General features: G+C 65.7%; 58 protein-coding genes. 28 read left to right on the top strand and 30 right to left on the bottom strand.

Annotated features, from left to right (window positions below; all coding sequences use genetic code 11):
- Positions 1 to 69: 69 nt before the first annotated feature.
- Positions 70 to 411, top strand: coding sequence for a hypothetical protein (locus tag AB0L58_RS38350; RefSeq protein WP_364395302.1), 342 nt, complete (start codon positions 70 to 72; stop codon positions 409 to 411).
- A gap of 46 nt (positions 412 to 457) precedes the next feature.
- Here the strand turns inward: AB0L58_RS38350 and AB0L58_RS38345 are convergent, their stop codons facing one another.
- Complete coding sequence (locus tag AB0L58_RS38345) at positions 458 to 1,627, bottom strand: acetyl-CoA C-acyltransferase (protein ID WP_364395300.1); 1,170 nt, start codon at positions 1,625 to 1,627, stop codon at positions 458 to 460.
- A 101-nt stretch (positions 1,628 to 1,728) separates the two neighbouring features.
- On the opposite strand from AB0L58_RS38345, the gene AB0L58_RS38340 reads away from it, so the two are divergent.
- On the top strand, positions 1,729 to 2,238 hold the full coding sequence (locus tag AB0L58_RS38340; RefSeq protein WP_364395298.1) for a helix-turn-helix domain-containing protein: 510 nt from the start codon (positions 1,729 to 1,731) through the stop codon (positions 2,236 to 2,238).
- A gap of 188 nt (positions 2,239 to 2,426) precedes the next feature.
- Here the strand turns inward: AB0L58_RS38340 and AB0L58_RS38335 are convergent, their stop codons facing one another.
- Together AB0L58_RS38335 and ugpC are read right to left on the bottom strand one after the other, a co-directional pair.
- The gene (locus AB0L58_RS38335; RefSeq protein ID WP_364395296.1) at positions 2,427 to 3,074 is read right to left on the bottom strand and encodes an NAD(P)-binding domain-containing protein; all 648 of its coding nucleotides are present in this window, start codon (positions 3,072 to 3,074) and stop codon (positions 2,427 to 2,429) included.
- 104 nt (positions 3,075 to 3,178) lie between these two features.
- Positions 3,179 to 4,273: a sn-glycerol-3-phosphate ABC transporter ATP-binding protein UgpC gene (gene ugpC / locus AB0L58_RS38330; RefSeq protein ID WP_364395294.1), complete on the bottom strand. Its 1,095-nt coding sequence runs from the start codon at positions 4,271 to 4,273 to the stop codon at positions 3,179 to 3,181.
- A gap of 378 nt (positions 4,274 to 4,651) precedes the next feature.
- On the opposite strand from ugpC, the gene AB0L58_RS38325 reads away from it, so the two are divergent.
- The 8 genes from AB0L58_RS38325 (at position 4,652) to AB0L58_RS38290 (ending at position 11,081) form a co-directional block, all read left to right on the top strand.
- On the top strand, positions 4,652 to 5,446 hold the full coding sequence (locus AB0L58_RS38325; RefSeq protein ID WP_364395292.1) for an LLM class F420-dependent oxidoreductase: 795 nt from the start codon (positions 4,652 to 4,654) through the stop codon (positions 5,444 to 5,446).
- A 166-nt stretch (positions 5,447 to 5,612) separates the two neighbouring features.
- Positions 5,613 to 7,403, top strand: a complete 1,791-nt coding sequence (locus tag AB0L58_RS38320) for an ABC transporter substrate-binding protein/permease (RefSeq protein WP_364395290.1) — start codon at positions 5,613 to 5,615, stop codon at positions 7,401 to 7,403.
- A complete protein-coding gene (locus tag AB0L58_RS38315; protein WP_364395288.1) occupies positions 7,403 to 8,128 on the top strand; it encodes an amino acid ABC transporter ATP-binding protein in 726 nt (241 codons plus the stop codon). Before AB0L58_RS38320 ends, AB0L58_RS38315 begins: the two co-directional genes overlap by 1 nt.
- Before the next feature lie 98 nt (positions 8,129 to 8,226).
- Positions 8,227 to 8,523 (top strand): hypothetical protein, encoded by a 297-nt coding sequence (locus tag AB0L58_RS38310; RefSeq protein WP_364395286.1) that lies wholly within the window; start codon positions 8,227 to 8,229, stop codon positions 8,521 to 8,523.
- Between the two features lie 60 nt (positions 8,524 to 8,583).
- Complete coding sequence (locus AB0L58_RS38305) at positions 8,584 to 9,078, top strand: GNAT family N-acetyltransferase (protein ID WP_364395284.1); 495 nt, start codon at positions 8,584 to 8,586, stop codon at positions 9,076 to 9,078.
- A gap of 176 nt (positions 9,079 to 9,254) precedes the next feature.
- Positions 9,255 to 9,611, top strand: a complete 357-nt coding sequence (locus tag AB0L58_RS38300; RefSeq protein WP_364395282.1) for a nuclear transport factor 2 family protein — start codon at positions 9,255 to 9,257, stop codon at positions 9,609 to 9,611.
- Positions 9,612 to 9,860: 249 nt separating this feature from the next.
- Positions 9,861 to 10,112: a hypothetical protein gene (locus AB0L58_RS38295; protein WP_364395280.1), complete on the top strand. Its 252-nt coding sequence runs from the start codon at positions 9,861 to 9,863 to the stop codon at positions 10,110 to 10,112.
- A 129-nt stretch (positions 10,113 to 10,241) separates the two neighbouring features.
- Complete coding sequence (locus tag AB0L58_RS38290; RefSeq protein ID WP_364395278.1) at positions 10,242 to 11,081, top strand: alpha/beta hydrolase; 840 nt, start codon at positions 10,242 to 10,244, stop codon at positions 11,079 to 11,081.
- Between the two features lie 4 nt (positions 11,082 to 11,085).
- Here the strand turns inward: AB0L58_RS38290 and AB0L58_RS38285 are convergent, their stop codons facing one another.
- The 4 genes from AB0L58_RS38285 to AB0L58_RS38270 are packed head-to-tail and all read right to left on the bottom strand — an operon-like array spanning position 11,086 to position 16,245.
- Positions 11,086 to 12,351: a hypothetical protein gene (locus tag AB0L58_RS38285; RefSeq protein WP_364395276.1), complete on the bottom strand. Its 1,266-nt coding sequence runs from the start codon at positions 12,349 to 12,351 to the stop codon at positions 11,086 to 11,088.
- Complete coding sequence (locus AB0L58_RS38280; protein WP_364395274.1) at positions 12,348 to 13,880, bottom strand: tetratricopeptide repeat protein; 1,533 nt, start codon at positions 13,878 to 13,880, stop codon at positions 12,348 to 12,350. The genes AB0L58_RS38285 and AB0L58_RS38280 overlap by 4 nt, the downstream gene beginning before the upstream one ends.
- The gene (locus AB0L58_RS38275; protein ID WP_364395272.1) at positions 13,880 to 14,920 is read right to left on the bottom strand and encodes a hypothetical protein; all 1,041 of its coding nucleotides are present in this window, start codon (positions 14,918 to 14,920) and stop codon (positions 13,880 to 13,882) included. Before AB0L58_RS38275 ends, AB0L58_RS38280 begins: the two co-directional genes overlap by 1 nt.
- The gene (locus tag AB0L58_RS38270; RefSeq protein WP_364395323.1) at positions 14,920 to 16,245 is read right to left on the bottom strand and encodes a hypothetical protein; all 1,326 of its coding nucleotides are present in this window, start codon (positions 16,243 to 16,245) and stop codon (positions 14,920 to 14,922) included. The genes AB0L58_RS38275 and AB0L58_RS38270 overlap by 1 nt, the downstream gene beginning before the upstream one ends.
- 147 nt (positions 16,246 to 16,392) lie before the next feature.
- Between AB0L58_RS38270 and AB0L58_RS38265 the strand changes: the two genes are divergently transcribed.
- Positions 16,393 to 16,935: a lipoprotein LpqH gene (locus AB0L58_RS38265; protein WP_364395270.1), complete on the top strand. Its 543-nt coding sequence runs from the start codon at positions 16,393 to 16,395 to the stop codon at positions 16,933 to 16,935.
- Positions 16,936 to 17,023: 88 nt separating this feature from the next.
- Entirely contained in the window at positions 17,024 to 17,827 is an 804-nt protein-coding gene (locus AB0L58_RS38260) for a hypothetical protein (RefSeq protein ID WP_364395268.1), read from the top strand.
- A gap of 57 nt (positions 17,828 to 17,884) precedes the next feature.
- On the opposite strand, the gene AB0L58_RS38255 is transcribed toward AB0L58_RS38260, so the two are convergent.
- Positions 17,885 to 18,130 (bottom strand): hypothetical protein, encoded by a 246-nt coding sequence (locus AB0L58_RS38255; protein WP_364395266.1) that lies wholly within the window; start codon positions 18,128 to 18,130, stop codon positions 17,885 to 17,887.
- Between the two features lie 279 nt (positions 18,131 to 18,409).
- On the opposite strand from AB0L58_RS38255, the gene AB0L58_RS38250 reads away from it, so the two are divergent.
- Positions 18,410 to 20,482, top strand: coding sequence for a PhoX family phosphatase (locus AB0L58_RS38250; RefSeq protein WP_364395264.1), 2,073 nt, complete (start codon positions 18,410 to 18,412; stop codon positions 20,480 to 20,482).
- Positions 20,483 to 20,589: 107 nt separating this feature from the next.
- On the opposite strand, the gene AB0L58_RS38245 is transcribed toward AB0L58_RS38250, so the two are convergent.
- Positions 20,590 to 21,318, bottom strand: coding sequence for a glycoside hydrolase family 25 protein (locus AB0L58_RS38245; RefSeq protein WP_364395262.1), 729 nt, complete (start codon positions 21,316 to 21,318; stop codon positions 20,590 to 20,592).
- Positions 21,319 to 21,451: 133 nt separating this feature from the next.
- Positions 21,452 to 22,789, bottom strand: coding sequence for a glycogen debranching protein (locus tag AB0L58_RS38240; RefSeq protein WP_364395260.1), 1,338 nt, complete (start codon positions 22,787 to 22,789; stop codon positions 21,452 to 21,454).
- A 202-nt stretch (positions 22,790 to 22,991) separates the two neighbouring features.
- On the opposite strand from AB0L58_RS38240, the gene AB0L58_RS38235 reads away from it, so the two are divergent.
- Entirely contained in the window at positions 22,992 to 23,687 is a 696-nt protein-coding gene (locus tag AB0L58_RS38235; RefSeq protein ID WP_364395258.1) for an SDR family oxidoreductase, read from the top strand.
- A 535-nt stretch (positions 23,688 to 24,222) separates the two neighbouring features.
- Here the strand turns inward: AB0L58_RS38235 and leuS are convergent.
- Complete coding sequence (gene leuS, locus AB0L58_RS38230) at positions 24,223 to 27,072, bottom strand: leucine--tRNA ligase (RefSeq protein ID WP_364395256.1); 2,850 nt, start codon at positions 27,070 to 27,072, stop codon at positions 24,223 to 24,225.
- A 366-nt stretch (positions 27,073 to 27,438) separates the two neighbouring features.
- On the opposite strand from leuS, the gene AB0L58_RS38225 reads away from it, so the two are divergent.
- The gene (locus tag AB0L58_RS38225; protein WP_364395254.1) at positions 27,439 to 27,846 is read left to right on the top strand and encodes an SdpI family protein; all 408 of its coding nucleotides are present in this window, start codon (positions 27,439 to 27,441) and stop codon (positions 27,844 to 27,846) included.
- 43 nt (positions 27,847 to 27,889) lie between these two features.
- Here AB0L58_RS38225 and AB0L58_RS38220 read toward each other — a convergent pair whose 3' ends face one another.
- The 7 genes from AB0L58_RS38220 to AB0L58_RS38190 form a co-directional block, all read right to left on the bottom strand.
- The gene (locus AB0L58_RS38220; RefSeq protein ID WP_364395252.1) at positions 27,890 to 28,261 is read right to left on the bottom strand and encodes a type II toxin-antitoxin system death-on-curing family toxin; all 372 of its coding nucleotides are present in this window, start codon (positions 28,259 to 28,261) and stop codon (positions 27,890 to 27,892) included.
- Positions 28,258 to 28,452, bottom strand: a complete 195-nt coding sequence (locus AB0L58_RS38215; RefSeq protein ID WP_364395250.1) for a ribbon-helix-helix protein, CopG family — start codon at positions 28,450 to 28,452, stop codon at positions 28,258 to 28,260. Before AB0L58_RS38215 ends, AB0L58_RS38220 begins: the two co-directional genes overlap by 4 nt.
- Positions 28,453 to 28,537: 85 nt before the next feature.
- Positions 28,538 to 28,918, bottom strand: a complete 381-nt coding sequence (locus AB0L58_RS38210) for a hypothetical protein (protein ID WP_364395321.1) — start codon at positions 28,916 to 28,918, stop codon at positions 28,538 to 28,540.
- Positions 28,919 to 29,110: 192 nt separating this feature from the next.
- Complete coding sequence (locus tag AB0L58_RS38205) at positions 29,111 to 30,133, bottom strand: aminotransferase class I/II-fold pyridoxal phosphate-dependent enzyme (protein ID WP_364395248.1); 1,023 nt, start codon at positions 30,131 to 30,133, stop codon at positions 29,111 to 29,113.
- An 8-nt stretch (positions 30,134 to 30,141) separates the two neighbouring features.
- On the bottom strand, positions 30,142 to 31,200 hold the full coding sequence (locus AB0L58_RS38200) for a 3-oxoacyl-[acyl-carrier-protein] synthase III C-terminal domain-containing protein (protein WP_364395246.1): 1,059 nt from the start codon (positions 31,198 to 31,200) through the stop codon (positions 30,142 to 30,144).
- A gap of 9 nt (positions 31,201 to 31,209) precedes the next feature.
- Positions 31,210 to 31,869, bottom strand: a complete 660-nt coding sequence (locus AB0L58_RS38195; RefSeq protein ID WP_364395244.1) for an SRPBCC family protein — start codon at positions 31,867 to 31,869, stop codon at positions 31,210 to 31,212.
- Positions 31,866 to 33,578: a thiamine pyrophosphate-binding protein gene (locus AB0L58_RS38190; protein ID WP_364395242.1), complete on the bottom strand. Its 1,713-nt coding sequence runs from the start codon at positions 33,576 to 33,578 to the stop codon at positions 31,866 to 31,868. Before AB0L58_RS38190 ends, AB0L58_RS38195 begins: the two co-directional genes overlap by 4 nt.
- Before the next feature lie 201 nt (positions 33,579 to 33,779).
- On the opposite strand from AB0L58_RS38190, the gene AB0L58_RS38185 reads away from it, so the two are divergent.
- From AB0L58_RS38185 to AB0L58_RS38175, 3 genes are all read left to right on the top strand, one after another.
- The gene (locus AB0L58_RS38185; RefSeq protein WP_364395240.1) at positions 33,780 to 34,295 is read left to right on the top strand and encodes an EXLDI protein; all 516 of its coding nucleotides are present in this window, start codon (positions 33,780 to 33,782) and stop codon (positions 34,293 to 34,295) included.
- Positions 34,296 to 34,422: 127 nt separating this feature from the next.
- On the top strand, positions 34,423 to 35,400 hold the full coding sequence (locus tag AB0L58_RS38180) for an ATP-binding cassette domain-containing protein (RefSeq protein ID WP_364395238.1): 978 nt from the start codon (positions 34,423 to 34,425) through the stop codon (positions 35,398 to 35,400).
- 156 nt (positions 35,401 to 35,556) lie between these two features.
- On the top strand, positions 35,557 to 36,330 hold the full coding sequence (locus AB0L58_RS38175; RefSeq protein WP_364395236.1) for an ABC transporter permease: 774 nt from the start codon (positions 35,557 to 35,559) through the stop codon (positions 36,328 to 36,330).
- Positions 36,331 to 36,384: 54 nt separating this feature from the next.
- On the opposite strand, the gene AB0L58_RS38170 is transcribed toward AB0L58_RS38175, so the two are convergent.
- From AB0L58_RS38170 to AB0L58_RS38160, 3 genes are all read right to left on the bottom strand, one after another.
- On the bottom strand, positions 36,385 to 37,095 hold the full coding sequence (locus tag AB0L58_RS38170; protein WP_364395234.1) for a zf-HC2 domain-containing protein: 711 nt from the start codon (positions 37,093 to 37,095) through the stop codon (positions 36,385 to 36,387).
- Positions 37,092 to 37,601, bottom strand: coding sequence for a sigma-70 family RNA polymerase sigma factor (locus AB0L58_RS38165; RefSeq protein ID WP_364395232.1), 510 nt, complete (start codon positions 37,599 to 37,601; stop codon positions 37,092 to 37,094). Before AB0L58_RS38165 ends, AB0L58_RS38170 begins: the two co-directional genes overlap by 4 nt.
- 62 nt (positions 37,602 to 37,663) lie before the next feature.
- The gene (locus AB0L58_RS38160; RefSeq protein ID WP_364395230.1) at positions 37,664 to 38,308 is read right to left on the bottom strand and encodes a YqgE/AlgH family protein; all 645 of its coding nucleotides are present in this window, start codon (positions 38,306 to 38,308) and stop codon (positions 37,664 to 37,666) included.
- Positions 38,309 to 38,458: 150 nt separating this feature from the next.
- Between AB0L58_RS38160 and AB0L58_RS38155 the strand changes: the two genes are divergently transcribed.
- On the top strand, positions 38,459 to 39,220 hold the full coding sequence (locus AB0L58_RS38155; RefSeq protein ID WP_364395228.1) for a 1-acyl-sn-glycerol-3-phosphate acyltransferase: 762 nt from the start codon (positions 38,459 to 38,461) through the stop codon (positions 39,218 to 39,220).
- Between the two features lies 1 nt (position 39,221).
- Here the strand turns inward: AB0L58_RS38155 and AB0L58_RS38150 are convergent, their stop codons facing one another.
- Positions 39,222 to 39,533 (bottom strand): GNAT family N-acetyltransferase, encoded by a 312-nt coding sequence (locus AB0L58_RS38150; RefSeq protein WP_364395226.1) that lies wholly within the window; start codon positions 39,531 to 39,533, stop codon positions 39,222 to 39,224.
- Between the two features lie 209 nt (positions 39,534 to 39,742).
- Here AB0L58_RS38150 and AB0L58_RS38145 point away from each other — a divergent pair, with 209 nt between their 5' ends.
- Both AB0L58_RS38145 and AB0L58_RS38140 read left to right on the top strand, forming a co-directional pair.
- Positions 39,743 to 41,341 (top strand): alpha/beta hydrolase, encoded by a 1,599-nt coding sequence (locus tag AB0L58_RS38145; protein WP_364395224.1) that lies wholly within the window; start codon positions 39,743 to 39,745, stop codon positions 41,339 to 41,341.
- Positions 41,342 to 41,411: 70 nt separating this feature from the next.
- Positions 41,412 to 42,527: a glycerate kinase gene (locus AB0L58_RS38140; protein WP_364395222.1), complete on the top strand. Its 1,116-nt coding sequence runs from the start codon at positions 41,412 to 41,414 to the stop codon at positions 42,525 to 42,527.
- Between the two features lie 7 nt (positions 42,528 to 42,534).
- Here the strand turns inward: AB0L58_RS38140 and AB0L58_RS38135 are convergent, their stop codons facing one another.
- Positions 42,535 to 42,885, bottom strand: coding sequence for a helix-turn-helix domain-containing protein (locus AB0L58_RS38135; RefSeq protein ID WP_364395220.1), 351 nt, complete (start codon positions 42,883 to 42,885; stop codon positions 42,535 to 42,537).
- A 180-nt stretch (positions 42,886 to 43,065) separates the two neighbouring features.
- Here AB0L58_RS38135 and AB0L58_RS38130 point away from each other — a divergent pair, with 180 nt between their 5' ends.
- Positions 43,066 to 43,932 (top strand): NAD(P)-binding domain-containing protein, encoded by an 867-nt coding sequence (locus AB0L58_RS38130; protein WP_364395218.1) that lies wholly within the window; start codon positions 43,066 to 43,068, stop codon positions 43,930 to 43,932.
- A gap of 120 nt (positions 43,933 to 44,052) precedes the next feature.
- Here AB0L58_RS38130 and AB0L58_RS38125 read toward each other — a convergent pair whose 3' ends face one another.
- The 3 genes from AB0L58_RS38125 to AB0L58_RS38115 are packed head-to-tail and all read right to left on the bottom strand — an operon-like array spanning position 44,053 to position 46,074.
- Complete coding sequence (locus AB0L58_RS38125) at positions 44,053 to 44,310, bottom strand: helix-turn-helix transcriptional regulator (protein WP_364395216.1); 258 nt, start codon at positions 44,308 to 44,310, stop codon at positions 44,053 to 44,055.
- Positions 44,300 to 45,151 (bottom strand): ABC transporter permease, encoded by an 852-nt coding sequence (locus AB0L58_RS38120; RefSeq protein ID WP_364395214.1) that lies wholly within the window; start codon positions 45,149 to 45,151, stop codon positions 44,300 to 44,302. The genes AB0L58_RS38125 and AB0L58_RS38120 overlap by 11 nt, the downstream gene beginning before the upstream one ends.
- Positions 45,148 to 46,074, bottom strand: coding sequence for an ABC transporter ATP-binding protein (locus tag AB0L58_RS38115; RefSeq protein WP_364395212.1), 927 nt, complete (start codon positions 46,072 to 46,074; stop codon positions 45,148 to 45,150). Before AB0L58_RS38115 ends, AB0L58_RS38120 begins: the two co-directional genes overlap by 4 nt.
- A 160-nt stretch (positions 46,075 to 46,234) precedes the next feature.
- Here AB0L58_RS38115 and AB0L58_RS38110 point away from each other — a divergent pair, with 160 nt between their 5' ends.
- Positions 46,235 to 47,029 (top strand): metalloregulator ArsR/SmtB family transcription factor, encoded by a 795-nt coding sequence (locus AB0L58_RS38110; protein ID WP_364395210.1) that lies wholly within the window; start codon positions 46,235 to 46,237, stop codon positions 47,027 to 47,029.
- 240 nt (positions 47,030 to 47,269) lie between these two features.
- Positions 47,270 to 47,506 (top strand): hypothetical protein, encoded by a 237-nt coding sequence (locus AB0L58_RS38105; RefSeq protein WP_364395208.1) that lies wholly within the window; start codon positions 47,270 to 47,272, stop codon positions 47,504 to 47,506.
- Positions 47,507 to 47,523: 17 nt separating this feature from the next.
- Here AB0L58_RS38105 and AB0L58_RS38100 read toward each other — a convergent pair whose 3' ends face one another.
- Positions 47,524 to 48,042 carry a TetR/AcrR family transcriptional regulator gene (locus AB0L58_RS38100; RefSeq protein ID WP_364395319.1) on the bottom strand — a complete coding sequence of 173 codons (519 nt, stop codon included), beginning with the start codon at positions 48,040 to 48,042 and terminating at the stop codon, positions 47,524 to 47,526.
- Positions 48,043 to 48,246: 204 nt separating this feature from the next.
- Between AB0L58_RS38100 and AB0L58_RS38095 the strand changes: the two genes are divergently transcribed.
- The 3 genes from AB0L58_RS38095 to AB0L58_RS38085 all read left to right on the top strand — a co-directional run bounded on the left by AB0L58_RS38095 (position 48,247) and on the right by AB0L58_RS38085 (position 50,903).
- Positions 48,247 to 49,287, top strand: a complete 1,041-nt coding sequence (locus AB0L58_RS38095) for an aldo/keto reductase (RefSeq protein WP_364395206.1) — start codon at positions 48,247 to 48,249, stop codon at positions 49,285 to 49,287.
- 104 nt (positions 49,288 to 49,391) lie between these two features.
- Complete coding sequence (locus AB0L58_RS38090; RefSeq protein WP_364395204.1) at positions 49,392 to 50,234, top strand: LLM class flavin-dependent oxidoreductase; 843 nt, start codon at positions 49,392 to 49,394, stop codon at positions 50,232 to 50,234.
- A gap of 222 nt (positions 50,235 to 50,456) precedes the next feature.
- Positions 50,457 to 50,903 (top strand): nitroreductase family deazaflavin-dependent oxidoreductase, encoded by a 447-nt coding sequence (locus tag AB0L58_RS38085; RefSeq protein ID WP_364395202.1) that lies wholly within the window; start codon positions 50,457 to 50,459, stop codon positions 50,901 to 50,903.
- An 18-nt stretch (positions 50,904 to 50,921) separates the two neighbouring features.
- Here the strand turns inward: AB0L58_RS38085 and aroQ are convergent, their stop codons facing one another.
- Together aroQ and AB0L58_RS38075 are read right to left on the bottom strand one after the other, a co-directional pair.
- Positions 50,922 to 51,359: a type II 3-dehydroquinate dehydratase gene (aroQ, locus tag AB0L58_RS38080; RefSeq protein WP_364395200.1), complete on the bottom strand. Its 438-nt coding sequence runs from the start codon at positions 51,357 to 51,359 to the stop codon at positions 50,922 to 50,924.
- Positions 51,360 to 51,384: 25 nt separating this feature from the next.
- Positions 51,385 to 51,966, bottom strand: coding sequence for a hypothetical protein (locus AB0L58_RS38075; RefSeq protein ID WP_364395198.1), 582 nt, complete (start codon positions 51,964 to 51,966; stop codon positions 51,385 to 51,387).
- A 415-nt stretch (positions 51,967 to 52,381) separates the two neighbouring features.
- On the opposite strand from AB0L58_RS38075, the gene AB0L58_RS38070 reads away from it, so the two are divergent.
- Positions 52,382 to 54,061 (top strand): NTF2-like N-terminal transpeptidase domain-containing protein, encoded by a 1,680-nt coding sequence (locus AB0L58_RS38070; protein ID WP_364395196.1) that lies wholly within the window; start codon positions 52,382 to 52,384, stop codon positions 54,059 to 54,061.
- Here AB0L58_RS38070 and AB0L58_RS38065 read toward each other — a convergent pair whose 3' ends face one another.
- Positions 54,062 to 54,442, bottom strand: coding sequence for a DUF3054 domain-containing protein (locus tag AB0L58_RS38065; RefSeq protein WP_364395194.1), 381 nt, complete (start codon positions 54,440 to 54,442; stop codon positions 54,062 to 54,064).
- Positions 54,443 to 54,983: the final 541 nt, after the last annotated feature.

Raw genomic sequence — 54,983 nt, 5'->3', positions numbered from 1 at the left:
GCGTGCGTGTCGCGCCCGAGCAGAGCGCACCGGGATGTGCGAGCACGATCGACCGGTCATGCTGGGGGTGTGGGGTCGACTCGGTGGAAGCTGCGGCTGGCGAACGGGGTCCGGGTGGTGCTCGGGTCGGTGTTCGCGGTCGGGTTCGGCTGGCTGGTGGCCGCTTTCGTGCCGTTGTACGAATTTCTCGGGCGTGACGCGGATCCCGATGGGGGTGTGCGCTATCTGCCGGTCGCGTATTGCGTTGCGTGGGTCGGGATTGCGCTTTCGGCAGTCGCGGTCGGCATCATGGTGGTCGAGAAGATCCGCGATCGACGCCGAATCGCATGGACGCCATTGGTGGCGGTGCCATTGATCGCCGAGTCGTGGTTGCTCGGCTTTCTGATTGCGGTGGTGCTGGTTTCGATCTGAGTGCCGCGGTACCGATCCCGGATCGGTACCGCGGCACCGGCTGGACTCAGAGCCGTTCGATAATAGTGGCGTTGGCCAAACCGCCTGCCTCACACATGGTTTGCAGACCGTAGCGGGCACCGCGCTCCTGCATGGCGTGCACCAGCGTGGTCATCAGACGCGCGCCGGAAGCGCCGAGCGGATGACCGATGGCGATGGCGCCGCCGTTCACATTCACCCGCGACATATCCGCACCGGTATCGTGCGCCCAGGCCAGCACCACCGGCGAGAACGCCTCATTGATCTCGACCAGATCGATATCGGAGAGCTGCAGCCCGGCGCGCTGCAATACCTTTTGCGTCGCCGGGATGACGGCGGTCAGCATGAGCAGCGGATCGTCACCGGCCACCGCGAAGCTGTGCAGCCGGGCCAGCGGCTTCAGCCCGAGTTCCGTGGCGCGTTCGCTGGTCATGATCAGCACCGCGGCGCTGCCGTCGCTGACCTGGCTCGCGGTCGCGGCCGTGATCTGCCAGCCGATTTCCGGGAAGCGCGCGGCCATGGCCGCGTCGTAGTAGGCGGGACGCAGTTTGCCGAGGGTTTCCAGGGTGCTGCCGACCCGGATGCCCTCATCGGTTTCCAGTCCGGCGATGGGCGCGAGCTGACCGGCGAACGAGCCGTTCTTCGTTGCCAGCGCCGCCTTCTCGTGGCTGCCCAGGGCGAATTCGTCGAGCTGGTTGCGGGTCAGCCCCCAGCGGGCCGCGATGAGTTCGGCGCTGATGCCCTGGGACACCAGCCCTTCGGGATAACGCTCGGCGAAGCCGACACCGGAGAAATCTTCGGATCCGATCATGTTTGCGCCCATGGGAATTCGTCCCATGGACTCGACACCCGCCGCGACCACGATGTCGTACGCACCGGCGATCACGCCCTGTGCGGCGAAGTGGATGGCCTGCTGGCTGCTGCCGCACTGGCGATCGACCGTGGTCGCCGGTACCGATTCCGGATAGCCCGCGGCCAGTGCCGCGCGCCGCGTCATATTGGCACCCTGTTCGCCGATCTGGGTGACTATGCCGCCGATCACATCGTCGATGAGTACCGGATCGATGCCGCTGCGGTCGACGACCGCGCGCAGGCTGTGCGCGAGCAGGTCCACCGCGTTGACGTTGTGCAATGCCCCGTTCGGCTTCCCCTTGCCGATCGGCGTGCGTACCGCTTCGACAATCACCGCGTCTCTCATGGTGGTTCCTTTCGAACCGCGAGCCGAGCTTCTCCGCCTGGCTCTAGTGGCTTATAGTCAGATTAACGTCTGGATATATCCGACTCAAGTCAGCTGACGCTATGATGTTCGTCATGGCAGCCGTGATGGAAGGACCGTTGGCCGATCTGAGCGCGTGGAAACCCACGGAATGCTCGATCGCGAAGGCGATGGACCTCATCGGAACCCGCTCGGCGATCCTGATCCTGCGCGAGGCCTACTACGGCACCACCCGCTTCGACGGCTTCGCGGCGCGCGTCGGCATTACCGACGCGGCGGCCTCCGGCCAGCTCCGTCGGCTCACCGAGGCGGGTCTACTCACCAAACGGCCGTACCAGGAAGCGGGCAAGCGCACTCGACACGAGTACGTGCTCACGGATATGGGCCGCGACCTGCTGCCCGCAGTGCTCGCTCTGATGCAATGGGGCGATACCTACCTGCAGTCGGGGCCCGCGCCGCTACTGCTGGTCGAGGAGTCGAGTGGCGCGCCGGTTCGGGTCCAGGTCCGCAGCGAAAAGGGACGTGAGATCGATTTGGAAGAACTCGGGGTCAAGCTCAACCCCGACTTTGTACGTGCCCGGTCGGCGAAGTGATTGTGCCGAAGTCGCCCGACCGTTTGCCTCGGCCGATCGGCCTGCAGCGCCGACCCGCGCCGATGTCGCAGCACTGACCCGCGTTGGTGCCCTATCCACAGTGCCGCGCTGGCGCTGTAGCGCTGACTTGCGTTGGTGTCGTACCGCTGACCCGGCTGGTGTCGTGCCGCTGACCCGCGCGGGTCGGCTCAACCGGTGACCACGGCGTAGTTGATGTCCTCGGTGCCGAACTTGTTGTAGAGGTGAACCCACAGCAGGACAAGAGGTTCGGTGCTGCGGGCGGTTACGACGCCGCCGAGGTCGATGATCTGCGCGTCGATCCAGCCGAAGGATTTGAGCAGGTCGGCGACATCGGATTTGGCCGACTCGTCATCGCCGCTGAGAAAGACATTGTGCCGACCCGGAATTCGGGACGGGTCGACCATGAGCTGATTGTTCATGGTGTTGAGGGTTTTCACCACGCGCGCGTCCGGGAAGGCCTGCTGGATCTGCTCGGCGACGCTGCCCGCCTCGGGGGTGGCCAGTTTCGGTGGGAATCCGGCGGAGAAATCCAGTGCGTTCGACACGTCCACAATGACCTTCCCGCTCAGATTCGCCGCACCCGCCGCACTGAGCGCCGCCAGCGACGCGGTGCCGGACGTCGCATTGATCACCAGTTCGGCATCGGCCGCGGCATCGGCGAAAGTGCCATGGGCGCCACCGGTTTCGCTCGCCCATTCGGTCGCCGCCGCATTATCTGCGGTGCGCGAGCCGAGCGTCACCGCATGCCCGAGTTCGACCAGCTTGCTCGCGAGCCTGCGTCCCACCTGCCCGGTACCGAGCACCGCTATCTTCATTACCGCTCCTCGCGCCGGTCGTCTTCCGCCCGTCGAGTTTACGAACAGCGGTTGTGCGGCGCCCTATATTCGGCGCTCAGCGAAATCGGTACCGGGCACCGGTCTCAGGACAGGCGACGACCGTCGACGGCGGAGAAGAAGTAGGTGTGTTCCGGTATGACCGACAGCGGCACCCGGGTGCCCTTCTCCGGCGGGTTGCGCCAGTCCGCCCGCGCCACAATGGATTCGCCCGCGCCGTTCGTCGCGCCCTCGGCAATCGTGCGGCCGTAGATGTAGGCGTCCGAGCCCAGCTCCTCCACGACATCGACTTCCATCTGGATGCCCGACTTGTCCGGCGCCGCACCGATCTCCAGGTGCTCGGGCCGAACGCCGACCACCACCGAACCCTCGGCGCCATCCGCGACCGACCGCGGCACCGGCAGGGTGGCACCGCCGAGTTCCACCGCACCGTCGGCGACCGGCAGGGTGAACAGATTCATCGCGGGCGAACCCATGAATCCGGCGACGAAGACATTCGCCGGATCCCGGTACAGATCGCGCGGTGTCGCGCACTGCTGCAGCAACCCGTCCTTGAGCACCGCGACCCGATCGCCCATGGTCATCGCCTCGACCTGATCGTGCGTGACGTACACGGTGGTGGTGCCGAGACGACGCTGCAACTGGGCGATCTGCGTGCGGGTCTGCACCCGCAGCTTGGCGTCCAGATTCGACAGTGGCTCGTCCATCAGGAATACCTGCGGCTGGCGCACGATCGCCCGGCCCATCGCGACACGCTGACGCTGACCGCCGGACAGCGCCTTCGGCTTGCGGTCCAGATACGGCTCGAGGTCGAGCAGTTCGGCCGCCTCCAGCACCCGCCGCTCCTTCTCCGCCTTGGCGACCTTGGCGAGTTTGAGTGCGAAGCCCATATTCTCCGCGACCGTCATATGCGGGTAGAGCGCATAGTTCTGGAACACCATGGCGATATCGCGTTCCTTGGGTTCGGCATGCGTGACGTCGTTGTCGCCGATCAGAATGCGCCCGTCGTCGACATCCTCGAGTCCGGCGAGCATTCGCAGCGAGGTCGACTTACCGCAGCCGGACGGACCGACCAGAACGAGGAATTCCCCGTCGGCGATCTCCAGATTCAGCTTGTCGACGGCGGGCTTGGACGAGCCGGGGTAGAGCCGGGTCGCACTATCGAAGGTCACGGTGGCCATGCCAAATCACATCCCATCACCGGCAGGAACGTGCCGGACGATCCGAGTAAGGGTTGACCGGCGATACTACTGGATCTGCTCGATTCGTGCTCGAAGTGCTCGAGTTCGCGCGCATGCTGGAATGGATGCCGGATCGGCGCAGCCCGTAGTTGTCGGACCGTGCCGAGCGCGGTCGGGCAAGCACCGAGCCCATAAGGGTCCATTGCCGGATATTGCCGGTGATAACGCAAACCAGCGGTTGATGGCGGTAGATCTCCCGTGCGAAGCAGCAGCGATGGCGGGCACGCGATGTGCTCGAGTTCGCGCAACGAATCCCGAAGAGCGATCGCGCCGGTAGCCTCGATCGGGGAACCAGATCGAGCGACGAGGAGCAGGCTCATGACGCGACCGGTTCGAATCGGTGTACAGCTACAGCCCCAGCACGCCTCCGACTACGGACTCCTGCGCGACGCCGTACTGCGCGCGGAGGACGCGGGCGTCGATATCGCCTTCAACTGGGATCACTTCTATCCGCTGACCGGCGACCCCAACGGTGCGCATTTCGAATGCTGGACCATGCTCGGCGCCTGGGCCGAGCAGACCGAGCGGATCGAGATCGGCGCGCTGGTCACCGGCGGCGGTTACCGCAATCCCGACCTGCTCGCCGATATGGCGCGCACGGTGGACCACATCAGCGCCGGCCGACTCATTCTCGGCATCGGCGCCGGGTGGTTCCAGCGGGACTACGACGCGTACGGCTACGAATTCGGCACGGCGGGAAGCCGACTCGCGCTACTGAAGGCGAATATGGCTCTGCTCGCCGCCCGGCTGAAGAAGCTGAATCCACAGCCCACCCGTGATATCCCGATCCTGATCGGCGGCGGTGGCGAGAAGAAGACGCTGCGGCTGGTCGCGGAGTATGCCGATATCTGGCACACCTTCGCCGACCTGGACGCGATCGCGCACAAGAACAAGGTGCTCACCGACCACTGCGCGGATGTCGGCACCGATCAGGCGAAGATCGAGCGTTCGGTGCAATGGCCGGGTGCGGAGCGGGCGTCGACGTTCGTCGAGGCCGGGGTGAGTCTGTTCACCATCGGTGTGAGCGGTCCCGAATTCGACCTGAGCGAGGTCGAGCGGGCAGTCCGTTGGCGTGATGAAGTCAATCCGGAGCCGGTCCGCGGGCTGGCCTGATCCTGGTCGGGTTCGAATCACCGTGATCCGAACTCCGGGATAGGGCCGTGTCGCCGCATCCGCGCACGCCCGGCGGCCGGACGCCCGGACAGCGAGGTGTGGCCCACTACGCACCCCGCGGGGTAGCTGCGGATTAGCGACCTATCGGCCGCTAGGGTTGCTATTCATGGCTGGTCTGCCCGCTGTGCGGTCTCGTGCGTTGATCGCCGTGCTCCTGCTCGCCGTCGGCCTCGCCGCCACGGCCTGCGGTTCCGGCGACAATTCGTCCGATCGAAATCAATGCACGCCGCCCGGATTGAGCGCGGCCTCGGCCGCACCGACGAGCCTGGGCTCGGCGGCCTCGGCGGGTGCGGACAAGTACACCACCGCGAGCACGCTGCCGGTGTCGGCGATCGATACCGGCAAGCTGCGGCTCATCACGCCGGGCAAGCTCACCGTCGGCACACTCTCGGATGCACCGCCGAGCATCTGCCTGAACTCGGCGGGCACGTTCACCGGCTTCGACAATGAGCTGCTGCGGGCGATCGGTGCGAAACTCGGTCTCCAGGTGGAGTTCTCGGGCACCGAATTCGCACCGTTGCTCTCGCAGGTCTCCGGTGGTCGGTTCGATGTCGGTTCGTCGAATATCACCACCACCGCGGAGCGGCGCGAACGCGTCGGATTCACCAATGGTTACGACTTCGGCTACTTCTCGCTCGTTGTCCCGAATGGCAGTGCCATCAAGGGCTTTTCGGAGCTGGGGCGGGGTACCCGGATCGCGGTCGTGCAGGGCACGGTGCAGGACGATTACGTGGTCAACCAGCTGCATCTGGATCCGGTGAAGTTTCCGGACTACGCCACCGCGTACGCGAATCTGAAGTCCGGTCAGGTCGATGCCTGGGTCGCACCGTCGGCGCAGGCCGAGGGGCAGGTGAAGTCGGGGGACGGCACCACGATCATCCAGAACACCTTCAGTCTGGACAATTTCGTCGGCTATGCGGTCGCCAAGAACAACCAGCCGCTGATCGACGCGCTCAACAGCGGTCTCGACGCCGTGATAGCCGATGGCACCTACGCGAGGCTCTACGCCGACTGGGTGCCGAGGCAGTTGCCGCCAGGGTGGAAGCCCGGCTCGAAAGCCGCACCTGCACCGCAACTTCCGGACTTCGCCGTCATCGCCGCCGAGAAGAAGACCACCGACAGCGGGCAGAGCGCGCCGAAATCGACGGTGCAGCAGTTGCGGGAGACGTTCTTCGACTGGTCGCTGTACCGCAAGGCGTTTCCCGATCTGTTCGAGACCGGTTTGCCGAATACCCTTATTCTGGCGCTGGTTTCGGGTGTTCTCGGCACTATCCTCGGCATGCTGCTCGCGGTCGCGGGTATTTCCCGGACGCGCTGGCTGCGTTGGCCCGCCCGGGTCTACACCGATATCTTCCGCGGCCTGCCCGCGGTGGTGATCATCCTGATCATCGGCCTCGGCATCGGTCCCGTCGTGCGCAATATCACCGGCAACAATCCGTATTGGCTCGGTGCGATCGCGCTGGCTTTGCTGGCCTCGGCCTATATCGGCGAGATCTTCCGCTCCGGCATCCAATCCGTGGAGGCGGGGCAGCTGGAGGCCGCGCGTGCCATCGGCTTCGGATACCGCCAGGCCATGACGCTGGTGGTGATTCCACAGGGCGTGCGCCGGGTGCTGCCCGCGCTGATGAACCAATTCATCGCGCTGATCAAGGATTCGTCGCTGATCTACTTCCTCGGACTGCTCGCGACCCAGCGCGAACTGTTCGCGGTCGGGCGAGACCTCAACGCGCAGACCGGAAATCTCTCCCCACTGGTCGCCGCCGGTCTGGTCTACCTGCTGCTGACCATCCCGCTCACGCACCTGGTGAACTACATCGACCATCGGATGCGCACCGGCCGACCCGACCAGCCCATCGACCAGGTCGAGGCGGCCACGATCACGGAAGGGCGCGGATAGTGAGTGCTTCTCTCACCGGAACCGGTCTGCATCTGACGCTGGGCCACAACCATGTGCTGCGCGGTGTCGATATCCATGTCGATGCGGGTAAGACCACCACCGTCATCGGGCCGTCCGGCTCCGGCAAGTCGACGCTGCTGCGCGTGCTGAACCGCCTGCACGAACCGGACGATGGTGATGTGCTGCTGGATGGCAAGTCGGTGCTCACCGAGGATCCCGACAGGCTGCGCCAGCGCATCGGCATGGTGTTCCAGCACTTCAATCTGTTCCCGCACAAAACGGTCGCGGAGAATGTGGCGCTCGGGCCGCGCAAGCTGCGCGGACTGTCCAAGGATGCGGCCCGCGCGCTGGCCGTCGAGCAGCTCGAGGTGGTCGGCCTGGCCGATAAGGCCGATTCGCGGCCGGCGAATCTGTCCGGTGGGCAGCAGCAGCGGGTGGCGATCGCCCGCGCGCTCGCCATGCAGCCGGAGATCATGTTCTTCGACGAGGCCACCTCGGCGCTGGATCCGGAGTTGGTGAAGGGCATTCTCGCGCTGATGGCCGATCTGGCTACCCAGGGGATGTCGATGATCGTGGTGACCCACGAAATGGGTTTCGCGCGCAGCGTCTCCGACAGCGTGCTGTTCATGGATGCTGGTCAGGTGGTCGAAACCGGTACACCCGACGCCCTGTTCGACAACCCGCAGACGCCGCGGCTGCAGCGGTTCCTCTCCCAGGTTCTGTGACCTGCAGCACACTGCTAGTAAACTCGATAGATGCGCACCTGTTAATGTGTCGTCGCGCTCGGCGCCATACGTCCGGCAATGGGAAACGAGGAGGTCCGATGACCACAGCGCATCACGAGCACACCGAACACCAGCACACCCATGGCCCCGGCTGCGGCCACACCGAGGTCCCGCACGGTGACCACACCGACTACGCCCACGACGGCCACCTGCACCGCGAACACAACGGCCACTGGGACGAATGCGAACCCGCCGCCCACACCGAACACGCGGGCCACGACCACACCCATGGCCCCGGTTGCGGCCATGAAGCCGTCCAACACGGCGACCACGTCGACTACCTGCACGACGGCCACCACCACGCGGCCCACAACGGCCACTACGACGAGCACTGACGTCACCGCCGACCCGAAAATTACTCGCCCCGGGTTGCCGATACGGGTAGAGATGGCGGGATGGGGAGTTACCCTTCGCGGGTTCATGTGCGCCTGCTGACGCCCGAGGACTGGGCGGCATTTCGAAACGTTCGACTGCGTGCCCTCGCCGATGCGCCGGCGGCCTTCGGGGCGACGCTGGAGCAGGCGCGGAGTAGGTCCGATCAGGATTGGTCGGACCTACTGGCACAGCGCGCGCAGTTCGTGGCGAGTGTCGACGGCATCGACGTGGGGACCGCTGCCGGACACGATGATCCCGAACGACCTGGGGCGCACCTGATTTCGATGTGGGTTGCCGGAAGGTCGAGGGGAACCGGGATTTCCGATCGTCTGGTGCGGTCGGTCATCGACTGGGCGGTCGATGCCGGGCATCGCAAGGTGTGGCTGGAGGTCGCCGAGGGCAACGCGGCGGCCGAGCGGTTGTATCTGCGGCACGGGTTCGTGCGGACCGGGGTGCACGGGGTGGTCGCGCCTGACGATCCACGGCCGGAATTCGAGATGCTGTTGAACCTGTGAGGCGCGGCCGCGGTGCGCGGCGTCTCGACGCGACAATGCCGATCGGACCGCATACGTATAGGTCGGCGAAAAGTACTGATAGATGACTGATTCGGTACCCCTAGGTCTGCCCATAACGTAGTTCCTGTCAGCAAGAACGACAGCGAAACCGCAGATCAGAAGCCTAGGAGGCCATCATGAACGAGCTCGTCGCGCAGTACCTGGAAGTCTGGAACACCACCGACGCCGCTGCCCGCAAGGCCGGCATCGAGGCCGTGTTCACCCCCGATGCCAGCTACATCGACCCGCTGGCCGCGGTCGCCGGACACGATCAACTGGATGCGGCCATCGCCGGTGTCCAGGCCCAGTTCCCGGGTTGGGTGTTCACCCTCGCCGGACCGGTCGATGCCCACCACGACCAGGTGCGCTTCACCTGGGAGCTCGGGCCCGCCGGCGCACCCGCCGTCGTGATCGGCTTCGATGTCGCGGTCGTCGAGGACGGGCGCATCGCCAACGTCTACGGCTTCCTCGACAAGGTTCCGGCTGCCGCCTGACCCGCCCTGCCGCAGCCACCGTGCTCCGGTGGCGGCGGCCCCCAGTCATCCAAAATCGTTACCCCAGAAGGAAATGCCAGTCATGACGACCACCGCCCCCACCTACCTGTCCACCCTGCTCGCCCCGGCCAGAACCTGCTGCGCACCTCGCTGCGGCTGGACGCGGTCATCACCACCGTCAACGGCCTTGCCTACCTGGCACTTTCGGGTCCGCTGGAATCACTGCTCGGACTGGACAGCAAGATCGGCATGCCGGTCGGAATCTTCTTGACCCTCTACGGGATCGGTGTCGCCCTGGTCGGCATGGCCAAGACCATCAATGCCAAGGCCGCCGCCGTGGTCGCCGCCGGTAATGCCGCCTGGGTCGTGGTCAGTCTGGCCGCCCTCGTCGAGGGCGCACTCGAGCTGAATCCGGTCGGCTCGATCTGGACGGTCATGCAGGCCGCCACCGTCGGCGGTTTCGCGGCCCTGCAGTACCTCGGCATCCGCAAGGCCCGCTGAATATTGGCGCCAATCGACCAACTCCGCGAAACGCGGCATCGGCTGTACTTACCCACCCCGCCGGCTGCCGTCGCCCTTGCCGATACCGCGTTCGGCGTTTGGTCGGTGGCTGCCTCTAGAGTCGAGGCCGTGCTCGAGGCAACCAAGATCCCGACCGAATCCGGCACCTTCGACGCCCTGACCAGCGGCGAACCGGGTGGTCGTGAAGTCGTGCTGTTGCACGGCTTCCCGGAGTCGGCCATCGCTTGGGAGTTCCAGATGACCGCCCTCGGCGGTGGCGGCTGCCATGTCATCGCACCCGATCAGCGCGGTTATTCGTCAGCGGTGCGCCCCGACCGGGTCGCCGACTATCGCGTCGAGGAGTTGGTCGCCGATGTCATCGCCATCGCCGACCAATTGGGTTGGCAGCGTTTCGATCTCGTCGGGCACGATTTGGGCGCGCACGTCGCCTGGGCCGTAGCGGCCGACCACCCGGCCCGAATTCGAACCATGACCGCGGTATCGCAGCCGCACCCTGCCGCGTTCGCACAGGCCATGACCGAGGACGAGGACCAGGCCCAGCGCGCCCGACACTTCACCTACTTCCGCCAGCCCCGCACCCCCGAGCGCGCCCTCCTCGCCGATGATGCCGCTGCCCTCCGCAAGATCTTCGACTGGAAGATTCCCGAAGAGCGCATCGACGACTACATCCACCGCCTCACCCGACCCGATGCCCTCACCGCGGCCCTCAACTGGTATCGAGCGTTCCCACTCGCCGGTCCGACCGCCGCCATCACCGTTCCGACCTGTTACGTCTGGGGCACCGAAGACACCACCATCGGCTCCACTGCCGCCTTGGCGACCGCAGGCCATGTCAACGCCCCCTACCGCTTCGAGATGCTCGAGGACGTCTCGCACTGGATCCCCGAAGAAGCCCCCGAAGCCCTTACCCGCCTCATCATGGAACACCTGCTCGCCCATCGCGCCTAGCCGGTCAGGTGCGAACGGTGGCGAAGGCGGACCAGAGCAGGGGAGAGTGCTCGATGGCGTGGGTGGTGCGCCAGGCCGTGAGGCGGGTTCGCTGCCAGGCGGCGAGTGCGGTTACCGGATCCGGGTGTTCGTGAGCGGCATCGATGGCGCAGATGGCGTCTTGGAGGGGATGGGCGTCGAGGGGTGCACCGGCGAGGCGCTGGAAGGCGAGGTCGGTGGGGAGCGCCCACCGGCTGGCGGTGACGAGTTCGGCACCGCCGTTGATCATGGCGGCGACCAGGCCCAGCGCCTCGCTGAAGCGCATATCGCCCCCGCTTTCGCAGGCGATCAGGGCGACTCGGCTCGGCATGGGCCAGAGCTGTGGTCCGGCAGCGGGTTCGGTGGTCAGAGTGTGGGTGCCGAGCAATAGGTCCTTGGCCGAAAGCGGGCGGTGGGCCCGGATGGGGGTAGCGAAGCCGATGGATTCGGCATCGCAGGCCAGATGCAGTTCGGAGGCTTCGCTCTGGCCGGATTCGGGGGCCGCCGCGGTCACATGTCCCACATAGGTCAGGCGGCTGGCACCACCGCGTAGCGCTCGGCTCAACCAGTTTCGATCGATATCCGTGCGGCGGAATGCCTCGATCGGATCGTCGACCGCGGGAAGTAGGCGGCCCTGTGCCGAATATTCGGCAACCCGCTGGGCGAGTGGGGCCTCGGGGGTCATGCGGCCGAGAACGGATCCGAGCGCGGATTCGGCGCGAAAGCCGGGGACGCGCGGATCGAGGACGGCGACCACCGGAAGTGCACCCGTCTCGGACCAAGTACGCGCCGTCCGGTCCGGACCGTGCACAATGCTGGCGGGGGCGAGCAGACTGATATCGGCGATATCCACCAGGCGCAGCTCCGGATCGGGAGCGATGATCTCCCAGGGGATCTGAGCTACCCGTGGTGAGGGTTGCAGCCGAATATGTGCGCGTACACCGCGCACGTGCAGGTCGTACAACTGCGCCGCGAAACCATAGGGCAGTAAGGCGCGGGAAAGCGACTGCGCGACAAGATATTCCGCATCGTAGGAGGCAAAGGCGCCGGTGGTCATGGCCCGTTCGAGGCTGCCGGGCACCGCCGGATGCGGCAGCGCCCGCGCGAACCGCTCGACGGCGTCGGTGATCGCATCCCCGGGCAGCATGCTCGCGCCTTGGGCGTAGTCGTCGCGCAACCAGCGCCACGACATATACAGATCACCCGCATCCGCCATCCGCACAATGACGGTCGGCTGTTCCGCGATGGTCATGCGGGCAGTACCCGGCGGTCCCGCACCGGATGGCCGTATCGCCGATCGGCTGCCTCGATGTAGGCACCCAGTGCGATATGGCCGTCCGGTGCGACGGCCAGCCGCGGCGGCGGCGCCACCGGCAGCCCGGCGCTCGCCGCGACCGCCGCCAGCGCCGTGCCCAGCTGCGGTGCCGACCCACTCTGCGGACCGGTTCCGACCTGCACAGTGGGTTGTGCCGCCACCGGTGGATCGAATAATTCGAGTGGCAGCCGCGGTGGTGCGCCGACCGTCGATCTGGTGTTATCCAATGTTGTACCCGCGCATTGTGTTTCGATGAGATCCGCGATCAGCGGACCATTGCCGGACAGAAAGGCGAACCGGAATGCCAAGCGCATCGCCGGATCGGCGATCTGGCGGTTCCATTTCTCGCGTTGGTTGCCATTGGGCAGCGTGTACCGCACGGCATCGATGGCAAGCGCCGACGGCACCGCGAGATCGATTGCCCGCCCCAATAGCTCGGGATTCGGCATTTCGGTCGCCTCGATCACCGACTCCAGCAGCGCGGCATGCCAGAAATCGATGTGGGCACAGTGCAATCCGAGACCACGTTCGGCATAGGTCGCGAATGCCTCGCCGATGAGGGATTCGCCCTCGTCGTATTGTCCGTTCGAATAGGCGACGGTCGCCAGGCGCACGCGCACATCGGCGGCATCGAGCACCGCACCGGATTCGTCGAAATAGTCCAGACTGCGGCGATAGAGCCGATGCGCCGCAGCGGTGTTGCCGCGGCCCTCCGCCAGAAACCCCATGGTTTTGCGCCCGACGCCCGCGCGATATCCGAGTCCGGCGCGTTCGAAGTACTCCTGGCTGGACCGCAGCGGCGGTTCCGCCTCGTCGAACCGATCCAACCTGACGTACATGACGGCCAGATTCTGTTCCGTCTCGGCGACCGCATTGCGATCACCGGCCGCGTCGAAGGCCGCCAGCGCCTGGCCCATGAAGTCGACGGCGAGTTCGCGCCGTCCGGTCTCGAAGTAGATCCCGCCGAGCGTCGAGAGCGGATGCCCAGCCAGCTGCGGTGCGAAGCGCACTGCCGCATCCAATGATTCGGTGGCGAGCTCGATGGCATACGCCCAGCTCTGGCGATGGAATGCCACCGCGGTCAGCGAGAGCAGACAGGCCACCCGCTGCATACTTTCGTCATTGTGTTCGGTGAGCAGCGTCCGCGCCTGTTCCAGCGCCTCCTGTGCGCCGTCGAGATCGCCGACATGCTGCAGTGCCTGGGACAGGTTGATCAGTGCGGCGGGCCGCTTTTCGATCGCGTCCGCGGGCATTTCCGCGAGCGCCGCGCGGAACAAGACGATCGCCCCGGCATGATCGCCGAGTTCATCGCACATGCTCGCGGCATTGACCAGCGCGCTGACGCGCAGGCCATCCGTGCTGGTCCTGGCGATATCCTCGAACAGCCGCCTGGCCTCGGCAATATCGCCGCGCTGATAGGCGGCCGCGCCTTCGGCGAGCAATTCGCGACCGTCATCGGCTGCCATCAGAAGTCCGAATCCGATGCGGCGGCGGCGATTTCGGCGAGCAGCGGTGCATCGACCGCGTCGTCGGCGGTGCCGGCCCGATGCAACCGCGCGGTCGCGAGCTCACGAATCTGTCGCCGGATCTCGGGACCACCCAGCTCGGGTGCGCCGGGCGCCCCGACACCAGGCACATAGACATCCACCGTCGAAATGGCATCCGACGGCGTGGTGGTCGCACCGGTCCACAGCTCGCCGACCAGATCCAGCTCGGCCTCGGCGGTGCCGACGGGTGTGGTGATGACGGCGCGCGGGCGCAGATGTGCCGGTGCGGCCGAGCCCAATTGGGGCGCCGCTACCGCGGTGACGTGGACGGTCGTAGTTCCCGAACTACGGGTCGATTCCCAGGTCACCGCCCGTTCGGACGCGTCGATGAGGCCGGGCGGGCAGCGTCGCCAATCCCAACCGCTCGTGCCACGCGCCAGTGACAGTGCCCCGGCCGGCCGATCGGCCCCGCCACCAGCGGCCAGCGCGTAATCCGCTGCGCGAGTGGACGCTGCGACCGTAGCGACGACATCCGCCGACTCGTCGTCCGCGGTTGGCTCATCGTCACCGAAAAGTGGTTCGCACTGCGTGCGTAGCGTCGTGATCTCCTGGTCCAGCAGCCGATCGTCGAGCGCAGTGATGCCATCGATCGTCGACGCGGGCCACCATCGCGCCGCCCAATACGCGAACCCGAGCCGCCAGGCAGCCGCCACCAGATCCGGCACCACGGGTTCGGCCACATCGGTGAATTCGGTGGCGCCGCTCTCGGTATCGGCGATGGCAACGGCGATCCGTTCGCCGTACACAGCCCACAACCAGTCCTGGGCGAGTTCGACATCATCGACCACCGCGGCCGGAATCGTCTGTCCGGCGAGCAGACTCCAGGACAGATGACCGCCGAGCACCTCGAGCACCAGCACATCTATCGCCGCGGCACCGTCCAACACCGTCGGCGCCCCGTCGGGTGCGATGATCCAGATCCCATCCCCGCCCGGTTCGATCCGCACGGTCGTACTCATCAGCTCGCCCTCGATTCCGCCGGATCCGGCTCGGTGACAAGGGAACGCGCACTCAGCGCCTGTTTGACCCGCATGCGATGGTCCAGCATGACCGAGCGCGCCACCCCGTCGAGCAGATCCCACAGCTCGTCCGGCTCGTACACGCGGAACTCCCGGACATCACGGCCGTGCAGGCGAACCCACAGCCGCCGCAGATAGGGCCGCCACGGCGTGCGCAGTTCGGCGGCGATGGCCGCCAGTGGGCCGCTCGGCATTTCGATATCGGTGCGCACCGCGAGCCGTCGCGCCTGCAGGACGTAGGCCTCCCGCTGCCAGCGGCCATTGATCACCCGATGCGCCGCCGTCTCGGTTGACCGGGTAGTGCTCGCAGGCGAAGCGGCCGCGATCGGCCGCAACCCGAGCGCCAGCACGGCCCCGGCCGTCGCCGCGACCCGCAGCGATTCGTCCAAAAGTGCCCAGGGCGAGCAACTTCGGGCGATCTCCGTGGTCACCAATTCCGGAATGGGTGGCAGTTCGGCCCGTTCACCGGACGCTTGCAGCACGGTGAATACGCGCTCGTAGATGGTGCGATCGAAGGGCAGCCCGAGACTGGCCTTCGACGCCGACGAACCGAGCGCGGGTGGCCGCGGAACCGGCACCGCGGTCAGCCCGAGCTGATGTGCCGTCGGCTCGAAGGTGCGTTCCCAGAGTCGGATTCCCCCGTGCGTCCCGGCATGGGTGGCAACCAGCTGATCGAATGTCGGCTGCCCATCGGCGGTTCGACCGTCGCGAGCCGCGGCCGCATCCAGCAGCGTCGCGAACAGTTCGGCGTGATCCCCGGTCGGTCCGCCCACCGGACGTCGTCCCCACGCGACATCGATCAGCGACGCGAGTTCGGCAGTCCGCGCACCCGCGGTGATGTACTCCTTGAGCACCTGTGTCGTACGCCCCGCCGCGAATTCGTGGACATCGCGCAGTGTCGCCTCGGCGGTTGTCCGGTCCCGGTCCGGATCCGGCATACCCGATGTGGTGGCGAGTTCGAAGGCGCGCTGGAAATACAGATCCTGCGGATTGCCCTCGGTGATCCGCAGCGCCCGCCGGACCTGTTTGAGCAGAGAAAACCACGCCGCCGTCGCGCGCAGCACATCGGCGGCGGCATGGATTCGGGTGGCGAGCAGAACCGCGCCGTCCGCGGTGAGGATCGGGCCCGCGCACAGCGGATGCTGCACGGGCCGGATGACGAGTGGATCCAGGATCAGCTTGACCGTCCGTCGCAGCGGACCACCGTGGGGTCCACTGAGCGGTTCGACGCCCTCGAGTCGGCGCCAAACCTCGTCCAGCACCATCGCGCGCGGCCGTCGCATTCGACCAGGCTAACGGAACTTTGCTCGTTTCAGACTCCGAAAAACCTGGGATCGGTAGGGCGGTTCCGATTCCTACCTTTCTCGTATCGGCCCAACACCGGAGCCGAACGAAGCAAAGGAACAACAATCATGAACACCAAGCCGGTCCGCATCTCCGCCGCCGCTCTCACCGCCTCGGCCGTCGCCCTCGCCCTCTTCGTCACCGGATGCAGTGACGATTCGGGCAGCTCGTCGACCACGTCGGCGAAGCCGGGAACCTCGGCCGCCCCGGCACCGGCATCGGGCAAGTCGACCGCCTCGGTCGACGGCAAGGCGCTCGACGGCAAGTTCGAGACCGTCTGCGCCAAGCAGGGCGGCACCCTGGCCCTCACGCTCAGCGATACCAATAACGCCACTTACGGCACCCTGAGCGTCAGCGCCTCCATCACCGGCACCGACAACGTCCAGGCCGTCGCGGTCGCGGGCAGCAAGGGCGGCACCAACGGCATGCCCTATGCCCTCGGCTTCGGCAATGGCATGCCCGGCGGTTCGGCCAAGGTCGTCAAGGACGGCAACACCTACAAGGTCACCGGTGAGGGCGTCGGCGCGCCCGATCTCACCAATCCGACCGCGAGCCCGAAGAACTCGAAATTCGATATCACCTTCGCCTGCTCGACCGTGGTCGGCGGCTGATCCCCACGACCAGCCCGTTCACGCCCCTCGAGACAAGGGGCGTGAACGGGGCGAGTGAACCGAACCGTTTCGAACACAAGGGAACACCATGAAAACCATCGCCCGCTCGCTCGCCGCCGCCTTCTTCGTTCTCTCGATCGGCTACTACCTCTGGCACGGCCTCACCTACACCGGTTACGGCCCTTTCGACGATGGCACGCTCGCCTGGGTCGGGCCGCAGATGGCGTTGCCGATCATCGCGCTGACCATTGTCCCGATCGTCTTCGCATGCACCGGCGAGGGCATCATGGCGGCCTTCACCGGGAACAACAGCTCGGCCTTCCGCAATGGTCTTGTCGGTATCGGCACCATAAAGTCGTTCCGGCAGACCGGACTCACCGTCAATGATCAGCCGCAGATCCGCATCGACTTCAGCGTCGAGGGCGTCGACGGCACGATCTTCGACTCGCACGCCAAAATGATCGTTCCGCTCACCGAACTCGCCCTGCTGCAGCCCGGTGTCGTACTGCCGGTGCGCTATCTGCCCGATCGCACCGATAAGGTCGAGGTCGACCGGTCCGGCGACATGTCGGCAGCTCAGCGTGCCATGAATGAATCCATGATCCGAAAGGGCTTCACCACCAAGGCCGAACTCGATATCGCCGAGCGCGGCATTACCGCTCAGGCCGTCGTGCGATCGCTTTCGGTTCCCGGCGAAATTCGCAACGGGCACTCCAAGATCGAGCTCGGCCTGGTCGTAACCCGGCCCGACGGAACGACTTTCAGCACCAGCGTGGACAAGTTCTTGCCGCCCACCAGCGTGTCCCGGGTACAGGTCGGTCGCGTTCTCCAGGTGCACTATCTGCCGGAGAACGAACAAGAGGTTGTGATCGCACTGCAAGTCAATGCCTAGCCCGGCGCCGAATGTCGCTCCCGCTCCCCAGGAACGGGAGCGGTATTTGTTTGCGCGTCAGAAGACGCGGTGGCTGAAGAAGCTGTGATGGCAGGTGGGACGCTTGCAGAGCGCACCACCGCCCGGGATGAAGCCGACACAGGTCGGGTGGGTACACCGGTTGCAGCCGCCATCGCCTTCTTCGCCCATATGTTCGTGGTCGGCGACTACGGCGCGGGCCTCGGCCACCGCGCCCGCGAGAATCGAATCGACATAGTCCAGCGCCTGCGAGGTGAGCTGGGTCTTTCCTCCGGACAAAGTCATCGCACTACTCCTGACTCGGTACTCATGTCCTTGGTTTCGATCCTCCTCCTGGGAGGGGAGTCGCACATGAGTAGCGAGCTACGTGACGCAACCGAAATCTTTAGTATTTGACCAGGTAAAACGGGTAATGCCCGGTCAACGCGAGGATAGCGGGCGGGTGCTGCCCGATCGTTTCGCACAGTGAGGGTTGCCTAATTGGTCGGACGTTCATCTGACCGTTTCCTGTGGATTGCCTGAGCGGCTTACCGTGCGCCGGTCAGCACTAGTCAGGAGTTCGTCGTGACAACGAAGCCCCTCGCCCTGTTCGTGAAGCGGGACGGCCAGCCGAAGCGCTCGGCCACAACCTGTCAGTACAAGTGCGGAAACGCCTGCTTCCACGAGGTTCCGAACACTTCCGAGAACGAATACTTCGGCGACATGGTGCGCGCGGCGCTGACGCGGCGCGGCATGCTGAAGGGCAGTGCGGGTGTGGTGGTCGCGGTCGGTGCGGCCGGTCTGCTCGCGGCCTGCGGGGATGACGACAAGGTCGAATTGGCGGCGGGCGGCTCGCTGGTCGACGGTGTGCCGGTGGGCACCAACTTCAAACCCGTGGCGGCGAATTCCGATGACGCTCTGGTCATTCCGGATGGCTACGAACACAATGTCGTGATCCGCTGGGGCGACCCGCTGTTCGCCGACGCACCGAAGTTCGATGCCAATGCCCAGTCCGCGACCGCGCAGGCCGAACAGTTCGGCTTCAACAACGACTTCGCCACACTACTGCCCATCGAGGGGCAGGCGAATACCTACCTGCTGGTGGTGAATCACGAGTACACCACCGAACCGCAGATGTTCAAGGGTTACAACAAGGAAGAGCCCGCACTCGAGCATTACCAGACCGCCATTGCCGCGCACGGCCTTTCGGTCGTACAGGTGCGGGGCGAATCCGGAACCGGCAAGTTGACAACGGAATTCGGCAAATACAACCGCCGCATTACCGGCACGACGGAATTCACCGTCACCGGGCCCGCCGCGGGCAGCACCTTCCTGAAGACGAGCGCCGATCCGTCCGGTGCCAAGGTGCTCGGCACCCTCAACAATTGCTCCGGCGGCCTGACGCCGTGGGGCACAGTGCTTTCCGGCGAAGAGAACATCAACCAGTACTTCGCCAACGGCGACAAGGTAACCGACGAGGCCGCCAAGGCCAGGCTCAAGCGCTACGGCTTCCCGAACGGCGCCTCCGATCGCAAATGGGAGCGGCACGAACCGCGCTTCGATCTGGCGAAGGAACCCAATGAGGCCAACCGATTCGGCTGGGTCATCGAGGTGAATCCGTGGGACGCCACGGCCGCGCCGATCAAGCACACCGCGCTCGGCCGGTTCAAACACGAGGCCGCGACCATTCACGTCGCCAAGGACGGCACCGTGGTCGCCTATATGGGCGATGACGAGCGCTTCGACTACATGTACAAGTTCGTTTCGTCGCGAAAGGTGCAGTCCGGCAACGGCCAGGCGAGCATGCGGCACAACCTGACGATCCTGGACGCGGGCACGCTGTACGTCGCCAAATTCACCGGCGACCACCCGGACAAGATCGACGGCAATGGCACGGTGCCCTCGAACAAGGGCTTCACCGGTACCGGCCAATGGATTCCGCTGCTGGTCACCGGCGAGGACGGCAAGGCAACCTCGAAGGTGGACGGCTTTACCGCCGAAGAGGTTTCGGTATTCACCCGGTTGGCGGCCGATAAGGTCGGCGCGACCAAGATGGACCGTCCCGAGGATTTCGAGGCGAATCCCAAGTCCGGCAAGGTCTATGTCGCGCTGACCTACAACGAGCAGCGCGGTGCGCAGGGCAAGCCCGCCATCGACGAGGCCAATCCACGCAATATCAACAAATTCGGGCAGGTGCTCGAACTCGACGACGATCACGCCGGCACCACATTCATCTGGAATATCCTGATGCTGTGCGGTGATCCGAAGACCAGCGATACCTACTTCGCCGGTTTCGACAAGGCCAAGGTCAGCCCGATCGCGGCACCGGACAATCTCGCCTTCGACGCCTATGGCAATCTGTGGATCTCCACCGATGCCTCGCGCGCCAACGGTGCCAATGACGGGCTGTTCTCGGTAGTACTCGACGGGCCGAATCGCGGTGAGACCAAACAATTCCTGACCGTTCCGTTCGGCGCGGAGACCTGCGGTCCGACGGTGTCGGAGCAGCGGGTCACCGTGTGCGTCCAACATCCGGGCGAGCGCGATGACGCGACCGCGGAGAAGCCCGCCTCGCATTGGCCCGATGGTGGCGATAGTCTGCCCAGACCCGCCGTTGTCTCGGTGTGGAAGAAGGGCGGCGGGCGAATCGGCACTTAGGGGGTGGCAGCCGGCGGAGCCGGCGCAGTAGGTAAGTACCGTCGATTCCCCGCACACACGAAACCGCTACTCGACAACCTGCAGGGAGTAGCGGTTTCGTGCTGTGCTCAGCCGATATTGGCGTAGCGTGCGAAATCACCCTGGGCGCCGCTGTATACGTTGACATCGGTGCCGCCCGCGATACCCGGAATGCGGCCGGCGTCGGTGGTCTGCCAGAACGTCCACGTCGGCCAGCCGCCCGGCACTTCGGGCTGTTCGTTGCCGCGGTAGTCGGCGATCCAGAGTGGATACCTGGTGAATTCATTGGTATTCGCCATGGCCGTCTTCCAGAAATTCGGATAGGTGTAGATGATCGGCACCCGTCCGGTCAGGGCCTGCACGGTATTCAGATACCGGTGCGTCCAGTCGATGAGTCCGGCCGGACCGAGTCCGCCCGCATTCTCCAGATCGAGCACCGGCGGCAGATCCAGCGGCCCGTTCTGGCCGAGCACGACCGTCGCGTACAGCGCCGCCTGCGGCTCGGGCGGCAGATTCGGTCGCGCGTAGTGATACGTTCCGCGCGCGACCCCCGCTGTTCGCATCAGGACGCTGTCCGGCACGAAATACGGATTGAGGTAACTCAGCCCCTCCGTCGCCTTCACCATGGCGAAATCGTGCCCCGCCCTTTTCACGGCGAACCAGTCGATGAACCGGCCGTCGACATGCTGCCACGACGACACATCGGGCCCACTCGGTTCGGCCACTGCCGTAACAGCCGAGGTAGCCGTAAGGATGCTGCCCACGGTGATCGTGGACAGCGCCACAGCGCGAGTCGATCTCCAACGAGTGCTATCCATGCCTTTCGACGATAGCGACTGTTGCGCAATGTGACCAGTGTTACATCTGATGTAGTTGCTCAGTATTCACTAGTCACTCGTTGATGCTGCTCGCATCGGCAGCCGATTCCCGCCCGGACCGGCGGCGGATAGGTCAGCCGAGCCAGTCCAGTACCGAGGCCGCGGTCCAGGACTGCTGCATGCTGCCGAGTGGTTCACCGGTGAAGGGTTCGTAGTATTCGGCGAAGCTGCCGTCGCTGGCTTGCCGCAGACCCTCGGCGCGGAGCATGAAGGAGCGTTCGGCCCAGCCGCGGCGGGCGAAGACCCAGGAGAACAGCCAGCTCATGACCGGCCAGACGGGACCGCGCCAGTATTCGCGGGAGCGGAAGTCCTTGGAGACCGGCGAGGTGGACGGCGGCAGGGCGTAGCGCAGGTCCGGATGACCGCAGAAGCGCGGGCCCTCGAACAGCCGCAACAGGCTGCGTTCGGTATCGCGGGGCAGGCCGCCGCAGAGCAGTGGGGCAAACATCGAGAGGGTTTCGGTATTGATCCAGCGCTGGAGTCGCACGTCGAAATCCCTGGCCGCACCCGTACGGGCGTCGGTGGTCGCGACCACGCCCGCACGGAAGCGCTCCGCCCACGAATACAATTCGCGGACATCGGCATGGGGCTGCTTGTACTCCTCGCCGATATTGGCCAGCACCTCACACGCCAGCGCGAAGATCGCGGTGACGAAGACATCCTCCACCGCGAAGCTCATCGTCGAGGCGAGCTGGTAGTCGTCGTATCCGGCGCGGCGCATCTGCTCGACCAGCCACAGATAGCGGTCGTATTCGCGATCGCTCGGCCGCTGCGATGGGTCCGAGACCACCAGCAGATCTTCGCGCTGATACGGCGGCAGATCACCGGGTGTCACATTCGCATAGGCCCGATCCCAGCGCGGCGAATTGTCCATCCCGGATTCCCAGCCGTGATACAGCGTGATCCGGCCGCTCTCCTTGGGGTCGCGGGCATGGGCCAGCCAGCGATGCCAGCGCACCAGATCCGGCCAGCGCCGATTCAGGAATTCCTCGGCCACCGCCCTGGTGCTGCGGCCGTGGCGGCGCGAATGGTCGAGGATGCGCTGCACCGCGATGGCGTGCACCGGCGGCTGGGTGATGCCGGAGGTGTCCGGACCATCGGGGGCATTGGCGGCCAGCTTCTTGCACTCCCAGCGGGCCGGGCCGGGAAAGTAGCCGTCCACACCATTGGCGAACACGATGTGCGGGATCATCCCGTTCTTCCACTGCGCCGAGAGCAGGGTATCCAGTTCGATGACCGCGCGCTCGACGCTGAGTGGGGCGAGACCGACCGCGACGAAGGCGGCGTCCCAGCTCCACATGTGCGGATACAGCCGGGGCGCGGCGCTGGTCATCGTGCCCAGGTCATTGCCCCGTAGCAGGTAGGCGGCGCGGGCCGCGAGCTGTGTTGGGGTGAAACCCGGGTGTGCCATCTCCCTATTTTGCGATGGCACCCGCAAGTACGCCCGCTCAGTGACTCGCGTCTCGTCCTGGTGCGCCCTGGTGGCCAGCTGTTGTGCGCCGGATCTCACTCTGCATGCCCCGTCCGTGAATTCCATTTATTCGCTTTATGCATTCATCGCCGCGCGCGCGGGTAGTGCTACGGCCCGTATCGGTGGTCGATACGGTGACTCCATGACCTCCGCCGTGACCAGCACACCGAAGCCGACCGCGCTGATCACCGGTGCCAGCCGAGGGCTCGGCGCCGCGATCGCTCGCGAACTCGCACCGACCCACGATCTGTTGCTCGGCGCCCGCTCGGCCGAGGCGCTGCGCGCGATATTAGGCGAACTGCCCGGCGCCACCGGATGGCCGGTCGAGTTGACCGACTATTCCGCAGTGGCGGAAGCGGTTTCGCCGATTCGGCACCTGGATGTGTTGGTACACAACGCCGGTATCGCGGACCTGGGTGCGATCGCCGAATCCTCGGTACATCAGTGGCGAAATACCCTGGAAGCCAATGTGATTGCCGTCGCGGAGTTGACCAGGCTGCTGTTGCCCGCGCTGCGGGCGGCCAACGGTCACGTCGTGCTGATCAATTCGGGTGCCGGATTGCGGGCCAATGCGGGGTGGGCGTCGTATGCGGCAAGCAAGTTCGGCCTGCGCGCGTTCGGTGATGCGCTGCGATTGGAGGAGCCGACACTGCGGGTGACCTCGATCCATCCCGGCCGCATCGATACCGATATGCAGCGGGAGATCATCGCGGGTGAGGGGCGCGAGTATCGCGCGGAGGAATTCCTCAGTCCGGAGACCGTCGCGGGGACCGTGCGCGCCGCCATCGAAACGCCGCGCGACGGCCATCCGACCGAAGTCGTGCTCCGGCCCTACTGATTCGAAGCCATCGCCGCACAGCTCGACACAATGCCGCTGACCACCGACGCCGGCGCGCAACGCCACCGATTCCGTACACCTGCCACTGTCGGAAGCACAGTGGTTCCCGGCCGACGGCGCACTGCGACATCGTCCGCACGATGATGTCGTTTTCTTGACATATTGTTCCGAGGTTCAGTTCGGGGACAGTTTCGCCCGGCACCGTCACGGCTGTCACCTGCGCGTTTGCGTCGACGGGGCGACGGGCGCGGATAGAGCGAAGCCAAAGGGTTCGGATCGCGGATAGACGTCGGCTGCTGACAATGCTTGCGCCCGGCACCGCAGTGGCATTGACCGGTTGTGCCCGGACGCAGGGTGCGAATGCGTGGGCGGGGTGCAAGTCTGTGCGCGGTACGCGAGCGTGGTTTCGTCGGGCGCGGACGCGGGGTGCGAATGTGTGCGCGCGGTACGCGAACGCGGTTTCGCCGGGCGCGAATGCGTGTGGGGCAGGCGAATACGTGACGCGGCGCGAATGCGTGCGCGGAGCGGATCGCGCCTACGCGACGATATTGATGAGCCGCCCCGGGACCACGATCAGCTTGCGCGGCGCACTGCCGCCGAGCAGTGTCGCGATCTTCTCATCCGCCAGCGCGGTCGCCTCGATGGTCGCGTTGTCGGCGTCGGCGGGTACCTGGATTCGGCTGCGCACCTTGCCGTTCACCTGGATCGGATACTCCACCGACTCCTCCACCAGCAGCGCCGGATCCGCTATCGGGAACGGGCCGTGGGCCAGGGATTCGTTGTGTCCCAGTCGTTCCCACAGTTCCTCGGCGATATGCGGTGCCATCGGCGCCAGCATCAGCACCATCGGCTCCACCACTGTACGCGGCGCACCCGCGGGATAGCTCTTGGTCAGATGGTTGGTCAGCTCGATCAGCTTGGCTCCCGCGGTGTTATCGCGCAGGGCGGCGAAATCGTCGTCTACACCGGCGATCGTCTTGTGCAGCAGGCGCAGCGTCTCATCCGACGGCGCCGCGTCGGTAACCCGGATCGCGCCGGACTCCTCGTCGACGACCAGTCGCCAGACCCGCTGCAGGAACCGGTGCGCACCGACGACATCCTTGGTCGCCCACGGCCGTGAGGTATCCAGCGGACCCATCGACATTTCGTAGAAGCGGAAGGTGTCGGCGCCGTACATATCGCACATCTCGTCCGGCGAGATGGCATTCTTCAGCGACTTTCCGATCTTGCCGTACTCCTGGAACGCCTCGATCTCGATGCCGGTCGTGGGATCGGGGAAGTAGTGCTTGCCGTCGTGCTCGATGATCTCGGCGGCGGGCAGATACGCGCCGCGCGCGTCGGTGTAGGCGTGCGCCTGGATGTAGCCCTGGTTGAACAGGCGACGGTACGGCTCGTAACCGCTCACATCACCCAGATCGAACAGCACCTTCTGCCAGAACCGCGAGTACAGCAGGTGCAGCACCGCATGTTCGACACCGCCGACGTACAGATCGACGCCGCCCGGATCGTTCGGGCCGTGCTCCGCGGTGCGCGGGCCCAGCCAGTACTGCTCGTTCTCCTTGGCGCAGAACGCATCCGCGTTCGTCGGGTCCGCGTAGCGCAGCTGGTACCACGAACTGCCCGCCCAGTTCGGCATGACATTGGTATCGCGCCGGTACTGCTTGGGGCCGTCGCCCAGATCCAGCTCGACATGCACCCAATCGGTGGCCTTGGCCAGCGGCGGTGACGGTTCGGAGCCCGCATCGTTCGGATCGAAGGTGACCGGTGCGAAATCGTCCAGCTCCGGAAGTTCGACCGGCAGCATGGATTCCGGCAGCGCGTGCGGTGCGCCGTCCTCGTCGTAGACGATCGGGAACGGCTCACCCCAGTAGCGCTGGCGGGCGAACAGCCAGTCGCGCAGCTTGTACTGGACGGTGCCCTTGCCGTGGCCGTCGGCCTCCAGCCGGGCGATCACGGTGGCCTTGGCCTCCTCGACGGACAGGCCGTTCAGGTAATCGGAATTCACCAGCGCGCCGTCACCGGAGTAGGCCGCGGCCGAAGTATCTCCGCCGGAAATGACTTCCACGATCGGCAGGCCGAAGACCGAGGCGAATTCCCAGTCGCGCTGATCGTGTCCTGGCACCGCCATGATCGCGCCGGTGCCGTAACCGGCCAGCACATAGTCGGCGATGAAGATCGGCACCTGTGCGCCGTTCACCGGGTTGGTCGCGTAGGAACCCAGGAAGACGCCGGACTTCTCCCTGTTCTCCTGACGCTCCAGATCCGATTTGGCCGCGATCGCCTTGCGGTATGCCGCAACGGCCTCCGCGGGGTCACCGGCATCCTCGAAGGTCCAGCGCGGGTCGACGCCAGCGGGCCACTCCTGCGCGGTCAGCCGGTCGACCAGCTCGTGCTCGGGCGCCAGCACCACGTAGGTGGAACCGAACAGCGTGTCCGGCCGGGTCGTGAAGACCTCGAGGTGCTGACCATCGGCATCGAATTTGACCTGCGCGCCACGCGATCGACCGATCCAGTTGCGCTGCATGGCCTTTACGTTCTCCGGCCAGTCCAGGCGATCCAGATCGTCGACCAGCCGGTCGGAGTAGGCGGTGATGCGCATCATCCACTGCCACAGCCGCTTCCGGAATACCGGGAAGTTACCGCGCTCACTGCGGCCGTCGGCGGTGACCTCTTCGTTGGACAGTACGGTGCCCAACCCGGGACACCAGTTGACCACCGAATCCGTTTGGTACACGAGACGATACGAGTCCAGCACCTCAGCGCGTTCGGCCGCGGTCAGATCGTGCCAGGTGCGGCCGTCCGGCGTCGGCCGGGCACCCGAATCGAACTGTGCTTCCAGTTCCGCGATCGGGCGGGCCCGGTCCAGATCCCGGTCGTACCAAGCGTTGTAAATGCGCAGGAAGATCCACTGCGTCCACTTGTAGTACTCCGGATCGGTGGTCGCGAACGAGCGCCGACGGTCGTGGCCGAGGCCGAGCCGGTCCAGCTGACGCTGCATGGTGGTGATATTCGATTCGGTGGTCTGGCGCGGATGCGCACCGGTCTGCACCGCGTACTGCTCGGCGGGCAGACCGAATGCGTCGTAACCCAGTGCGTGCAGCACATTGCGGCCATGCATCCGGTGATAGCGCGCGAAGACGTCGGTGGCGATGTAGCCGAGCGGATGCCCGACGTGCAGACCCGCGCCGGACGGATACGGGAACATGTCCTGGACGAACAGCTTGTCCGCCGGGGTCGCACCCGCGAGCGGGCCTACCGGGTTCGGCGCGTGGAACGTCCCGCGCTCATCCCAGGTCCGCTGCCACCGGCGCTCGATACGGCCGGCGAGGCCAGCGTTGTACCTGTGCTCCGGTACATCGCTTTCGGTTGCACGAGTGTCCGCCACGGTCCTGCCTTCTTGTTCTCGCCGATCCCCGTCATAGATGTGTCTATCAGGGTAGAACGTCCGGGCTCATGCACCGAAAATCGGGCCGGGCTCGACCTGTTCTCGAGCCGTGCGGACGGCCCGCGCGGCATTGTTGCCCGGTCGCGATGGTGGGTGTGGCGCAGATCGCTCAATGGTCGCCTTAGCTGTGCCGCAGCGACTTCCGCTGTTCGTACTCGATTTGTGCCGGGCGGTCGGTTGCTGCACGCGCCGCTCGGCGGAGATCGATGCGGAATGCGCCTGTCCCGATTGGTGACGGCTCGGGTGCCGGACGCTTGCTGGGGAGCTGGCCGTCGCGGCGTGGCGGCGGTGCGCTAGCCTGCTCGAGTGTTCGTCGTCGCTCTCGCCCTGTTCGTGCTGGCCATGGTCGCCATCGCAACCGGCGTGCTCGGACTGACCGGCCGGCTGCCACGCAACCGCTTCGTCGGGGTGCACACCGAGGCGGCGCTGTACGACGACGAAACCTTCCGCATAGCCAACCGCGTCGCCGCCCCCACCTCCGTGGCCGCGGGCGCACTGCTCTTCGCGGGCGGCCTCGTCGCCGTCGCCGCAGGCGGCTTCCCGGCGCTGATCGTGGCGGTGGTCACCGCGGCGGTGGCGCTGTTCACCCTCGGTGCGGGCGCGAACGCCGCGGCTCGCGCGGTCGAGGATCTGGTTCCGGCACAAGAGATCGGCGGCTGCGGATCCGCCTGCGGCGCGTGCTCGCTACGCGACACCTGCGCTCCGACCAACTGACGCGCGGTCGCGGCCAGGTCCCATCGCGACGTCGCCCGCGCTGCTATTTGCTCCATTTCCGGAGGTGCTCGGCGATCTCGGGCACGTCCATGTCCCCGACCGCGACGGCAATCATGACCGGTTCCTGTTCATCTGGGAGCGCGGCCAACACGATGCCGTTACGTTCGAGCATGAGCGCCGCCGCAAGGAACGCGGTGCGTTTGTTGCCGTCGATGAGGGCGTGATTGCGAGCAAGTGAATGAAGTAATGCGGCGGCCTTTTCGAACAATTCCGGATATGGATCGACGCCGAACACCTTGGTGGATGGACGCGCGGCGGCGGACGCGAGCAATCCGTAATCCCGGATCGCGTCGGTACCGTGGTTCACGGCCCGCGCGATCAGCAGAAGTTCGTGGAGCGTCAGGTATCTGATCACGCGAGTCGTTCCAGCAATTCGGCGTGCCGGTCCATGGTGCGGGCCAGCATCGCCTCGAACTCTTCCTGATTCGCGGTGAGGTGCAGATGTATCGCTTCCTTCGCGATCTCTTGCTTGGAGCGACCCGTGCGCGCAGCTTCCGCGGTCAGCATGCGGTCGTCGTCATCATCGAGTCGCAAGGTCATCGCCATACTTTGAATGATACCTGTCAGATACCACGGCGGTCCGATCGCGCACCGACCTCTGCCGCGCGCGCCGGGCAAGTCGGTTCGAGCGCTATTGGTTGGCGCATTCAGGCGGGTTGATGCGATGTGACAGTGGGCTGCCGACCGGGTTCAGGTACAGCACGAACAGCGTTACCGGGGTCGTTCCGAGATTGCGTGCGACATGGGGATAGGACGGGCCGCTGGGTTCACGGAAGATGCGGCCGCGGCGATAGCTGACCGGGACACAGTCCGCCCCCGGGTGGTCGAGGATGCCGCGGGCAACCAGCACCAGCAGCGTGCCGTCGTGATAGTGCCAGCCGCTGGTCCCACCCGCCTCGATAACCGTCTGGCGAACGACGACCTCACGCCGCCCCAGCACCAACCGCAACAGCACCCGACTCGCCGTCCCACGCGCCGGTGCCGTATTCACCTCGAACTGCCGCCACCGCATCACCTCCCCATCGAACCACCGCGCAATCAAGATCAGGTGGCGCCTGGCGCGGCATCCCGAGATGTCCCCGCCACCAGTTCCACCTGATCTTGATCCGCCAGCTCGCCAGCCTTGCACGTCCTGCCAGCTCGGTGCCAAGCCGGCCGGTCTTGCGGGGTCCCGACTGTCTTGGAGCAGGGCAGGACGGACTGCCTAGCGCAGTGACTCGAGGGCCCTCAGCACCGCGTTGTCGGCGTCGGGGTCGCCGACGGCGATGCGGGCGCTGCCGTCGGGGTAGGCCTTGGCGGCGATGCCGGCTCGGCGTAGGGCTGTTGCTATGCCGGGGCCGGGGAGGTAGAGGAAGTTGGCGTAGCTGCGTGGCACGGTGATGTGTCGGCGTAGTAGCGCACTGCGGAGAGTTTCGCGTGCGGTGGTGATGCGCAGGATGCGCGCGGCCAATTCGGGTTCGGCGGCGTAGGACGCGGCGACCGCGGCCACCGCCGCCGAACTCACCCCGAATGGCAGTTGCAGCCTGCGGACGCGGCTGATCAACTCGCTCCGGCCGAAGGTGTAGCCGATGCGCAGACCGGCCAGTCCGTAGGCCTTCGAGAAGGTGCGCAGAACCAGCAGATTCGGATGCCGGTTCAGCAGTGCCAGCGTGTCGACCTGATCGGCCGGCCCCAGGAATTCGGCATACGCCTCGTCCAGGATGACCGGCACCCGGCGGGGCACCGAGCACAGGAAGGCCTTCAGCTCACCGGCCGCGACCACGGTGCCGGTCGGATTGTGCGGACGGCAGATCACCACCAAACCGGTCTGCTTGTCGATGGCCTTGGTCATCGCCCACAGATCCTGATGGCCCGCGGCATCAAGCGGCACCGGTACGACCTCGAGATCGGCCATCTCCGCCATGATCGGATAGCCGTCGAAAGTCGGTGCCCCGTAGACGATTCCGTCACCCGGCTTGGTCAGCGCCTGGATGACCTGCATGGCCACCCCGGTCGCACCGGAACCGACGACCACCTGGTCCGAGTGCACCCCCACACGTCCCGCGATCAACCTCGGCAGCCGCTGCGGCAGGAATTCCGGATAGCGATTGGCCTGCGCCAGTACGCTGTTCACCGCGACAAGTACCGAAGGCAGTGGCGGAAATGGGTTTTCGCTCAGGCTGAGATCGAACCGCGCCTGCGCCCGCTGACTTCGGTGCTGTTGCGAGGGCCGAGATTCATCGGCCACCCGCACGCTCACCTCGCCGCACCCCAGCGCACGGCCGCGGCACCGGCGAAATCACCGGCGTGCGCGAATGCCGACAACAGCACCACCGAGCCGTTGCGCAGCCGACCCGCCCGATTCTCGGTATCGAGTGTGACCGGAATGCCCGCCGCGAACAGATTTCCGCACTGGTCGAAGGTGTCCGGGTGCCGCTCCGGCGGCAGCTCCAGCGCATCGTGCCAGTTGCGCAGGAACAGCCGGTTCGGCTGATTGGTGACGAAGGTGTCGATATCGCGGCCCTTCACTCCGATCCGATCGCATACCGCCGATGCCACCTCCGGCACCAGCCGATTGCCGCGTGCGAACACCTTGGTGATCTTCGATTCGGTGAAGCTGACGCAGCCCTGGCCCTCGCCCGGCTCCCAGTACTTGCGCTCGCCATTGGTCGAGAACTCCATATCCCCGGCGAACTCGGGATAGGTGCGGCATTCGATATCCAGGATCGGCGCGGAATCATCCTTGACCAGCAGTCCGACACCGCAGGCATCACCGGGCACCGGGGCCTGGGCGAGCTTGCGGATGTCGGTCTGGGTGAATACCGGGCCCGCGCAGTTCTGGCTCGCCGCGATGAGCGCCGTGCGGGCATCGGTGGTCTGCAGGATCATTCTGGCCATGGCCATCATGTGCACGAATGCCGCGCAGCCGCCGTTGTGCAGGTCGTAGACGAAGCGGGGCTTCATCCCGAGGCGTCGGGCCACCTCGGGTCCGCAACCCATCACCGGATTGTCCGGCAGTTGGGTGTGCGTGATCAGCACATCAATATCGGCGATCGCCGGTGCGCCATGGCGTTCGACGAGCGGCGCGACCGCGCGCTCGACCATATCCACCGCGGTCTCGTCCCTGGCCACATGGTGGCGTGCCTTGGGCGAGCGGAACATGACGTTCTTGGCCATCCGGTCGGATCGGCTGTACTGCGTGAAGTATTCGGTGCCGACCGGTTCACCCGGCAGATAGCTCGCCACATCGACGAGGCTGACCGTCGGCAGTCCAGGGGCGTCCGGATTTGCGGGTGCTGCGGAGTTCGAGATCATGGTGCCGCCTCACTTCATCCAGTCGGGCTTGATCGGAAGACCGTGTGCCGCACGGTATTCGCAGATCGCCTTGAGGTTGTCGAGCTCGAGCTGATGTCCCGCCGAGAACATCTCCCAGAAGTCGCCCACCCACACCGGCCGCTTCTCGGGAGCCGTTTCGGGATAGGGATTTTCGTCGTAGAACGGGTGATGGCAGTTGACCCACAGCACCACCGAACCCGGCTTGTTGAACACCACCTGGGCATCGATGACCCGCAGCAGGTAGATCATCCACAGGTGCTGGCTCTGATCCCAGGCGCAGTGGTAGTCGACGGTCATACCCTCGCGGTGCGCGACGGTGCGGGTGAAGATCTTGGTCTCCGGGCCGAGCCGGTCCCAGGCCAGCCACAGACCGGGCTCCTCGGTCTCGACGAAGCCGCGCAGGCTATAGGTCCACTCCTCCAGGCTGCGGGTATCGGCCAGGTATTCCCACACCTGTTCCGGCGGCGCGGCGATATACGCCTGCACCGGGCAGAATTCACCGAAGATCTGGTCGTGCGGATATACCGACCGCAGCATGTCCATGATGATCGGAGTGGTCGCGTCCTTATCGGAGTTCTCGATCCGCAGCACACCGGGGACCACGTCTTCCGGAATGTCGCTGAGGGCGGGGAGGGCGCTTGTTGTCACGGCTTCTTCTCCAATGTCGCGAGGAACGGGATGAAGGGGGGAACTTCGTCGGGGTCGACATCGATCGAGATGAATGCCGGCCCTTCGGATTCGACGCATCGCCCCAGTGCGATGGCCAGGTCTGCGGTAGTACGGACGGAGTGCGCGGGGAGTTCAGGGAACATGGCACCGATGCCCGCACCCAGGTTTGAGGGCCGAAATCGGTTGAAGCTGTATCGATCTCGGTAATAGAGCTGTTCTCGGGTGACGCACATGGCGTGCGCGTTGTTGTTGAGTACGATGAAGGTGACCGGCAGCTGATGTTCGATCGCGGTGTGCAATTCCATGCCGTGCATGAAGAATGCGCCATCACCTGCGACGACAACGGTGCGTCTGGTTCCGGACGGTCCGCGATACCGCGCGAATGCGGAACCTATTGCGGCGCCGAACGCATAGCCCATTCCGCCCATGCCGAGCGCAACCACGAATCGGCCGTCGCGCGGCACCCGCAGATGGTGCACCACGGCCGCTCCGGTATTGCCCGCATCCGCGAAAACATCGGTGCCCTCCGGCAATAGCGCCTCGATCGTCTCGACCAATTCGCGATAGCGCAGACCGGGACCGGTCGACTCGGGCACTCGCAAGGGCGTCAGCTCGTGCGGCGGATACGGGTGACTCGACTCTGTATTCACCCGCCCCGCCGACTGCCGTCCCCCTGTGCTGCCGCCGGTGAGTTCGTCCGCGAGTGCGCCCAGATCCCGCGCGAGATCCGTACTCGTGGCGTGGATCGCGGACAGATACGGCGCGGCGACACCGATATGCGCGACGGTGCGCTCGGCGAGCAGTTCATCCAGCCCGGTGCGCGCGGTGATCGGCATCGGTGTGCCGACGATCAGGCACAGCGTCGCCGAGTGCAGTGCCGCCGACAATTCCGGATGTCCCATAATCCCGGCGACACCGCAGAACCCGGGGTCGGCATTGTCGTAGGTGTCCTTCGCATCCGGGGCGACCCCCACCGACGCGTCCAAGGTGCGCGCCAGCCGAGCGAGTTCGGTGCGGGCGTCGTCGCGCGCGACCTGGTCGCCCGCGATGATCACGATCTTGCCGACCTTGCGTGCCGCGGTCAGCGCGGCGCGCACCCTGGCCAGGCTGTTTTCATCGCGCCGGTGCGTCGGCGGTGTCGACCGGAACGGCGGGATGTCGCCGGTATCGCTCTGCTGCACATCCTTTGGCAGTAGCAGGACCGCGGGCCCGCCGCGCCGGGCGGCGTCGACCGCTCTGGACAACTTGTCGGGCAGGTCGGCGGCGCTGTCCACCCTGGCGCAGTACTGGGTGATCTCGCCGAACATTCGGGCCGCGTCGATGGTGCCCCCGAGCCCGCTGGAGTCCTGGAACGCGCCATTGCCCTCCAGGGCGGTCGGCGGCTGTCCGACCAGCGCTAATACCGGCACCCGGGACGCGAACGATTCGGCAAGTCCGGCAACGAGATTCATCGCGCCACCGCCGGAGGTGGCGGCGACGACGCCGAGTCCCCCGGTCGAGCGGGCGTAGCCGTCGGCCATGGTCGCGGCCGAAAACTCGTGCTTGGCAACGATTCCCGTGACGTCGCAGGGCGCATCGAAGAGCGCGTCGTAGAGATCTTCGATATTCGCGCCGTCGACACCGAAGATGTGCCGTACTCCCAGGGTTGAAACCGCTCTGACCAGATAATCTACGACCCTGCTCGGCATCGGCACTCCTCTCGCGGTGACCGGCTGTGCGCCAGCGGCGAGCACAGGCGTGATCACCGATCGCGTACACGTGAACTACGAGTTGGACTGCGGGGCGGTTCAATCACTTGCGCAAGATGTACTCCGCGCATCAAGCGCTCGGGAAATTCTTGTGACCGCCCACGGCTTGCGTGTACGTATACATCTACGTATAGTGAGTTCATGCCCAACAAGACGATCTACGTTGCCGATGACGATCTGCCACTGTTCCAGCGCGCGCAGGAGCTGGTCGGCGGCAACCTTTCGGGGGCGGTGACCACCGCACTGCGGCGGTTCATCGAGCTGGAAGAGGGCAGGCTGGAGGGCTACGACGAGGTAGTGCTGCGGGTCGGTCACAACGGTGTGCGCCAGGTCCGCTTCTCCGGTGCCCTGCTCGGCGAGCATCGCGACGTGAACGAAGAGCGCATCGAACACGTCCGGGTGTATCGCAGTCGGAAGGGCAAGTTCGTCATGCACGCCCAATACTCCAACTGGGACGAATATCCACAGAACACCAATTGGGTCAAGGATCTGACGAACTGGCGTCGCATGCTCGGCGTCGGTGATCAGGACTGGGGCGACTTCATTTTCGAGGTCGTCGATTCGCTGAGCGAATTGAAGGGAAAGATTCCGGACAAGCTCTACCAACGGGTGGCCGAGATCGCCGACCGTCCGCCGGTCGAGGAACTCGACATCTAGCCGAATTCGACATCTCGTCGAATCAACCGAATACACCCACTGAACGCCGCACCGGACGCCGGGCGCGGTGCAGCTCAATCATGCTGTCATTCGCATTTATTTATGAAACTTTCCGGAAAGGAAGACCATGACCAACGGTCATCGCGCCCCCGCCATCGCGGCGCAGGGCCTGCGTAAATCGTTCGGTGAGCACGTGGTGCTCGACGGGATCGACATCACGGTCCCGGAGGGCACGATCTACTCCCTGCTCGGCCCGAACGGTGCGGGCAAGACCACCACCGTGCAGATCCTCACCACGCTGCTGCGCCCCGATGCGGGTGAAATCCGCGTCGACGGCCATGATCTGGGTTCCGAACCCGATGCCGTGCGCTCCGCGATCGGTGTCACCGGCCAGTTCTCCGCGGTCGACGAATTGCTGACCGGCCGCGAAAACCTGATCCTGATGGGCGATCTGCACCATCTGCCGCGTCGCGAGAGCAAGCGTCTGGCGGCCGAACTCCTGGAGCGCTTCGATCTGGTCGAAGCCGGTGACAAGACCGCGGCGACCTATTCCGGCGGTATGGTGCGGCGGCTCGATCTGGCCATGACGCTGGTCGGCGATCCGCGCATCATCTTCCTGGACGAGCCGACCACCGGCCTGGATCCGCGCAGTCGCCGGACGATTTGGGACATGATCCGCACGTTGGTCGACGACTACAGCGTGACCGTTTTCCTCACCACCCAGTACCTCGAGGAGGCCGACCAACTGGCCGACCGGATCGCGGTGCTCGACCACGGCCGGATCGTCGCCGAGGGCACGGCCGCCGAATTGAAGCGGCGGATACCAGGCGGACACATCCGACTGGAATTCGCCGACCAGCTCGGACTCGCCGCCGCGGCAACGGCATTGGGTCCGGAGGCGCGCGTTGTCGATGACGCGGCAGAGGAGGAGTTCACCCTCGCGGTGCCGAGCGATGGTGGCGTGAAATCGCTGCGCACGGTGCTCGATCGGCTCGACTACGAACAGATCGAGGTCGCCGGACTTTCGGTGCACACCCCCACCCTCGACGACGTATTCCTCACCCTCACCGGACATCCCACCGCCGAAAAGGAGACTGTGTCATGAGCGAGCGTAGCGAGCGAACAACAAGCACAGCCACGTTCGTGGTCGTGGCGGTGCCGAGCGACAGCGAGGTGGAGTCATGAGCGAGCGTAGCGAGCGAACAACAAGCACAGCCACGTTCGTGGTCATGACGGAGCCGAGCGACAGCGAGGTGGAGTCATGAGCACGATGACCTACGCGCTCGCCGACTCGAAGACGATGCTGCGGCGCAACCTGCTGCACGCGAAGCGGTACCCGAGCATGACCTTCAGCATCATCCTGATGCCGATCATCCTGCTGCTCACCTTCAACTTCGTATTCGGTGGCGCACTGGAAAAGTCATCCGGTGGCAACTACATCGACTACCTGACCCCGGGCATGCTGTTGATGATCCCGGCGTATATGACCGCCGGTGTGGCGGTCCTGGTCAGCACCGACACCACCAAGGGCATTGTGAATCGTTTTCGCACGATGGCGATTTCGCAACCTGCGATACTTGCCGGATACGTGGTCGGCGCATTGATCCAGGCCCTGCTCGGCATCGCGGCCATGGTCGGTGTCGCACTGCTCACCGGGTTCCGGCCATCGGCGAATGTCGTCGAGTGGATCGCCGTATTCGGACTGCTCGCCATGCTCGTTTTCGCACTCACCTGGATCGCGGTCGGCATGGGGCTGGTCGCGCAGACTCCGGAGAGCGCGAGCAACATGCCCTTTCCGCTGATCATGCTGCCATTCCTCGGCAGCGGCCTGGTCGGCACCGACACCATGCCCGTCGGCCTGCGTCAGTTCGCCGAGTACCAGCCGTTCACCCCGCTCACCGAAACCATCCGCGGTCTGCTCATGGGCACGGAGATCGGCAATAACGGCATCATCTCCATCGCCTGGTGCATCGGCCTCGCGCTGGTCGGATACCTCTGGTCGATCTCGGTCTTCCGCAAGCAGGCCCAGCGCTGAATTGCGCGAAGCCCCTTCGAGCCCCCGTCGAGTTCGGCGGGGGCTCGAAGCGGATCAGACCGTGCCGGACAGCAGCGTCTCGCCCGTCGACGCCAACCGGATCTGCACTTCCCGAATCTGATCCGGTGTCTTATCGATGGTCCGGTCGATCGTCAGCTCGGTGCCCGGCCCGGCGGGCCACTGATCCAGCTTGGCCTGGCTGCCATCGGTACCGATGACGTACAGGTCGAGATTCCAGTTGTACTTGAAATCGCTCGGCCCGTAGCTGCACGTCATCACGATCCGGGTCTTGCCATCGGCGCGCACGACCTTGAAGCTGGCCGTCACCGGATTCGGTTTGATCGGTTGCATGCTGCGTTCGGCCACAACCTGTTCCGACGAACTCGGCTTATCCACCGCGGTAATCGCGGTGACCACCGGAACCGCGATGGCCACCGCCGCCGCGGCGGCGGCGATCGCGGCGCCGACGGCCGTCCACCGGCCGCGCCGCCTGCGCCGCTCCGCCGCATCGGCGAGCCGGGGCAGCAGCTGTGCGGGGGGTTCCACCTCGGCCACCGGCATTTCCGGGGCCTCGATCATGGCCAGTGCGGTGTCGGGCTCGATCATGGCGAGCAGACCCGGGAGTCCGGCGAGATCGGCGACCGCCACCTGGCATACCGGGCAGCCCGCCAGATGCTCCTCGTACTCCCGCCGTTCGGCACGGGTCAGGGAGCCGAGAACATACGGTGCATCCCACGTCGAGTAGTCGTCGGCGATATCCGTCATTGCTTCGTCACCCCCATCTCCTGTAGTGCCAGCCGTAATGCCCGCATGCCGTAGTGCATGCGAGATTTCACCGTGCCCGCCGGGATACCGAGTTCCTCGGCGATCTGGTGGGTGGAAAGGCCTCGATAGTAGGCCCGCACGATCACCTCGCGATGATCACCGCTGAGCCTGCTCAGTGCGTCCGCGACCAGCCAGCCGTCCAATGCTCGGTCGGCCTGATCCGGTGCGGCCTGCTCCGGCGGGTTGTCGGTGCGGAATTCGCGCCGATTGCGGGCGCTTCGATGCTCATCCACGGCGAGATTGCGCGCGACCGTGAACAACCACGCCCGCGCCGATGTCGTCGATTGATCGAGCACATGCGGGCGCTGCCACGCCCGCAACAACGTCTCTTGCACGATGTCCTCGGCCCGACCTGGATCGCGAACCAATCCGAGCGTGTATCGCCATAGCGCCGAAGCATGTTCCTGATAGAGAACCCGCATGAGCTCGGCTTGTTCTTCGGGCATTAGTCACCTCCCGCACATCCCACGAATCAGGAGGGCTGAAAGGTTCAACGCTTGTCGGCATGTCAATTGCGCTCGAGTTCGATCGGGTGTGTCGCGAGCAGCGATAGGGGTAGTGGTTGGCGGCGCAAAACGTGAGCCCACAGGTCGGGGCGGCCGGTGCTGATCGGATCCGAAGGCAGCGCCGACAGGACGATCCAGTCGTTGTTCTGCAGTTCGCCCTCGAGTTGACCGAAGGTCCAGCCCGCATAGCCTGCGAAGATCCGCAGACCCTCGATCAGCGGGGTGATCTGATCCGGATCCGCGTCGAGATCGACGAGCACCACGCGGCCATCGATGCGGCGCAGTCCACGGACGCCCGCGATCGACGCGCCGACCCGCACGGTGCCGAGACACAGTGCCGCGTCCCGCTTGACCGGGCCGCCGATGAAGAGTGTGCGCGGTGCGGCGGCCACCTCGGCCCAGCGCGGGAGCACATCGTGCACCGCGGTATCGCTCGGGCGGTTGAGCACCACGCCGAGGCTGCCCGCCTCATTGTGCTCGATGATGTACACGACGGTGCGCCGGAAGGTCGGCTCGACCAGTTCGGTCGCCGACACCAGCAGGGTGCCTGCGCGCACCACCTGCTCGCCCTGCCGGAAATCGCGTCGCCTGCGGTCACCGTGTCCGCCGCGAGTTTTCCGATCGTCCGGGTCATCTCCGCGTGCCACCCCGACATCATCGCACTGGCGCGGGCGGTTCGTCGGTCAAGCGGCGTGGCGGATTCCCGGACCGGCGGCTGCTGACCCTTTCCAGCGACCCGCAAGCGGTCGCCAGCGGCAAGTCGATCACCCCTGAAACAGACCGGTTAGGGTGTGGCCATGGAACGGCCCGAGGTCCTGCTCGACAACGCTGACACTGTGTACGACTTCTATCGCGACCACCGGCAGAACCGGCTCAAGGCGTGGGGCGCCTACGCCATCCTCGGGCGTCGATACCATCCGCGCGTCACCTATGCCGAGGGAGCGCAAAAGCTGCTGCACGAGGTGATTCGCCAGCGCAGGCCGTTGCTCGTCGCGCTCAACCACCTTTCCGAATCCGACCCGTACACCGTCGCGGCCGCGGCCTGGCGCAGTGAATTGCGGCCGGTGATCGGGCGGGTTCGGGTGCTGGCCAAGGACGAGCTGTTCCTCGACCCCGACCAGCGCCGCAAGATCGACATGATGGGCGGGATCCCGGTATTCCGCGGTAAGGACCACGGCCTGCGGGCGGTGAATGCGGCCGGGCAACGGATGATGGATATCTGCGCGGAGCGGATGGCCGACGGTGACGGCATCGCGGTCTTCCCGGAGGGCACCTGCAACGAGGTCGACCACACCGAGGTGCAGCCGGTCGGCAGCGGGATCGGGCACATCGCGTTCCGCGCGATGAAGCTGGGTGCGCAGCCGGTGCTGGTCAGCCTGGGCTTGAGCTATGGGCCGCGACCCGATCCGAGTCTGCCGGTCACCAAGGAGGAGGCCAAGGCGGCCAGCTTCTATTTCGGCGTGCCGATCACGGAGCTGCCGACCAAACCCGCGGAGATCGCCCGGCTGGTGCGCACGGATCTGCAGCAGGCGCTCGACGGAGCCGTCGCCGCGTACTGACCTACAGCGGCAGGCCGAACTTCTCGCGCGCCCACTGCGGAACCGTCGCGATGTACTCCGGTTCCGATTGGACGAAGTACCGCACCAGAGGACACATCGGCAGAATGCCGAAACCTTCCTGACGTGATGCGTTCAATGCCGCCTGCACCAGCACTCGACCGTATGCCCGGCCGGCATACCTTGGATCGAACTCGGTGTGGATGAAGGCGCGCTCGGCGCCGGTGTCCTGATATTCGGCGTAGCCGGCAATGGCACCGTCGACGTAGATCTCGAAGCGTTCCAGCGCGAAGTTGTTGCGGACCTCAGTCGACATGGCTCGACGCTACTCCGGTAGGGGCGGACGGCTGTGCACCGCAATACAAATCGCGGCCGATTGCCCGCTCGACTTGTCTACCGGCGCCCGGCTGACCAGAATACTTCTGGTCGCGGTGAACGCCCGGAGGCGGTAGCTTGCGTAACCACGGAGGGACCCGCGAAGGCCGCCAATCGAATACGGCAGCAGGCCCGGCGGAGGTACGAAACATGATGAGGACGTCAGGTTTTCCGCGAGCGCTGGTCGCTGTGGCCGCCGCGAGCCTGATCAGCGGATCGGTCGTGGCGGGTTGGGCCGAGGCCGCACCCGCCGCGTCCTTCGGCGCCTGCCCGGACTTGTCGGTCACCGAGGGCCGCGATGTGCAGTGCGCGGTGCTCTCCGTCCCGATGGATTACGCCGACCCCGACGGCACGCGCATCGAACTGACCGTCAGCCGGATCCCCGCGACCGGGCAGCGTCGCGGCGTGATCGTGGCGAATCCCGGCGGACCAGGTGCCGATGCCCTCGACTACTGGGCCCGTCGGATCGACGCTATGCCCAGCGAGCTCAATGCGCATTACGACCGGGTCGCGGTGCAGCCGCGCGGACTGCGCTGGGCCACGCCGCTGCGCTGCGATGCCCAAACCACCAGCGCGGCGTCGAAATCAGCTGAGGGCGACCAAGTTTCGCTGGGCGGCGGGAACCGCGACGATATCAAGAAGGCCTGCGACGCGGCGTTGCCCGGCTACCTCGACACCATCACCACCGAGAGCGCCGCGCGCGATCTGGACGAGGTGCGCGCCGCGCTCGGCGTGGATCGGATCAGTTATCTCGGTACGTCCTACGGCACCTATCTCGGCGCGGTGTACGCGTCGTTGTTCCCGAACCGGGTCGATCGAATGGTGTTGGATTCCAACGTCAATCCCGATTGGGTGTGGACCGAGGAGTTCGCGCAACAGCAGGTCGCGGGCAAGCAGCGGCTCGACGATCTATTCGCCTGGATCGCCGAGCACGACGGCGACTACGGGCTCGGTGACACCGCGCTGCAGGTCTACCAGAACTGGGTGCGGTTGGTCGCCGACCAGGGCGGCGGCTGGTACGCCAATCTGACCCCGCCGCCCGCGAGCGTCGCCGACCTGCCCGGCGCGCTACCCGAACCGCTTGCCGAAATCGCCCGCGACGGCTTCAACGACAGTGTCGAGCAGGCGGGCAAGCTGCAGAATCTGGTGCGCCTGCTGGTCACCGGCGGTGCGTCCGCACAGGTGCCGCTGGTCGGTGCGACCGCGGTGGCCACCTACACCCGCACCTTCTGGCCGACCTTCGCCCGTGCGATGGCTGCGGCCAATATCGATCCGAAGAATGTCCGCCAGTTGCTCGCCATCGAGGGCGCGACCAGCACCGATCCCACCGGCCGCTTCGTCTTCTCGGCCATTACCTGCAACGAGAACAATGTGCGCGGTCGCCCCGAGCTGATCGGTTCCGCCTTCGCCACCATTGCCTCCGGCGGCAATGCCATGGACGCCCGCGCCGACCTGGTGCGCTCCGGAACCGCCTGCGGCAGTTGGAAACCGGTGACCAAGCCGGTCCCGATCACCGGAAAGGATCTGCGCACCCGCCCGCTGCTGCTACAGAGCCGCAGGGATGCGCTCACCACCTACGCGGGTGGCCCGGCCATGGCACAGGCGATCGGTGGGTCGCTGATCACGGTCGAGGGCGGCGACCACGGTGCATTCGGCCGCGGCAATACCGTCGTCGACGACGCCGTGATGACATATCTGCGCACCGGTCAGGTCACCATCGATCACGCCGATCAGGCGCCTTTGCAGTAAGTAGCGCGCCGCCGACACTGCGTGGTCGGCCCGACGTGCGCCCATCGGAACGACCCCCGACAATGTGGTGATGACATCCGCGCCCCGGGTGGTGATCGCACCGGACAAGTTCAAGGGCTCGCTGACCGCCCCCGAGGTAGCGGCCGCTCTCGCCGCCGGCATCGCGCGCGGCGTTGCGGATGTGGAGATCCGGCGGGTGCCGGTCGCGGACGGCGGTGACGGAACCGTCGACGCGTTCGTGGCCGCGGGCTGGGAACGGATCGAGGTCGATGCGCCCGGTCCGACCGGCGCACCCGACACCGCCGCCTATGCGGTGCACGCAACAACGGCCGTAATCGAATTGGCCGCGGCCGTCGGACTGACGAGACTGCCAGGGGGACGACCCGATCCGCTCGGAGCACACACCTATGGCCTCGGTGTCGTCATCGCGCACGCGCTGGATCGAGGGGTAACCGATATCGTCCTCGGTTTGGGTGGGAGCGCCTCCACCGACGGCGGGGCGGGCATGCTGCAGGCCCTCGGTGCCCGGATCCTGGATGGGAGCGGCGCTGAATTATCCGCAGGCGGAGCTACTTTGGCGCGCGCCGCGCGACTGGATCGCACCGGACTGCATCCGCGGATCGCGACAACGACCTTCATCCTGGCCTGCGATGTCGACAACCCACTACTCGGCCCGACCGGTGCGGTCGCGGTGTACGCGCCACAGAAGGGCGCGATGCCGTCGGATCTGCCCGTTCTCGAAGCGGCACTGACGAATTGGGCGGCCGTCGTCGCACCGGAATTCGCGGATGTTCCCGGCGCGGGTGCGGCGGGCGGCACCGGCTTCGGCGCCCTCGCGGTGCTCGGCGCGCGGGTTCGCAGCGGCATCGAGGTCGTACTCGAACTCCTCGATTTCCCATCGCTTCTCGACGGCGCCGCCTTGGTCGTCACCGGCGAGGGCGCCCTCGATACCCAGAGCTTGCACGGCAAGGCCCCGATCGGTGTCTGCGAGGCCGCGCGCAAGGTGGGCGTCCCGGTGGTCGCCGCAGTCGGCCGAACGCAATTGACGCGCGACGAGGTTCGAGCGGCGGGCTTCACCGCCTGCTATGCCCTCGCCGATCTGGAACCGGATCCCGCCCGCTCCATCGCCGATGCGGCGCGATTGCTTACTCGCGTCGGCGAGCAAATAGGCGTCGACAACCTCTGAAATGTACCTAGCCCGCCGCGGCGAGCAGATTCCCGAGCAGTTCGTCGCGGTGCTTATCGCCCCAGGCTTCGAGCGGACGCAGGGCGACCTCGAGTTCTTCGCCGAGCGGCGTGAGCGAGTATTCGACGCGCGGAGGAACCTCGGGGAAGACCTCGCGGTGCACCACACCGCTGGCCTCGAGGTGGCGCAGATTCTCCGCGAGCACCTTCTCACTCACCCCGGTGAGCAGTTTGCGGATCCGGCCGAAGCGCTGCGGACCCGCGGCGAGCACCCACATCAGATGCAGTTTCCATTTGCCGCCGACGACATCGATCGCCACCGACATGCCGCACACATCGTGATCCGCGTCACTGTTCATCCCCGCCGCACTCCTTCCGACCTGAATTCGAACCTCGAGGTAAGCAACCACACCTGAACGTTCGGTCTTCCCGACCCTACCTGCGACAACGACCATGGGTCTCGGACCGTAGCGACTGCCTGCAGGTCGCTCGAAAGGGTCAGCCGACCAGCAATCGAACGAGAAACGAAGGGACACACCATGTCCGAACAGACCTCCGTCTCCGTCGTCGGCCTGGGGCCGATGGGCCAGGCCATGGTCCGGGCCTTCCTGGACACCGGTATCGAGGTGACGGTGTGGAATCGCGGCACCGAGAAGGTCGATGCCATGGTCGAACTCGGAGCGAAGCGGGCCGCCACGGTCGCCGAGGCACTGGAGGCCAATGCGGTGACCGTGCTCAGCCTCACCCACTACGCCGCCATGTACGACGTACTCGGCCAGGCCACCGATCACCTGCCGGGCAAGGTGATCGCCAACCTGTCCTCGGATTCACCGGAAAATGCGCGCAGGGGTGCCGAGTGGGTGCGTTCGCATGGCGCGGAATTCATTTCCGGTGGCGTCATGTCGGCGGGCGACAATATCGCCCATCCGGCGTCGTACATCTTCTACAGCGGTCCGAAAGAGGTCTTCGACGCGCATGCCGAACTGCTCCGTCCGCTGAGCCCGCAGGAGTACCTCGGCGCGGACGATGGTCTCGCGCAGGTTTTCTATCAGGCCGGACTGGTCATGTTCCATCCGTGGATGCTCGCCTTCGATCAGGCGCTCGCGGTGATCGAGAAGTCCGGTCACAGCATCGACCAGTTTCTGCCCTTCGCCCTGCGTTTCGCCGCCGCGTACCCGTATTTCATCGAGGAGTTCGCGGCCGCCGCGAAGGCCGGTGGCTGGGGCACCCTGGCGAGCCTGAGAATGATGGATGCCGGTGCGCAGCACATCATCGATGCCAGCGAGGAGGTCGGCGTCGACGCGACGCTGTCGCATGCGTCGCAAGGGCTGTGGCGGCGTGCCATCGCGGCCAGCGAGCAGGCGGGCAAGGTGGTTCCCGTCTACCGAATATTCACCGGGCAGTGAGCCGGGATGTCGGTGGCATGAGGTGAATCAGTGGCGCACTCGGCCGCGCCACTGACCTCCGGCCGACCCATCGGTTGTGCAGGTGCCGGTTCATGTGCGGCGGCAACCGGGTCCACCGGGTCAATCCCCTGCGGCATGGGCTGATTCGGCTTGGGAGCCGAGACGAGGGAATGGTGTGGTGGAGAAGACGACCTCCACCGCGACCTCGAAATACGCCGCGATCCGCAATGCCAGATGCAGGCTCGGACTGTATTCCCCGCGCTCGAGGTAGCCGATCGTCTGATAGTGCACGCCGAGCGCTTCGGCCAGCTCCCGCCGGGAGATGCCGCGCTCGGCCCGCAACATGGCGATGCGGTTGTAGATAACCTCAGTAGGCACGCTGAATCGCCTTCTCGCGGCGCGCCGCCACGTTCGACCCGGACTCGCGACGTGCCATCCTACGCAATACGATCGGCGCGAGCAGCAGCCCGGCGACCGCCCAGGCACCGAGCACGGCGATGGTTTCCAGATGCCGCCAAGAATGGCCGAGTTCGATGGCGACCGCATCGCCCGGCAGCATCGCCGACCGCATGCCGAGTCCGAGCCAGTAGACGGGAAACACCTGTGCAACGCCTTGCAGCCAGCCCGGCATGGAGGTGATCGGGTAGAAGATCCCGGAGATCGCGACAACGCCCATGATCGGCAGCGACACGAAGCCGATATTGCGCGGATTGCTGAACATCGATCCGAGCACCGCGCCGACCGGCATGGTCGCGAGCAAGCCGAGTGCGACCACGCCGAGCAGGCCGAGCCAGGAACCGATGCTGTCCATCGCCGTGCCATCGACCAGGAACAGCCCCGGTATCAATATGATCAGGAACGGAACGACCACCCAGCCCGCGGTCGTGACGATCTTGCCGATCAGGTAGCCCACCATGCCGTTCGGAGTTGCCTTGGCGCGCAACAGGGTTCCGTCCTCGCGTTCCAGGGTCAGCATCTGGGCGATGCCGAACATACCGTTGAAGGCGACCAGCATGCCGAGGATGCTCGGCAGGGCCAGCGAACCGAGTGCGATGCCGCTCGCCTCGAAGGTCGCGTCGCGCATGAAGAACAGCACGATGACCATGGCGACCGGCCAGAAGAGCATGCCCCACAGATCCTGCACATTGGTGAGCGACTGCCGCAGTTCGATCAGCCCACGCCGGGTTCCGGCCCGGACCGCGGCCTCGATCGGGTTCATCGCGCGACCTCCTCCAGTGAATGCACCTCGGTTTCGAGCCGACCGGACTCGTATTGCTGCACCAGCGCCATATATGTGTCCTCCAGCGAGGCGCGGCGCACCTCGAGTTCGCCGATGCCGCCGCCGTGCTGCTTGAACAACTCGTAGACGAACTCGGTGGACTCGGCGGTGGTGTGCACGAACCGTTGTCCATCGTGGGTCCAACGGATTTCGGCCTCGCCCGCGATGCGGCGCGATAGTTCGTCGGCCGAACCGTCGGCGATGATTCGGCCGCCGGCCAGGATCATGATGCGGTCCGCGAGCTTCTCGGCCTCGTCGAGATCGTGCGTGGTGAGCAGGATGGTGGTCCGGTCGTCGGCGAGCTGATGGACCAGATCATGGAATTCGCGGCGGGCCTGTGGGTCGAAGCCCGCGGTCGGTTCATCGAGGAACAGCAGTTCCGGGCGGCCGACAATGCCGATCGCGACATCCATGCGACGGCGCTGCCCGCCGGACAACGATCCGATCTTGCTGTCGGCCTGCTCGGTGAGCCCGACGGCGGCAATGAGTTCGTCGGTGTCCCAAGGCCGGTGGATCGTATCGGTGCGGTACGGCGCGTAGTAGGAGCCGAGGTGCGAAAGTAGTTCGCGCACTCGCCATTTCGCGTGGTCACGCCACGACTGCAGGACGACGCCCAGGCGCGCCCGCCAAGCCTCGTTGCCGTGCGCGGGATCCATGCCGAGCACCTCGACGCGGCCCGCGGAGCGCATGCGGAAGCCCTCCAGAATTTCGATGGTCGTGGTCTTGCCCGCACCGTTCGGGCCGAGGAGCACCAGCACCTCGCCCGACTTGGCTTGGAAGGTCACGTCGTGCAGAACATCGGTCGTCCCGTACCGCATCCGCAATTCTTCGACGTCGAGCGCGACGCCGTTACCCATGGTCATCTCATCCTCCCGTTGTGAGATCGGGATGATCCATAGCATATCTACTACATACCGCTACGACAATGCTGTTTCTTGCCGACGGCACCGTTGACATGCAGTCAAATGGCTGCCTAATATGAAAGATATGCAGCCAAACAGCTGCATATCCGAAGAGGGTGACATGGACGAGGTATTCCGAGCGCTCGCCGATCCGAGTCGCAGGAGGCTGCTCGACAGCCTCAACGCGCGCAATGGCCAGACGCTGCGCGAACTGTGCGGCGAACTGGATATGGCCCGCCAATCGGTGAGCAAGCACCTCGCGGTCCTGGAGTCCGCCAACTTGATCACCACTCGACGCAGCGGTCGCGAGAAGCTGCACTACCTCAATGCCGAACCCATCAATGCCATCGCCGACCGCTGGATCACCCGATACCACCGCGCCCGCGTGCACGCGCTGGCGGACCTGAAACAGGCATTGGAGGCAAATCCCATGAGTGACAACGCATTCGTCTACACCACTTACATCAGGACGACGCCGGAACGACTCTGGCAGGCCCTTACCGACCCGGCCTTCACCGACCGGTACTGGGGTGCGAGCTTCGACACCGATTGGCAGCCCGGCTCGGAAATGGTGTGGCACCAAAAGGATTGGACCGGCAAAGACGCGGAACAGGTCGTCCTGCAAGCGGATCCGTACACCCGGCTCTCCTATACCTGGCACACCTTCGATCCCGCCTTCGCCACGACTTTCGAAATGAATCCGGAAGAGGTAGCGGCCTGGGCGCGCGAGCCCCGCTCGAAGGTGACTTTCGAAATAGAACCCCAGGGCGAAACCGTGAAATTGACTGTCATCCATGACGGTTTCGAACCCGGAAGTGCTGTCCTGGCCGGGATCAGCGGTGGTTGGCCGAGCATCCTGTCGAGCCTCAAGACCTTGCTGGAGACCGGCGAGACCCTGCCGGAACCGGTCGTATGATTGCCACCGGATCACGCTGATGGTCCTGCTACGCGGAGTTCGACCGCCGCGTGCGTCGTAGCGGGGTATTGCCCGTTGGGACACACAGTCATTCGGGTTGTCAGGGTGTCGACGTGAGTTCTCCGGAGGCGTCCAGAGGGTAGCCGCCTGGCCGGTTGGCTTGTCGGCGCCGCGACAACCGGATTCGCGGTACTGCTTGCGGTCGCGTTCGGTGTCGGTTCGACGCTGATCGCGACGATCGTGCGGATCGCTGCACCGGTCGCTGCACGTATCGCCGGCGCCTTGGCCACCACCGCCCGCAATATCGGTGCCGTTCTCGGCCCCGCCACCGCCGGTCTGGTCGTCGATCGCGCCGATCGCCCAACCACGGCATTGTGGTGCAGCGCCGCTTTCACCACTGCTGCGGTGGGCGTCGTTGTGCTGGGGCAGCATCGGCGTATCACCGCCGAACCGGCCGTCCACGGCCGGTTCGGGTGAGACCGAACCAGGTGAAGTCAGGTTCCCTGGTAGCGCAATCCTGCGATGAGGAGTTCGACCATGCGGCGTGCGTCGTAGCGCGCGGTGTTGCCCGCGCCGATGCACAGATTGCCGACGCCGCGCAGCAGTTCGTAGGCATCCATATCGGGGCGGATTTCGCCCGCTGCGGCGGCGGCATCGAGCAGATGCGCACAGACCGGGACGAGGCGGTCGAGGAAGTAGGCGTGCAGCGTCTCGAAGGTGGGATCGTCGGACTGTAAGGCCTCGGCGAGGCCGTGTTTGGTGACCAAGAAGTCGACGAAGAGGTTGATCCACTGCCCGAGGGCGGTATGCGGTGTGCCGCTGTTCGCCAGCAGTGTCGGACCAGCCTCGGCGCATGCTTCGACCTGGTGTCGGTATACGGCGACGATGAGATCGGCTCGCGTCGGGAAGTGGCGGTAGATCGTGCCGATGCCGACGCCGGCCTTGGCGGCGATATCGCGCACGGGCACATCGACGCCGGACGCTACGAAAGCCGCGGCCGCCGCATCCAGCAGTGTCTGCTGATTTCGCCTGGCGTCGGCCCGTTTGCGCGGGGTCGCCGATCCCGATCCGTTGTCGATTTCGACCACCTCCGACGCCTCGCTTGTCAAACGGAACAACGTTCCGTATGTTGGTTTATCGGAACAGTGCTCCGCTTATTCAGGATGCCAGAGCAACCGAGTCGAAACCAATTCACGCCGCTCATGGAGGAAAGCCGCATGCAATACCGCACTTTGGGCCGCACCGGCGTGCAGGTCAGTACCCTCGCGCTCGGCGCGATGAACTTCGGCCGGATCGGGGGCACCACCCAGAGCGAGGCCACCGCGATGGTCGAGGCCGCCCTCGCGGCCGGGATCAACTTCATCGACACCGCCGACATGTACAGCGGCGGGGAGTCGGAGGAGATGGTCGGCAAGGCCATCGCCGACCATCGCGACGACATCGTGCTCGCGACGAAGGCGAGCATGCCGATGGGGGAGGAGCGCAACCATCAGGGCGGTTCCCGCCGCTGGTTGGTCACCGAGTTGGACAACAGCCTGCGTCGGCTGGGTGTCGACCATGTCGATCTCTACCAAATCCACCGGTGGGACCCGAACACGAGCGATGAGGAGACGCTGTCGGCCCTGACCGACCTGCAGCGCGCCGGAAAGATTCGGTACTTCGGTTCGTCGACATTTCCGGCGTACCGCATCGTTCAGGCCCAGTGGGCCGCTCGAGAAAACCACGTGCGCCCTTACGTCACCGAACAGCCCGGCTACTCGATTCTGCAGCGCGGCATCGAATCCCACGTGCTGCCCGTGACCGAGCAGTACGGACTCGGCGTGCTGGTCTGGAGCCCGCTGGCGTCGGGTTGGCTGTCGGGTGCGATCCGCGCGGGCCGAGAAATCACCACCAGCCGTTCGACTTTCATGCCGCACCGCTTCGACACCACCATCCCGGTCAACCGGGCGAAAATGGAGGCTGTCGAGCAGTTGGCCGAGGTCGCCGACGAGGCCGGTTTGACGATGATCCAGCTCGCACTCGGTTTCGTGACCGCACATCCCGGCGTGACCAGTGCCATCATCGGCCCCCGCACGATCGACCACTTGCGCTCTCAGCTGGCCGCCGCGGACACCGTGCTCGCCGACGATGTGCTCGATGCGATCGACGCGATTGTCGCGCCCGGCGTCGATCTCGCCCCAGCGGAGAAACACGACACGCCTCCCGCCCTGCTCCACGCGACACTGCGTCGTCGCCCATCGCCGATCGCCGGTCGGTAGGTGGCCGACCCAACTCCTCGGCGGCCACCACCACCGCTCGCGCAACTCGTACCGAAAGGACGAATGAAGTCATGCCGCCCGAATCCTCGCCTCGTTTCGGCATCATGACCGCCCCGATGCAGGTCGACTACCACGACATACTGCGCGTCTGGCGCGCGGCGGACACGATCCCGCAGATCGAACACGCATGGTTGTTCGATCACCTCATGCCAATCGGCGGCGACCCGAACGGACCGATCTACGAAGGCTGGACTCTGCTATCTGCCCTCGCCGCGCAGACTCGTCGATTGCGCCTCGGTCTACTGGTGACCAGCAACCGCTTCCGGCCGCCCGCGATGCTGGCCAAGATCGCCGCGACCGTCGACATCGTCTCCGGCGGACGGCTCGACTTCGGAATCGGTGTCGGCTCACGACCCGGCCATCCGCTGGCCCGGCGTGAGTACGAAGCACACGGTCTGCCCTTCCACGAAACCGCCCATGCCGTAGAGAGTTTCGCCGAGGCCTGTACGGTCATCCGGCGGTTGTGGACCGAGGCCGAACCGTTCGATTTCCGCGGGACCCAGCTCCAACTCACCGGCGCGTTCGGCAATCCCAAACCCATCCAGCGCCCCCATCCGCCGATCGTCATCGGCGGCCGGTCGGCCCCGACGCTGCGGGTGGCCGCCGAGCACGCCGACATATGGAACATCCCGGGCGGCGACATCGACGACGTCATCCGTCGCAGCGCACTGCTGGACCGCTATTGCACCGAAATCGGTCGAGACCCTGCCGCGATCACCCGCTCGATCCACCTGCCGGTCTCCTATGATCAGCCCGGCAGCACGCGGGACATGATCGCCGAGGCGATCGACGCGGGCTTCCGGCACATCGTCCTCGGACTGCCCGCCCCCTACCCATCCGACGTCGCACATTGGGTCGCCGACGAGCTCATCAATACCTCGGCCTAGCTCGGCTATTCCGCTCAGACCGGGAAGCGCTCGACGATGGGAGTCATGGCGTGATGAAAGGGGCTCGGGTGACGGCCGTGTTGCCGTCGATCACGACATCGTGGCTGTTCCGAGGGTGCTGAGTGGACGCGCAAAGAAAAAGAGAGCAGTGCTCTTGACTTGGTGTGCGGCAGTGTGGAACACTGATCTCAACAGAGAGCAGTGCTCACAAAGGAGTAGGAAATGAACGCCAGCATCCGCTACCTCGCGCCCACCGGGATGGACCCGATCATGAACAAGATCGCCAATTGGCTGCCTCGCCTCGGCATCAGCGTTATGGGGTCGCGGCTGCTGGCGGTGCGCGGCCGTAAGAGTGGCGAATGGCGCACCACCATGGTCAATCTGATGACCGATACCGATGGCACGCGCTACCTGGTCGCGCCGCGCGGCCACACCCAGTGGGTGCGCAACCTGCGCGTCGCGGGCAATGGTGAACTGCGGCTGGGCCGCAAGGTCGAGGCGTTCACGGCAACCGAGGTGGCCGATGCGGACAAGGTGCCGCTGCTGCGTCTCTACCTGCAGAAGTGGGGCTGGGAGGTCGGCAAATTCTTCGAGGGCGTCACCAAGGACGCCACCGACGCGCAGCTGGCCGAGATCGCACCGGGCTTCCCGGTCTTCCGACTCGCATAGCGCGACAAGGCGATTCGGTCAGCGGGTGATCAGGAATTCGATGGCGGCAGCGTAGCCCTTGATTCCCATTCCGGCCACCACCGCGGTGGCGATGGGGGAGATGTAGGAGTGATGCCGGAACTCCTCGCGCGCATGCACATTGCTGATGTGCACCTCGACGATCGGGAGTTCCGGAATCACCAGCGCATCGCGCAGCGCGACCGAGGTATGCGTGAGCCCACCGGGATTGATGACAATGCCCGACTCGACGCCGCGCGCCCGGTGGATCCGATCGATCAGCGCTCCTTCGGAATTCGACTGGAACGCATCGATCTCGCGACCGAACCGGGCGGCGGTCCGACGGCACAATTCGACGACATCGTCGAGTGTGGCCGACCCGTAGACCTCTGGCTGGCGGGTGCCGAGCATATTGAGGTTCGGGCCGTTGAGAACCAGAATCGGGCCAGGTGTCGACATGGCTAAGACACTAGCCCGCCGGGTTCTACAGTCCCTGCGGACCTTCCGACCGCAGGTCGTCCACCTTCCGCATGGCGGTGCGCAACTCGTCGAGCCAGGCCTCGGCATGCTTGCCCGCCAACTTCACCGTCCACGCCAGCGCATCCGCCCGCGACCGCGCCACACCGGAATCGACGAGCGTGTCGAGCACCTTGCGCTCCGGCTGACGCAATCGCGTCATCACCGGAACCGCCAAGTGCGTGAACATGATTCGTTCGCCGTCCACCGAAACGCCCCAGGCGACACTGCGCCCGTAGCGGCGCTGGGCCTCGTTCGCGATCTGCATGCGGGCTGGACGGGTGGTCTCGCGGAAGCGGGCGACGGCGCCCTCCTTCGTCGCGGCCGGGACCTCGTCGGCGGGAGTGTCCTCTTTTTCCGATACCGGCGCCGGGAGCTCACCGATCACCACGATCTCGTCCCGGTCGATTTCGATGACGGGCGGTCCGGCGAACCAGTCGCTCGGCAACCGTCCAGCGAACCAGTCGGTGGCATCCGCGGGATCCGGTAGATCGGCCTGTTGCCAGCCGCCCGGTCGTCCGAAGCCCCGTCCCCGATGCTCGTGCCTCATTGGGATTCACCTACTTACTGTGGTGCCTGTATTTCACTGATTACAAGATTACATCGCAAGGAGTGCGAGTGGTTCTGCTCTGTGCGAACGGTTTCGGTCAGCGGCCGTTCGGGTACGCCGAATAAAGGTGTGTGCTGGTCAACGAGGCCCTGCGCGATCGAACCGCGGACGCGGGCTGCCGAAACGCCGACGTCGCCCGTTTTCTGACAAGTTCGTGTTCCGGCCGGTACGGTTGCGGCGCCGGGTGTCACAACGGGACCGGGGAACGTCCATGATCGATCAACCGAAGCACGGGTTTCGGGCACAATCAGCGATACTGAGCATGGGTAACGTCCGGCCGCTGCGGCACGGCGGGCAGCTAATTTCAGGTACGGTGGTCTTGTTACTGGAGTGACAAGAGTAAAGAGTGGGCGACATGGATGTGTGGGGATCCCGCCGCTATCGCGTCCGGGGCGCAATCGCACTCTCGGGGGTGGTGGCGCTGGCTATCGCAATCGGGGCGTGTGGTTCGGATGCGAAGCGCGATGAGGCCGAGTACGTCGTCGATCGCTTCACCGCACTGCTCGACGAGCAGAACTACGCCAAGGCCGCGGAGCTCACCTCCTATCCCACGGCCGCATCCGCAACGCTGAAACAGATGTTCGCCGGATTGCAGCCGGGCAAGGTCGACTACCAGAAAACCCAATTCATCGGCCTGGACCGCGAGGCCGGGCTCTTCAGCATGGATGTCGCCTGGAACTTCGGCGAGAACAAGATCTGGCGATACAGCCTGCAGGGCAATGTGCGCAAGTTGGCGATCGGCTGGCGTATCTCCTGGGATCCCGCGGTCGTCATGCCGCAACTGGACCACAATCGCACGGTCCGGCTGGTGCGCACCATGCCGACCCCACCGCCGCGGGTCAAGGACATCGTCGGCGACGCGCTGATGACCGAGCAGGTCATCAATGTGATCAAACTCGATCCCGCCAAGACCACCAATCTGGTGGCCTCCACCGACGCGCTGGCCAAGGCCATCGAACCGGTCGCGCCGCTGATCACCGGACCGTCGCTGATGCAGCAGCTGTCGACCTCACAGGGCAAGCCGATCGTCGCGGTGAATCTGCGCGAACCCGATTTCGCGATCCTGGAAGCCGCGCTGGCCCGGGTGCCCGGCGTGGTCATGGAGAAGCAGCCGCGGCTGATTTCCGCGGACCGCCGGACCTGGTCGCCGATGTTGGACGCGCTGCGCAAGGTGTGGCAGGACAGCCAGGATCAGCATTCCGGTTGGGGCGTGCAGATTTTCGAGCAGGACGGACGGTTCGTCGGCCAGATTGCCGGCTATCAGGGCCCGCCCGGTCCGGATATCGCGGCCACCATGGATCAGCGGCTGCAGCGTGCCGCCGAGGACGCGGTGGTGAGCGTCGGCACGCCCGCCTCGATCGTGGCAATCCAACCGTCCAGTGGCGCGGTCGTCGCGGTCGCACAGAATACGCAGGCCAGTGAGCACGGTTCGGTCGCGTTCACCGGGCTTTATCCGGTCGGCACCAATATCGATCTGTTCCGCAGTGTCGCGTCGGTGCTGAAGGGCAAGGCACCGCAGGATGTGTCGGTCCAGGATGCCGCCGAATCCGCGCCGAATCTCGGCGTCGGTGTCGATTACCAGGTGCCGGGATTGGACGAGGTGACCGGCCGGGTCGCGGTGGCAGGTCGCAGTGCCGAGCAGGTGCGCCAGGGCGGTGGTACGGACGCGGTGCTGGCCAGTCCATTCGGCATGGCGATCGCCGCGGCCGCCATCGCGCGCGGGCAGGTGCCGCCGCCGATGATGGAGGCCGGGCACCCGAGCACCACCGACGCGCAGGTCCCCGAGATGTCACCGGAGCTCACCGAGCGGTTGCGCGCGATGTTGCGCGACGGTGCCGGCCGGCCGGAATTCGCGCCGCTGCGGCCCTACCGCGATGTCATCGGTTTCATGGCGACCGCGGGCAATGACGGTTGGCTCATCGCGAATGCCGGGGATCTGGCCCTCGCGATCCATATCAACGACGCCGACAGTGGCGACGCGACCGCGCGGATGGCGGCCAGGTTGTTCCAATCCTTGGCCACTCCGGAGCGGTAGTCAGTTGATGGCCTTGATGGCCGCGCGCCAGCCGAGCAGGAACAGCGCGAGCACACACGCCGCGACAATGATGAAACTGAACGCCGTGCCCTGACCACTGATCACCCGCAGCAGCATGCCGCCGCACAGTGTGCCGAGCCAGACCAGAACTCCGACGGGCCACACGGCGGTTCCGTCGAATTGTCCCGCCCGCCCCGGTTCGCCCGATGTCCGGCGAGCCACGGAGACCGCAATCACCCAGCCGATCGCGAGCCCGATCGCGAACGGCCACACCGTCTTCAGCAGTCCGGCGAGTACCGCCTCTTCGTGGCTGCGCCGCCCGATCGCGCAGAACAAGATCACCAGCAGTGCGTCCACCACCAACGGCACCAGTTTCCTCACCCAGGCCAGCGTAGTAGTGCGCCTATCGATCGCTGGAACGCGACATCTGATGATCAGGTCCGATGGTCACCAGCCTCGGCTGCCGGGCGTCGGGTGCAGCACCGTACGCACCCTGGTGACCCCACGGAGCGAGTCTTACGAGCGAGGAGTTCGCCGGCGTCCCAGTTGTCGAAGCGCCGGCGACGAAGTCGCGAGACCCACCCACCCGGCGCGTGTGCACCGGGAACCGACCCCGCTCTCAGCGACCACCGCGGAGCGAGTCTTACGAGTGACCGTTCGTGGCCCGTCCGGCGTCCGCGCTGTAGGCGCGGCGATCGAACACGGCCGAGTCGAAGCGGATGTGCTGCAGCCGCGTTCCGCCCCGTGTGCATCAGGTGTCGGATGCTCCGCTCTCGGTGACCGCCGTGGAGCTCTGTCTTATGAGTGACCGTTCGTGGCCCGTCTGGCGTCCGCGCTGTAGGCGCGGCGATCGAACACGGCCGAGTCGAAGCGGATGTGCTGCAGCCGCGTTCCGCCCCGTGTGCATCAGGTGTCGGATGCT

It is taken from the genome of Nocardia sp. NPDC052112, from assembly GCF_040680135.1.
Taxonomy (GTDB): domain Bacteria; phylum Actinomycetota; class Actinomycetes; order Mycobacteriales; family Mycobacteriaceae; genus Nocardia.
Note: the sequence above shows the minus strand (reverse complement) of the source record. Positions and strands in the feature narration are given on the sequence as shown.

What these genes read in the sequence shown, in the direction of transcription:
- AB0L58_RS38345 (WP_364395300.1), bottom strand. Translation starts at nt 1,627, where the DNA reads ATGAGAGACGCGGTGATTGTCGAAGCGGTACGCACGCCGATCGGCAAG.
- AB0L58_RS38340 (WP_364395298.1), top strand. Translation starts at nt 1,729, where the DNA reads ATGATGTTCGTCATGGCAGCCGTGATGGAAGGACCGTTGGCCGATCTG.
- AB0L58_RS38335 (WP_364395296.1), bottom strand. Translation starts at nt 3,074, where the DNA reads ATGAAGATAGCGGTGCTCGGTACCGGGCAGGTGGGACGCAGGCTCGCG.
- ugpC (WP_364395294.1), bottom strand. Translation starts at nt 4,273, where the DNA reads ATGGCCACCGTGACCTTCGATAGTGCGACCCGGCTCTACCCCGGCTCG.
- AB0L58_RS38325 (WP_364395292.1), top strand. Translation starts at nt 4,652, where the DNA reads ATGACGCGACCGGTTCGAATCGGTGTACAGCTACAGCCCCAGCACGCC.
- AB0L58_RS38320 (WP_364395290.1), top strand. Translation starts at nt 5,613, where the DNA reads ATGGCTGGTCTGCCCGCTGTGCGGTCTCGTGCGTTGATCGCCGTGCTC.
- AB0L58_RS38310 (WP_364395286.1), top strand. Translation starts at nt 8,227, where the DNA reads ATGACCACAGCGCATCACGAGCACACCGAACACCAGCACACCCATGGC.
- AB0L58_RS38305 (WP_364395284.1), top strand. Translation starts at nt 8,584, where the DNA reads ATGGGGAGTTACCCTTCGCGGGTTCATGTGCGCCTGCTGACGCCCGAG.
- AB0L58_RS38300 (WP_364395282.1), top strand. Translation starts at nt 9,255, where the DNA reads ATGAACGAGCTCGTCGCGCAGTACCTGGAAGTCTGGAACACCACCGAC.
- AB0L58_RS38295 (WP_364395280.1), top strand. Translation starts at nt 9,861, where the DNA reads ATGCCGGTCGGAATCTTCTTGACCCTCTACGGGATCGGTGTCGCCCTG.
- AB0L58_RS38285 (WP_364395276.1), bottom strand. Translation starts at nt 12,351, where the DNA reads ATGACCATCGCGGAACAGCCGACCGTCATTGTGCGGATGGCGGATGCG.
- AB0L58_RS38280 (WP_364395274.1), bottom strand. Translation starts at nt 13,880, where the DNA reads ATGGCAGCCGATGACGGTCGCGAATTGCTCGCCGAAGGCGCGGCCGCC.
- AB0L58_RS38275 (WP_364395272.1), bottom strand. Translation starts at nt 14,920, where the DNA reads ATGAGTACGACCGTGCGGATCGAACCGGGCGGGGATGGGATCTGGATC.
- AB0L58_RS38270 (WP_364395323.1), bottom strand. Translation starts at nt 16,245, where the DNA reads ATGGTGCTGGACGAGGTTTGGCGCCGACTCGAGGGCGTCGAACCGCTC.
- AB0L58_RS38265 (WP_364395270.1), top strand. Translation starts at nt 16,393, where the DNA reads ATGAACACCAAGCCGGTCCGCATCTCCGCCGCCGCTCTCACCGCCTCG.
- AB0L58_RS38260 (WP_364395268.1), top strand. Translation starts at nt 17,024, where the DNA reads ATGAAAACCATCGCCCGCTCGCTCGCCGCCGCCTTCTTCGTTCTCTCG.
- AB0L58_RS38255 (WP_364395266.1), bottom strand. Translation starts at nt 18,130, where the DNA reads ATGACTTTGTCCGGAGGAAAGACCCAGCTCACCTCGCAGGCGCTGGAC.
- AB0L58_RS38245 (WP_364395262.1), bottom strand. Translation starts at nt 21,318, where the DNA reads ATGGATAGCACTCGTTGGAGATCGACTCGCGCTGTGGCGCTGTCCACG.
- AB0L58_RS38240 (WP_364395260.1), bottom strand. Translation starts at nt 22,789, where the DNA reads ATGGCACACCCGGGTTTCACCCCAACACAGCTCGCGGCCCGCGCCGCC.
- AB0L58_RS38235 (WP_364395258.1), top strand. Translation starts at nt 22,992, where the DNA reads ATGACCTCCGCCGTGACCAGCACACCGAAGCCGACCGCGCTGATCACC.
- AB0L58_RS38215 (WP_364395250.1), bottom strand. Translation starts at nt 28,452, where the DNA reads ATGGCGATGACCTTGCGACTCGATGATGACGACGACCGCATGCTGACC.
- AB0L58_RS38210 (WP_364395321.1), bottom strand. Translation starts at nt 28,918, where the DNA reads ATGCGGTGGCGGCAGTTCGAGGTGAATACGGCACCGGCGCGTGGGACG.
- AB0L58_RS38200 (WP_364395246.1), bottom strand. Translation starts at nt 31,200, where the DNA reads ATGATCTCGAACTCCGCAGCACCCGCAAATCCGGACGCCCCTGGACTG.
- AB0L58_RS38190 (WP_364395242.1), bottom strand. Translation starts at nt 33,578, where the DNA reads ATGCCGAGCAGGGTCGTAGATTATCTGGTCAGAGCGGTTTCAACCCTG.
- AB0L58_RS38185 (WP_364395240.1), top strand. Translation starts at nt 33,780, where the DNA reads ATGCCCAACAAGACGATCTACGTTGCCGATGACGATCTGCCACTGTTC.
- AB0L58_RS38180 (WP_364395238.1), top strand. Translation starts at nt 34,423, where the DNA reads ATGACCAACGGTCATCGCGCCCCCGCCATCGCGGCGCAGGGCCTGCGT.
- AB0L58_RS38175 (WP_364395236.1), top strand. Translation starts at nt 35,557, where the DNA reads ATGAGCACGATGACCTACGCGCTCGCCGACTCGAAGACGATGCTGCGG.
- AB0L58_RS38170 (WP_364395234.1), bottom strand. Translation starts at nt 37,095, where the DNA reads ATGACGGATATCGCCGACGACTACTCGACGTGGGATGCACCGTATGTT.
- AB0L58_RS38165 (WP_364395232.1), bottom strand. Translation starts at nt 37,601, where the DNA reads ATGCCCGAAGAACAAGCCGAGCTCATGCGGGTTCTCTATCAGGAACAT.
- AB0L58_RS38155 (WP_364395228.1), top strand. Translation starts at nt 38,459, where the DNA reads ATGGAACGGCCCGAGGTCCTGCTCGACAACGCTGACACTGTGTACGAC.
- AB0L58_RS38150 (WP_364395226.1), bottom strand. Translation starts at nt 39,533, where the DNA reads ATGTCGACTGAGGTCCGCAACAACTTCGCGCTGGAACGCTTCGAGATC.
- AB0L58_RS38145 (WP_364395224.1), top strand. Translation starts at nt 39,743, where the DNA reads ATGATGAGGACGTCAGGTTTTCCGCGAGCGCTGGTCGCTGTGGCCGCC.
- AB0L58_RS38140 (WP_364395222.1), top strand. Translation starts at nt 41,412, where the DNA reads ATGACATCCGCGCCCCGGGTGGTGATCGCACCGGACAAGTTCAAGGGC.
- AB0L58_RS38135 (WP_364395220.1), bottom strand. Translation starts at nt 42,885, where the DNA reads ATGAACAGTGACGCGGATCACGATGTGTGCGGCATGTCGGTGGCGATC.
- AB0L58_RS38130 (WP_364395218.1), top strand. Translation starts at nt 43,066, where the DNA reads ATGTCCGAACAGACCTCCGTCTCCGTCGTCGGCCTGGGGCCGATGGGC.
- AB0L58_RS38120 (WP_364395214.1), bottom strand. Translation starts at nt 45,151, where the DNA reads ATGAACCCGATCGAGGCCGCGGTCCGGGCCGGAACCCGGCGTGGGCTG.
- AB0L58_RS38115 (WP_364395212.1), bottom strand. Translation starts at nt 46,074, where the DNA reads ATGACCATGGGTAACGGCGTCGCGCTCGACGTCGAAGAATTGCGGATG.
- AB0L58_RS38110 (WP_364395210.1), top strand. Translation starts at nt 46,235, where the DNA reads ATGGACGAGGTATTCCGAGCGCTCGCCGATCCGAGTCGCAGGAGGCTG.
- AB0L58_RS38095 (WP_364395206.1), top strand. Translation starts at nt 48,247, where the DNA reads ATGCAATACCGCACTTTGGGCCGCACCGGCGTGCAGGTCAGTACCCTC.
- AB0L58_RS38090 (WP_364395204.1), top strand. Translation starts at nt 49,392, where the DNA reads ATGACCGCCCCGATGCAGGTCGACTACCACGACATACTGCGCGTCTGG.
- AB0L58_RS38085 (WP_364395202.1), top strand. Translation starts at nt 50,457, where the DNA reads ATGAACGCCAGCATCCGCTACCTCGCGCCCACCGGGATGGACCCGATC.
- aroQ (WP_364395200.1), bottom strand. Translation starts at nt 51,359, where the DNA reads ATGTCGACACCTGGCCCGATTCTGGTTCTCAACGGCCCGAACCTCAAT.
- AB0L58_RS38075 (WP_364395198.1), bottom strand. Translation starts at nt 51,966, where the DNA reads ATGAGGCACGAGCATCGGGGACGGGGCTTCGGACGACCGGGCGGCTGG.
- AB0L58_RS38070 (WP_364395196.1), top strand. Translation starts at nt 52,382, where the DNA reads ATGGATGTGTGGGGATCCCGCCGCTATCGCGTCCGGGGCGCAATCGCA.